The sequence below is a fragment of the Malacoplasma penetrans HF-2 genome (genome assembly GCF_000011225.1).
GTDB classification, from domain to species: Bacteria; Bacillota_I; Bacilli_A; order Mycoplasmatales; family Mycoplasmoidaceae; genus Malacoplasma; species Malacoplasma penetrans.
The window spans coordinates 519,045-576,715 of sequence record NC_004432.1 but is presented as its reverse complement, the minus strand read 5'-3'; the positions used below and the strand labels follow the sequence as shown (position 1 = coordinate 576,715).

Sequence of the window (57,671 nt, the reverse complement as noted above, 5' to 3'; positions counted from 1 at the left end):
CTTATCTGAATAATCTACTCATCCTTGTCCATCTGTAAAGTTAGTACTTGGTAATGTTAAATAAGTATTGATAGCAAATCCTGTTTTAGATTCATAATTTGGTTTAATAACACTTTTAATATCATCATATGTTCCATTAGAAATTGATAAATCATTACTATTAAATGAATATATCAATTTATCATATGAGTTAGCAAAAGTATTAACAGTAGAAGATAAAGAAGTAGAATAGGTATCATTGTCTTTAAATAACATTGAATAACTACTATTAGATAAAGTACTAAATGCTTTATCTTGATTCCCTTTTCTTATATTAGTATCGGCAAAAAAGATAATATTTTCAGAACTAAAATATGTTTTAAATTCATCTAAAACACTAACTGTATTAGATGCTTCTTTAACTTCTTGACTACCTTGGTTAGATATTGAACTTTTAGTTTCAACTTCATTTAAGCTATTAGCAGAAGTTGAAGCACCAGGAGAGTCAAAGTGAGAAGAAGCCATAACAAAACTTTTATTGCTATCTACAATTTTAAATTTAGCACCATATGGACTTCTTACATATCCATATCCTGTTAAACTTTGATTTTGATTATTATTAGAATTACTGCTTCCAGAAAATATTTGTTCTTTGTTTTGAATTATATAATAAACACCATATCCAACTACTGCAAGTGCTACTAAGCTAACTGATAATGCATATATGTATTTATTACTTTTTCTTGAGTGACTTTTTCTTCTTTGTTTAGAATAGTTTTTTCTTCTGTGTTTTGCCATAGTTAAATAAACCTAAATATTAATATAAAGAAAAAAGATAGTATAGATATTATACTATCTTTTAAGATTAATGAATTGTAATAGTTTTATATATTAACCATCTATATTTCTAATGTCTTTTCTTAATTCTCATTGTTCTTTAAATTTATCAAAATCAGATTTTCTTTCACCATTAGAATTAATGTATTTTTCATAAACTAATATTTTATCTAATAAAAGATCTTTTTCTAAATGTAATTCATTTAGAGATTTAATATAAGTTTCTTTAGTTGTACTATCTGAATCTATTCCACAACTTTTACATAAAACAATTAATCCATCATTAGCTGATTGGATTGATAAATAGTTAGAACAAATTGAATTACAAATTGAACAAGATTTGGTTTCTGAACTATTAATGCTATATTTTTCTCAAAAATCTTTTTTAAACATACAAATACTAAAAATAATTTTTTTAAAAATTATTTTTATTAACTCCTACTAATTTAATTATATATGGAGTTTGATTTTAAAGTAAATATCAAATATATAGATATGTTATTAATAATATCTTTTTTAAAGTCAGACAATAAAAAATGACTTGTGTCATAACAAGTCATTTCTTAATTTTTATTAAATACAATTTAAATTAAATTGCAGTAAAAGTCATTGCATACCCTTCTTCTGCTGGGGTATTGTAATATGATCTAACCATAATTTGGAACTTTAATAAAGAACCTTTAGGTGCTTTTGTATTTGATACATTGAAAGTTTTTGACATACCATTGTTATTTGAAGTTCAAGTCTTACCACCATCAGTAGAATAACTTCAAACATTATATCATCCATATTCATAAGCATAAGGACTAATAGTAAAGTTTGCTTGGTAAGTTGTGTAATTTATAGTTTTAGCAGTTGCAACCATTGTAGGTGCTGGAGTTAATTTTACATAACTTGAGAAACTGTTTTCAACTTTAACTGGAAGTGGAGTATTAAGTTGTAAAAAATTAGTTGCTTTAATAGTTATAGTTTTTACAGTTTTAGTGTAATCACTTCATAAGTAATTTCCACTAGGGGTTGCAGTTACTTGAAATTGTTTAGTTGCAAAGTTAGCTGAATTTTTTACATATGTTAAGTTAACATTTGAATAATTTCCAGAAAGATATTTTTTCACATTATTTTGATCTTTAAATAAACTTTCTAATTTAGTGTTGAATGTACTATCATTTGATACATCTGATGTAGATAATTCATAACTAAAATTATCAGTACTTGAAACAGAAGCCACTGGAACAGCTGAATCAAAACTTACAGAAATTGTTCTTGGTTGAGTGCTGCCATTGTATCATGCAGTTCCTGATTTTGGAGTTATTTTAATAGTGAATAATGTTCAACCTCATTCTGACATTTTTGCAGAACCATCAACATATTCCACTTTTTCAACATTATTAAAAGTTACATATTGTAAATTTTTAGATGAAAAAGTTCCTTTTAAATAATTGTTTAAATGTTCAGTGCTAGTAAAGTGTGCTCTAGGTACATTATAATTAATAACTCTTGCAGATTCTATTTTCATTTCTGCTAATGGAATAATGTTAGTTAAAGAAACAGTTATTTCTTTTTCACTATTAGTACTATCATTTCATTGATATCCTGATGATGGAGTAACTTTAATTTGAAAAGTTTTATTTTCAAAATTAGCTGAGTTTACTTTGTAAAAAATATCTACATTTTTAAAATCACCACTTAATGAAGATTTAACTTTTGTTTCAAAATATTCATTTAAGAATCAATTTAAATCATATTGATTACCTGCTGGAACTTGAAGATTTGATGTTACTGTTCCTTCTGGAGCAGTAGCAACATTTTTAACTTCTTCAGTTTTTTCTTCAACAGAAGTAACTTCATTAACTACTGAATTAGTTTCTTCTGAATTATTAGTAACATTGTTTAGTACTTCTACTTCACTTAAATTTTGGTGAGTGAATGAATCTGCTAAAGGTGCTGCAACAGTTGCAGTATTAGCTAGAGGTGCTACAACCGTTGCACCAACTCCAATAGCTCCAAGAGTTGTAATGCTTCCAATTAATAATTTTTTACTTATTTTCATATAATATTTGTTCCTTTTTAACAATTTATATTTTTGATTATTATTGGTATTAGAAATATATACCAATAAAAAAGCCAAAACTTTATGTTGTGGCATTATTTATATTACCTTATTAGAAAAACCATTTCAACTTTTTAAAGCCTATTTTTTAAACATTTTTAAAAAAATGTATGTAAAATAACAAATTAATTAATTGAAAAATAAATTTAAAATATATTAAAAAATTGCTAAAAAATATTTAATAATTCATAAAACATTAATAGATAAATATAATTAATCTGGTTGTCTTCAATAAAATAAAAAATGACCTGTGAAACCACAAGTCATTTTTTTGATTTTCTTTAAAATTTAATTTTAATTAAACAGCATTAAAAGTCATTGCATATGCTTCAACTGCAGGACCAGTATAATATGTTTTCCCCATAATTTGGAACTTCACTAAAGAACCCTTAGGTACTTTTCATGATGACAGATTGAATGTTTTTGTTTTTCCAATATTAGTAGTTGCACTTCAAGTTTTTCCACCATCTTTTGAATACCTTCAAACTGAATATCATCCAAATTCAGCAGCATAAGTATTAATAGTGAATTTTGCTTCATAAGCTGTATGATCTTTAGTTTTACCAGTTACAACTATTGAAGGTGCTGGAGTTAATTTTACAAGACTTGAGAAACTGTTTCCAACTTTAACAGGAAGAGCTGTATTAAATCTTTGAATATTATTAGCATTAACAGTTATTATTTTATCACCACTAGTAAAATCACTTCACTGGAAACCATTAATAGGAGTTGCAGCTAGTTTAAATTCACCTTTTTCATAGTTGGCTGAACCAGATACAAATTTTAAATTAACATTTGAATAATCACCTATTAAGTTTGATTTTACATTATTTGGTTTTCTAAATAATTCAGTTAATTTGCTACCAAAAGAATCATTGTTTCAAACATCTGCAATTGATAATCTATAGTTAAATTTATCAGAACTTGAAACTGAAGTTACAGGTACTGCTGAAGCAAATAAAACATTAATTGTTTTTGATTGGTAACCCTCATTTTTGTTTCAAATAGCTCCTGCTTTTGGTGTAACTTTAATAGTAAATTGACTTGAACCTGAAGCAGCTAATTTTGCTGATCCTTCAACATATTGAATTTGATCAACATTAGTAAATTTTATATTTTTTAAATTAGAAGATGAGAAATTACTTCTTAAATAAGTATTTAAGTGGTTTGCACTAGTGAATCCCATTTTAGAAACTTCATAAGCAACAGATTTATTAGAATCTATTTCAATCTTTGCTGATCATGACATGTTAGATAAATAAACTGACATTTCTTTTTCTTTATTGCCAGATCCATCTTCTCATCCATGACCAGAAATTGGTTTAATGTTAATTTTAAATGTTTTTTTATTAAAATCTGCAGAATTATCTTTATAAGAAACCTCTACATTTTCAAAATAACCTTTAAATGTTGGTTTAACCAAATTATCAAAGTTGTCTTTTAAAAATTTATTTAATTCTTCATTGTTAGTAACAGGATCTGTTAGAACATATGATTCAATTTCTGTTCCATCTTTTGGAGCAGTAGCATCTTTTATTAGTTCAGTTACAGATACTTCATCAACTACTGTATCAGCTTTTACATCTTCAACTTCAGGAGTTACAATTTCAGTAACTACTGAATCAACTTTTTCATCTTGAGAAGGTGCAGTTTCAGTAACTACTGTATCAGCTTTTACATCTTCAGAAGGTTTAGTAACTTCAGTAACTGAGTTATTAACTTCTTTAGAACTATCAGCAGTATCTTTTAAAACATCTACTTCACTTGAGTTTTTTTGAGCAATTGAATCTGCTAAAGGTGCTGCAACAGTTGCATCATTAGCTAAAGGTGCTACAACTGTTGCACCAACTCCAATAGCTCCAAGAGTTGTAATGCTTCCAATTAATAATTTTTTGCTTAATTTCATATAATATTTGTTCCTTTTTACAATTTTATATTTTTAATATTTATTTTTATTTTTCATACTATTTGATTTGTTAATATTAAAAAATCAATACTAACAAACATACCAAAACTCTATCGTTGTGGCACTTTTATGTTAGCTTATTAAAAAGTGAAATTCAACTTTTAAAAGCATTTCTTTGTAATTTTTTTAAAAAAAGATATACAATTATAAACCCCAAATTTTTAAATAATCTTTCTTAAAAACTAAAGAATATGAATTTTAAAAAAATCAAAACCTGTTATTAAAACTTTTAAGTTATTTAACTAATAAAAATAAATTTAATAATAATATCCTATCTCTTAATAAAATTAACAAAAAGCAAATAAGAAAATGTTATTAAGTATTAGGAGTTAAAAAAAATGACCAATGATTATACACCAGTCATTTTTTAATTTCATTAATAGCAATTTAAACTAAACTGCATTAAAAGTCATTGCATACCCTTCATAAGGAGTGCTAGTAGCAAATCTTGTATTAAACATAATTTGGAATTTTAATAAAGTATTACTTTTCACATTTTTACTCAACATATGGAATGATTTTAAACCATTAAGATCTTTTGAGATTCAAGTTTTTCCATTGTCATTAGAATAACTTCAAATAGTTGTTCATCCAAAATCTCTAGCTTCTCCTCTAAGAGTGAAATGTGCTTCATAAGTTGTAAATTCTTTATTTTTACCTTTTAAAGACATTCAAGGAGTTCCTACAATAAGACTTGTTCTACTACCACCAACTTTAACAGGAAGAGGAGTATTGAATCTTTGAATGTTAGGAGCAGAAACAGTTATTGTTTTTTGACCTTTAGTATAATCACTTCATAAGAAGTTTGCACCAGGTGTAGCAGTTACTTGAAATTCTCCTTTTTCATAGTTAGCAGAACCATCTACATATTTTAAATTAACATTTGAATAGTCACCTGAAAAATTTGATTTTACACTATTTTGATTTTTAAATAACTCAGTTAATTTACTATTAAATGTTTCTTTACTTCATACATCTGCTGCTGAGAATTGATAATTGAATTTGTCAAAACTTTGAACTGAAGTTACAGCTACTGCTGAAGCAAATAAAACTGGAATTGTTCTTGGTTGATAACTCTTGTTGTATCAAACTGCTCCAATTTTTGGAGTAATTCTAATACTAAATAAACTTGAACCAAATCCTGCTAATTTTGCAGAACCTTCAACATACTCAATTTTATCAACATTAGTGAATGTCACACTTTTTAAATTCTTTTCTGAGAAATTACTCTTCAAATAATTATTTAAATTACTTGAACTAGTAAAATCCATTCTAGGTCCACTATAAGTAATAACTTTTTGAGAACCTATTTTAATATCAGCTAATGACGACATGTTTGGTAAATAAACAGATATTTCTTTTTCATTATTTGTTTTATTTTCTCAAGCATGACCATCAGCTGGTTTAACTTTAATTTGAAAAGTTCTATCATCGAATTTTGCAGAACCTTCTTTATAAGAAATCTCTACATTTTGAAAGTAACCTTTAAATGTTGGTTTGACTGATTGTTCAAAGTTATCTTTTAAAAATTTATTCAATTCATTATTATTAGTCACAGGTTCTGTTACAACACCTGATTCAATAACTGTATTATCAGCTGGAGCAGTTGCATCATTTTTAACTTCTGCAACTTCTTTAGTTTCAGCAGAAACTTTAGGAGCAACCACAACATTAACTTCTTTGTCTCGAGAGTTGTTGTTTGCGTCATTTACAACCCCTACTTCACTCAAGTTTTTTTGAGCTAATGAATCAGATAATGGAACAACTGAAGTTGATTCATCTTTTGCAAGAGATGTTACTACTGTTGTACCTACACCCATAGCTCCAAGAGTTGTAACACTTCCTATTAATAATTTTTTGTTTAATTTCATATTTTTATCATCCTTTTTTGATTTATTGAAATTCTTGTATCAATAAATTCAAACTAAACAAATATACCAAAACTATATAGTTATGGCAATTTTATGTTAGCTTGATAAAAAGTAGATTTTGGTGTTCAAAAAATCTTTTGTAAATTTTTTATGTATTTAAAATTACGTAAAAAATTATCATGTGTTGTTTTAAAAAGAGCGTAATGCATCTTTTTTGTGTCAAATGTTTTGTATTAATAAATAAATTATATATTTAGTTTTGATTCAAACATAAATCACTAAACTGAATTAAATTAATTATTCAAAACAATTTTTAAAATTGTACTCATAAAAAGTTTAAAAACTCTACTACATAAAATTAAGAAGCAGAGTTTTTAAAGAAAACTTATTTAATTTAAAAAATAAATAAAAAAATGACTTGTGATATTTACAAGTCATTTTTAACTTTTAATTATGAGTTCTAATTAAATTGCATCAAAAGTCATTGATCATCCAACAGTTGGAGCATTTTCTCCACCATCGATATAGAATAAGATTTCAAACTTTAATTTTAGAGAACCTTTAACCATGCTATTGTTTACTGTAACAGTTGGATTTAAAGCAGATTTAGGTTCTGAAGTTCAAGTTTTACCACCATCTTGAGAATAACTTCAAAGAGTTGTTCATCCATATTGAGCTGATGATTCATGCAATTTATAGTTTGCTTTATAAGTTGTAGTATTAGTAGTCTTAGATGTTAGAACAACTGTTGGTCTTCCATAAATAAGATCTGTTCTACTTCCACCATTTTGAACTGAAAGCGGTGTGTTGTATGAAATTTTTTGAATATTTGCTTTAACAGTAATAGTTCTAGCTTCTTTAGTTCTAGTATCTAATCATGAAAATCTACCTTTTGGAGTTGCAGTAATTTTAAATTCACCTTTATCATAATCAGCTGAACCACTTACATATGATATGTTAGTACCTGAATAATCATTTGAAAGAGATGATTTTAAACTATCTGAATTTTTAAATAAATCTGTAAGCTTTGTATTAAAAGTTTCAGTATTTCAAACTTCTGAAGCTGAGAAAGTTTGCAAGAATGTGTCAGCACTAGATAGAGAAACTACAGGAATAGCTGCTAAAAATGAAACATTAACTGTAACAGGAGTTGTTCCATAATTTACACCATTATATCAAGCAGCACCTACAACTGGTGTTAATTTTACTTTAAATGAACTATTTTCTAAATTAGCTGAACCAGCAACATACTCAGCTGTATAGTTTGTTATAGTTGCACCACTAAATTTTTTAGCTGTGAAATTAGATTTTAAGTGACTATCTAAAGTAGCTGAATTAGTTGCAATAATTATATCATTGTAGCTAAGTGCACCTGAAGTTCTAGCCAATAATAACATTTTTGGTAAAAGAACAGTGTATTCTTTTGCATCAGTTGTTCCATCTTCTCAAGCATGTCCAGAAGTTGGAGTTACTGATATTTTGAAATTTTTGTTTGCAAAATTAGCAGAATCTTTCACAAGAGAAACATCTACATTTTTAAAATAACCATTAAAAGTTGGCTTAACTGATTTTTCAAAGTTTTCACTTAAGAAATTGTTTAATTCAGTAACATCAGCTACTGGAATTGTTGTAACACTTGATTCAATTTCTGTTCCATCATTTGGTCTAGTAGCATCTTTTTGCAATTGAACAGGAGGAGTAGGATCTGTATTAGTATCTCCATCTCCACCTTGGTTTTGGTTGCCGTCACCATTATTTCCATCTTGTCCTTGGTTTTGGTTGTCATTACCATCAGTGTTTTCGTCTCCACCTTGGTTTTGATTTCCATCTCCATTTGGATTACTGTTATTATCATTATCTCCAGAGTTATTGTTGTTGTCCTGATTCGGAACTTCTACACCACTAGAGTTTCTATTTGCAAATGAATCTACTAAAGGTGCTGTAACAGCTGCACCAACACCAATAGCACCAAGAGTGGTAATACTTCCAATCAATAATTTTTTACTTATTTTCATATAATTATCATTCCTTTTTTGATTTATTTTCAAATTTGATATCCTAGATTTTAATTTTCTTTTTAAAAGACTATCAAATCCCAAAACTCTATAGTTAAGGTAATTTTATATTAGCTCATTGGGAGGCAAATTGCAATATTTGGAAATTATTTTCTGCAAGTTTTTTAATATATGTATATTAAAAATATATAAAATAAACATTTTTTTAAAATATTATTTGCAAGCAAAAAATTTGACTAAACTATTCAACAAAATAAAAAAGATGCTTTTGTAAAAGCATCTTTAAAACTAATTAATTAGTCTTTTTTCTTTTCTTATCTTTTTTATCTTTCTTATTTTTAGATTTTAATTCTTTAGTTTCAATTACATCTTTTGTTTCTTCATTATTAGTTAATAAGAAAGTTTCTTTAATCTTATCAATGTTGAAGTTAGAGATAATTTTATTATTCATCTTTTTAATGAATTCAAAATCAAGATCATATTTTTCATCAAAATATAAGAAGCTACAAATCAATGAATAGAATACTAAAATAATTTCTGTAATAAAAATTAATCTATGGTCAACAATGATTAATACTAATGATAATAATATTATTAGTAAATCTATAGATAAAACACCAACATATGCAAAGAACCTTAGATTTTTTATTTTCTTCTCAGCTACATATAACTTTAAAAAGATTAGTAGTTGATAAATAGAATTAATCATAAATAAGAAGAAGGACAAGATTCCAATAATAGATCCTGGAATTAATAAAGAATTGTACTGATCTAAATGAACTGAATTTATGTAGTAACCAACTTTTGCACCTAAGAATGCTGAACAGAAAAACATTGATACTAATAAAACAATACTTGAAACAAAAAAGAACTTTTGGAATTTTAAATATCTTTTAACAAAATACTTTTTAGAAAAGAATTCTTTAAAAAATGAGTTAATATCTTTTAATAATTTATTTTGGAAATTATCAAATGTACTTAATACTTTATCAAAAGAATCTAATGACTTATTTTCTTTTGTGCTTTTAGTTTTATTTTTCTTAGCTTGTTTCTTTTCTTTTCTTAGATTGTTATCTTTAGGAACTTTATTAACTTGACTATTAGTATTCATAATTATTTATTCCTTTTAGATTTTTTATCTTTATCTTTTTTAGGTTTAGTCTCAGTATTTTTATTTTGTTCCTCTTTTTTAAATTCTTTTGAATCTTTTAAATCAATGTTCTTGTTTTCTATTGGTTTACTATTATTTTTTTCTTCTACTTTTTCTAAAGCAATTTCATCATCTTCATCATTTTCAAGCCTATTTGGTTTAGCTTTAAACTTAGATTTAAATTTATCAAAAATAGTAATTCTTTTATTTTTAACTTTTAAATAATACATTACTGATAAAACAGTAATAACAATTGTTAATAAAACAATAATTGATAAACCAATTGCTAAGAAGTAGAATCAATCGTTAACACTGATTGGTTGAGCAGTTCCCTCTAATGCAAAATATTGAATTTCTACTGGAGCTGAGTTTTTAGTAGTAATAGACACGTAATGTTCTCCTTCACTTAAATTTGAAGCACTGAATAATCCTTCATTTGCTGATCTTGATTTTGAACTTGTTGAAACTGTACTGTAATATTTGTGATCAATATATACATTAAATGATCCATATCCTATGTCTTTAGTTCCAACAATTGTAAATGCAGTTCCTCTAAAACCAAATGCAACTTTAGTGCCAGGTAAGATTGTGTATAAAGATGCTCCATTTACTTTCCCATCTTTATTACCTCTCTTTCAATCACCAACTGTATAGATTCATTCTGAGTCTGGAGTAAGAATTAATGTTGGAGAAACTTTTAACCCTGCATCTAGGTATCAGACTTGTACTGTTCTAGATACTGGTTTTTCAGTAAAGCTTGTAACCCCATCATCTCCAGTATTCCCTGCTTCCCTATCAAAAGTTTTTAAAGATACTTTTAATTTATTAGTTCTAGCTGAAGGGAAAGAAAATTTAGGATAAGCTGTTTTTTCAAAGTCTCCCTCAAATAAAATATTGTCTTTAGCATCTTTAATTATTATTCCATCTGGTGCAGTTCTATTTACTGAATTTGGTCATAGTTCTAAATAGTTAACATCCACATCTCTTCTAAATGGGATTTCAAAAGTAAATAAAAAGTCATTAGAAGTTGAATCTTTTGTAGTTGCTGCTGTAAAGTTATTGCTACCACTTGTATTATCTCTTAGTAAAGATAAAGATTTTTGTTCACTTCCAACTGTTACATTGGTATCTCAATTAATATCATTATGATATGAAGTAATTTGAGAACTATAGTATTGTTGATAATTTTCATTACTAGGTACTACAAATTCAGTAGTATTTCCCTCTAACTGTAAATCAACTTTATATCTAACAATATATTGATTACTTCCTCCATCTTTTACAGTAACTTCATATTCAAAACTGTCAGTGTTATTTAGATTAGAAGTATCTGGATAATATGTTAAAGTGTTAGAACTCGAGTCATAACTACTTCTACTATTTGGATTTTTTGTAATTTTATAATCAGATAATGTGTAATTAGAATCCATTTGTTTTTTAGTAGCAGTTTTAGTACTATCAGATAAATTAAATTTATATCCACTAGTAAAAGCAGTTTTTGGAATTAAGAAAGGTCTTTGGATAGATGTATAGTTATTAGGTTCAATTACATTTCCATTTTCATCAGTTGCTACATCATATGCAACTTGAGAAGCATAAAAACTACCAACTGGTAAAAACTTCTTTAGTCTATTTTTATTAGTTGTTGATGAAGAACTACCAGATCCACTGTTACCACCAGTACTATCGTTAGTATTAGTAACAGGGAAATTTGTTGATAAAGCAGTTTCTAATTTGGTTTTCATATCACTAGAAATCAATCCAGAGTTATAAGTGTATTCAATTCAGTCATATCCAGTAACAGCAGAAATTCTATAAACAAATATTGCATTTCTGTCATTTTTTATAGATTCAGGAATAGTAATTTTATTTCCTTCGAAATCAGTAACTGTAGAATCACTATAACTTCTAATAATTTTTTGGAAAGTGCTAGTTCCAAAATGAGACATAATTACTGAATAATCATAATCAATACCTTCTCTTGCTTTATTTTTATCAGGACTATTATTGTCATTTACATATTCATCTAAATAAGTATCAACATTCAAATATCCATTTAATTTATAAATGTGGTTATTTCCTCTCTTAGAGATTTTTCCATCTGTTGCATTGTAATTTATTCATTTATATCTATTGTTAGAAACATTAGTAAAGTTTAAATATGAAGCAATTGTTAATACATTGTTAGTAACTTCACCACTTCCTGTATATCCTCAAGAACCTTGGTTTTGGTGATTGTTCTCATGCATTACACCTCAAGAACCTTCATTAAGAACATTTTCATAATTTAAAATTGATGCTGATCAACTTCATGGTGAATTAATATATGAAGCACCCACAAAACTAACTGCTGCCCCATAGGCTACAAAGTTACTATGAATATGTCGGTATGATTGTTTTCAAACAGCATTTTTATTAATTGTATATAAAGCATCTAATGCCATCTTGTCATATAGATCCATTGATTTATAAGGATATGATTTTGGATCATATTATTGAGTATATGTTGCACTATCACCTTTAAAATAAGGGCTTAAAGTGTGAACAGGGCCTGCAAACTTAATATGATCTGCTGCTATATCAAATATAGGAGCTTTAGCTTCTTTAGTTAATCTCTTTCATTCTGCTTCTGTTGTGTATCCATGAATGTAGTGCAAAGCTTCAACAGCACCATTAATTACCATCCCTACATTTTTTAAAGCATTTAAACCAGGTTCTTTGTTAACAACAACATTAACAATTCCACCAAAAGGAGAACCATATTTAAATTCACTAGTAGTTATACTAATGCTTGTTTTCATGACTGGTAATCTTTTGCTAGCTCTAGAGTAGTTTGAAGCATTATATCCAGGAGCTGGATTTTCATTGTCACCTATTGTTAAAGTTAAATTTAAAGCTTTAACTTCTTCATCAGTTAATCCAGGAATTTTGATGTTAATAACTTCACCTGGTGGAGCATATAACCCTGTTACTACATAACCTGGTTGGGTTAAATCAATGTTAAAGTTCTTTTCTACTGCCAAAGCATCATCTGGTAATTTGTGATAATACTCACTAGTATTGTTAGTTGCTGCTTGATAATATTGAAGGTCAATTGCAGGATGTTTTTTTAATTGTTTGTTTGCAATTGCTCACTGAATAAATTGACTAGAATTTAATAGTGTGTTTTCATCTCACACATTATTCATTTTTTCTGTGTCAGATGGTGTACCACTTTGAGTACCGGTATTTGTGAAGTATGGGTGAACTGGTGATGGATAATAATCAGCACTATAAAAAGAGATACTTGTCTTAGCCTCTGCACCATTCCTAGTAGTGATTGCAGGAAATCCACTTAAAGTCCCAGAATATGTTCTTGCAGCTGATCTTCTATACTTTTTAGTAATGTATGAGTCATGACTATATAAAGTATCAATATTATTCCCTTGTTTACTACCACGTGATTCCATTTGGTAAAAACTTAATGTTTGAGAAAAATAAATTGTCATAGCAAATGTAAATGTTCCCAATACTGTACCAGTTGAGATCATTAACAATTTATTTTTCTTAACAAACTTTTTAAATCTTTTTTTAGAATCATTTAAATTAGTTTTGTATTCATTAAAAGTATTATTAACAGATTCAATTTGATTTGAAATACTACTAACAACATTTTCTCTAGTATTTGAAATAGATTCTTTTACTTTATTAAATTTATTTTTTAAACCAAAAAAATTATTCTTTTTAGATTTCATACTATCCTTTATTTATTTTTTTATCGATTGTTATTATAAATTCACAATATATATAATAAAAAAATAAATAAAAATAAAAACAGAAAATTTTACTTTTCTGTTTTTATTAGCAATAACTTTAAACAATATATTATTAAGAATTAAACTTCTATTTCAACACCTTGCAATCTTAAATAGATTGTTTCAATGCATAGAATTCTTTTAAGTTCATGTATAAAATACAACATTTCAAATGGAACATCTTCTGGGTTAATAATAGATTTAGTTTCTTTATTTCAACCATCAAACTTTGTATATAAAGCAATTGTTTTATCTACTTTATTAATTTGAGGTAATGTTTTTGTACGCATGAAGTTAAATCCATATTCTGTACAAATTTTTAGTTCTTCAAAATTATCTAATCATTCAATATTTTCTAAAATGATTTTTTTAATGTTTTGTTTCTTGATATTTCTTTTAATTTTTACAGCATCTATTCAACCAAAGTTTTTAGATTCTAAATGCAAAAAACCTGGTAAGTGATTAGATTCTTCAGAATTTAGAGAAGCTACTAAATTACTATCTAAATCCACACAAGATAATAATCCTCATTTTTCGATATTATCAATTTCAGGGTAGAAATTGTTTTCAAGATCTAAAACATTACAAATAACATTGTAGTTCTTAGATATTTCTTCAATAAAGATATTTGAAGAAGAAATTAAATTATTTTTTACTATAGTTCCAAATTTCAATAAGTTTTCAAATTCATTTTTTAAACTAAATTTGAAGTTATCAAATTTTTCTAAAAATATTTTTTTAATATATAAAGTTCCATCTAACACCTTTAATAAGTAATCAGGATTTTCAAAATACTTTAGTTTTAATCCTGCTTGTAATGGAATGTCAGATTTTACAATTAAGTCTGCATTTGATTCATTAATGATTTCTAGCTCAGCTAGTAGGTCACTAAAATCTTTGTGAAAACCACATTGTAAATATGCTTCTTTAGATATATATAAGTTTTTCAATTTATCACTAAACTGTAAAGTAGAAAAGATTTCTTTAATTGTTTCGACACTAACAATTGAATTATCATCAATTATTATTTTTCTATCATTATTCAATAATCTAATAATTTCCTGAGGAGGAATTTTAGAAAAGTCACTAACAATAAAGAAGTTTAATGTGTTTGATGAATTGAAAACTTGGAACTTTTTAAAATTTTCATTATTAATTTTGTAGATGATCTTATTTAAATTCATTGATTTATACCACAATAATAATTATATTTTATAAAAAAAGCACAATCAACAAAAAATTTGATTATAGCATAATAAATTTAAAAAAAATTAATTTTTTTTATTTTTAATTTCAATCAAAAAATTAACATAAATTTAGTTTTTGTTTTACAAATTCTAAGTTTAATTCTTCTACTCTTATAGTTGCTTTAGATTCTGATTGTTCCAAAATTGTAAGTCTATTAGATTTAGATAAATTTAAAAGGTTAGATAATTCCTTTTGATCTTTTATATCTATTTCAAATTTATAAGTGTTTGTATATTCACTATAATTTTCACTTTCTTGCAACAATAATTCACTAACCTTGTAATAACTTCTAGATAGTAAACCACTTCCTAATAGTGATTTAGTTTTATATCTTACAACCACTACTAAAGAATTTACAAAATTATTATTTTGTAAAGCTAATAAGATTTTTTTACCTGCAAGATTTTTAGGTTCATTATCATCATCAAATCTTTCTATTAATAAATTGTTTTGATTACAAACTAATCCATAGCATATATGAACTGCTTTTTTATGTTCTTCTCATAACTTTTTAACAATAGAATTTACTTCATTTTCATCTTCTATATAAAATCCAAATCCATAGAACTTTGAACCATTTATTTGGAAATAAGAAGTAGAACCATTTTTTAATACTTTTTTCATAAGATTGAATTTAACATTATTTACTTTTTAAATTTTTAGAATTTTTAAGATATTTCAATTTAATAACTTTGAAATCTTTTTGATGTTTTTTCTTTCAATAAATATTGATACTTACTATTGATACTACAAATATATAAGCTAATAAAAAACTTATAACCATTACTGATGGAAATGGTAAATTAAAAATTTGAGAAACCATATTATATTCACCAAGAGATGATTCTCAATCATTTGCATTAATTCCAGTTACATTTCAAACTGTTTTAGTTGTGAAAGAAACAAAGCAAACATAACCAAAAAAGATAGCTGCAAAAATATGACAATCTAATAAATGGATTCATTTTCTATTTCTACTATTAGAAAACACCATTACTCCATATGTTAATAAATATAGATGCATAAAAAAATATATCGGTAAAAACCCACCAACAAAAAAATACTTAAATGAGATTGCAGCTTCTGGATCTGAGTATGCAATAAATGGAATGGTAATTCCAGCACCTAAGATTGCAAACGGAGATATAGCATTGGCAATTCTTCTTGTCTTATCCAAAATTAATGAAACTGGTAAAGCAATAGCAACAAATGGACACATATCCAACAATAATGCTTTACTAACTATTATTGAGTCTTCATAGTTTAACTCATTACCTAACCAAATTGAGTTAGTTTGTAGAAATTGATTTAAATCCCTTCAAGCTCCATAGAATCTAAAAACTATAAAGTAAATTAAAAACAAAAGACTTGGAATGGCCCAAAACCAATAGTTATTAACAAGTCTTTTTCCAAAGAAATTAAAAAGAAAAGTTAATGAAACAATTATAAGAGAGATAGAAATATAAAATATTGTAACTGGAATCATTTTAATAATTATTTATAACTAATTATTAATATATATTAATATCTACTTATTAATTAACTAAATTACTTAATATTGCAAGTAAATAAAAAAATAACAAGACCTGCTTGTTATTTTCTAGTAGTTTAAATTCTATTCATCTTCTTCAACATTTTTTATTTCAAATACTAAATTTTTAAAAAGCATTTTTTTGAAATCATCATCTAAATCTTTTAATTTTAGAATTGAAAAATTAGATGAAGAATTTGTTTGTGAATAAATTTTATTTTCCATACAATGCTTAATATAGTTTTGTACACTGTTTAAATTAACAACATCATCAGTTAATAAATAATTATCTTTTTCTTTACTTACATCAGCTTTATTTAGTAAAGATAAAATTCTAGATTGAATTAATGAATTACCATTTTCAAAAAAGTTTAATACTTGCTTAAAGTTAAAGTCAAACTGACTTTTTCTCATTAGATCTAATCCTTCTAAAATTGAATTAGCATATGAATTTTGAATAGAGTCATGAATCATTTTAAGAAAATGAGCAGACCCTATTGCTCCAGAGAAAAAGAAATTAGTTTCATGAGATAAAGTATTTTTTAATACATTTTGTAAATATCTTACAGTGTTTTCTTTCCCACTGATTGCTAAACTAAAACCTCATGTAATATCATCTAGTGTTCCTATAATTGAAGCATCTACATATTCAATGTTTTTATTTTTAGCTTTTTGATAATTACTTACTACTACATCATGACTAGAGTCTGTTAAATCTATGATGATGCTATCCATATTCAACATATTAATTAAATCTAAAAATATGTTGTTTGTTTGTCTGTTTCAATTCCCTGTAAGTAAAACTATTTTTTCTCCTAAAAAATAGTTAACAAATTTTTCAAGAGAATCAAAACATGTAAACCCTTCTTTCTTTAATTCTTCATATTTTGATTTATTTAAATCATATGTAAGAACACTAAAACAATTTCTAGTAAGATTTCTTAATAAACATTCACTGCTATCATTTAATCCAATTAAACCAATTTGATTTTTATACTTATTCATTTTCATCCCTTTTATTTTTATTTAATTAGAAACTAATTATATAGTTATTATTCTTCTTCTTTTTCCTTTTCATGCTCTAGTTCTTCTTTTCATTGACTAGCACTAGTTTTTGGAAAAATAAAAGAAGCATTAAATTGTTCTAGCTCAAATAAGTCATCATCAGATGTTTCTTGTTTGCTCATTCTAGCTATTTCATCTTCTGATAATTCTTCTTCATCATCAATAAATTCTTCATCTTGTAGTTCATTAACTAAATCCATTATTGAAGAATCTAATTCTTTTGAAGGCTCTTCTTCATATGACTCTTCTAATTCTTCAGATTCATTGATTTCAATTTCTTCAACTTGATCATTTTTATCTTTAAGATATTCAAATTCAGAATTATTCTTAGCAAGATTAGACTCTTTTAATAGTTCAACATTTAACATTGTTTTAAGTTTTTCAACTTCTTTTTCTTTTAATTCTTTTTCAATATCATCTTTTGAAATTTGTTTAATTTCGCTTTCATAGTTTTTAGATTTAACAATGTTAAAAATGTTCATGTTTTCATCAAAGTGTTGTTTAGTTTCTTCAAAATACTCATTATTTCAAGAAATGAATTGGAACTTGTTGTTTGAAGTTAAAACTCTTTTTAGAAATTCTTGAATTGATAAGAAATTACTATATTTAATAGTTGACGAGAATTCATCAACAATAATAATTTTGTTTTGGTTTTTATATCTTTCATATAAGTATGAAAGAATTAATAATTTTAGTTCACCTTTAGAAAGTTGGGAAGAACTAATATATCTAACTTTTTTAGAATTATCATAAGTGTTTAAAAATAAGTTTAATTCATATGCACCTGTAATTTTATTAAAGTTATTTAAAGCAATATCAGAATATTCCATTTCCATATTGTTTAAACCTTCAAGGATTTCTTTTTTATTATTCAAAAAGAAAGAATAAGGAAGTAAAAAGTTATTTAATGAATGAAAATTTTTAGTTTCAAAAAAGACAATATTTTCAATAATATTAACAATTGGCTTTATATTGTTATTTTTACAAAGAGACAAAATGTGCATAAACACTGAATCATTCAATTCTTTTTTAGCTAAATTAACTTCAAAATCTAAACCTAATTCTTTGCTATTAACTTCATAATTAAAAATAGTTTCATATTGTTGGTTAATTTCTTCAACTGATAATAAAGCCTTATTAAAGATAGTTATTCATTCACTATTTGAATTTTGGTTTCTATATGAAAAGTGTTCTAAGTTACAAGCAAATTCACAAAATCTTAATTCATATTTATATTCTCATTCTGCATTAGCAAAAATAATCTCAATACAAGATTCATTATCCATACCAATTTCTGTTGAGTTAATGTTGGGATTAAAATAGGACTGCAAATTAAAAGTTTTTTTAATAGAAAACATATCACCTTTAAAAAAGGTAATTCATCTTCTTATGTAATAAATAGTTGCTTTTAATAAATTAAATAAAGATGATTTACCAGAAGATGATAATCCAAAAATGTAATTTAAACTTTTATTGGGATCATCATAAGAATTAAAAAATTCTACTTTTTGTTCTTTAAAAAAACTTGATGAGTTTTTTATTTTTACACTTTTAATCATATTTTATCCTTACACTTAACTTCATAATAAAAGCAAGATTTAAAAATCTTGCCTTACTTAGATAATACACAAAATATTGTTTATTTAGCAATAACAAAAGAATATCTACTGCTTCAAATCTTTTCTAAAAATAATTCTAATTTAGATAAATCAAAGAAGTTTAAATAGTCTAATAGAATTTCATATTGAAATACTTCATCAACTACAATATCTAACTCAGAGTCCATAAATAATTTTCAAGCTCTTAAAAAGCTAGCTTTATTTAAAATGTATCTTGGTTCCATAAGTTCAGCTCAAATTGCTAAAGCAACAATCTTTTTTGAACTTTTGTATTTATAAAACAAGATATCTTTATCGTTTTTTTTATTAATTTTACTTATATAAATTTTCATAGTTATTTAATAGTTATTTGAATATACTATTTAATTTTAATACTTTAAGTCAATTAATGCTATCTACATTATTGAAAAATATCTTTTTTTAATAAATTTAAATAGATTTAAATAAGGTTCAAAAAACATAAATTAAGTTAATGGGAATTATTTGTAAAAACTTTTTAGTAAAAAGTTTTTAGTAAAAATATTTTAGTAAAAAGTTTTTACTAAAATATTAGAAAGAGTTATTTTAGGTTTTTAAAATGTTTTTTGGAAGAGCAAAAGAATTAAATATATTAGAAGAAAAATACAATTCAAAAAAATTTGAAAGTATCATCATCTCAGGGGAAAGGAAAGTTGGTAAAAGCTCTCTTATTTTGGAGTCACTAAAAGATTGTAATTGCAAAACAATTTATTATGAATGAAGCAGAAATGATTTAAACTACAATTTAAAATGATTTTCAAATGCTATCAATCTTGAATTTAATCAATCAACATTTCAATTTTTCTCTTCAATTGAATCTGCTTTGGAATTTTTATTTCAAAAATCATTAGAAGAAAAAATAATATTTGTTATAGATGAATATCCTTATTTAATTGAAACTATTAAATTCTTTGATAGCATTTTAAAAAAGTTTATTGATAAATATCATCAAAAATCTAAGATGAAATTAATAATAATTGGTTCACATACAAAAACTATGAATGAGCTTAAAAATTATAATGCACCATTATATGGAAGGTTTACTTATGAATTGGTGGTAAAAGATTTTAATTATTTTGAAGCTTCATTATTTTATCCAAATTATAGTCTAGAAGACAAAGTAAAAGCATATTCAGTATTTGGTGGGACTCCATATTACTTACAATTTATCAATCCAAAAATATCAATAGATGAAAATATTGAAAAGAATATTTTAGAAAATAAGACTGTCTTAGATAGCCCTAGTGTTATTTATGTAGATGAAATTAAAAATATCCCTGGGTCTAATGCAATATTTACTCATATCAGTAATGGCAAAAATAAATTGAGTGATTTATATAACAGTTTTGGTAAAAGCTCATCTCATATACTGTTTGTTTTAGAACCATTAACAGAAATGGGATTAATAGTTAAAGAAACTCCTATAAATATGTTAGAGAATAGAAAAAGGATTTTTTACTATATTGAAGACAATTTTTTAGATTTTTATTATAGATATATTTCTGCATATAAAACTTTAAATTTTTCAGGTTCTTCTCAAGACTACTATAAAAGGTTTATTAAAGAAGATTTAGAGAATACTTTTATTCCTAAAAAATTTGAGAAAATTGTTAAACAATATTTGATAGAAAAAAATCTAAGAAGTGAATTAAATACTCCTTTTAAAAACATTGGCAAGTACTGACACAATGACTCTAAAAGAAAGATCAATGTTGAATTTGATGTGGTTTATTTAGATTATGATGGTGTCTATAATTTTATAGAAGTTAAATACTCTAAAAACAAAATTAAATATTCAACAATTAAAGAAGAACTTTTTCAAATTCAACAACTTGATATCAAGAACTTTAAAATGGGATTTGCTAGTAAAAGTGGATTTGATTTAGAAGATGAATCTAGTTATTTATTAATAGACTTAAAAGATATTTATTCTTTATAAAAAAATAACTATGATTAAAAACCTCACAACTTTATAAAACTGTGAGGTTTTTGTTTTTGGTTAATTTATAAAACCTAAATTATTAACTATTAATAATGAAAATAAAATTTTGTTTATCCAAATATAAATTAAAAACTAAATACATGTAATAGGGAAAATATGAATATTTGAATTAATAGAATAAAAATCCTTTGTTAGACAAATAACCAATTTAGAAGCAATCTCATAATTATTACTTTTGAATTCATTCAGAAACTTTACATCGCTTAAATCATATTTTTTACCTGATTTACACTCAATTAAATTTAAAGCATTTTTATATCCATCTAAAACAACTAAATCAATTTCATTTTTTCTTAAATCTCGATAGTAATAAAAATTAATCACTTGGTTTTTATTGATATATGTTTTATTGATTTCATTAAAAACAAAAGTTTCAAATAACTTCTCTTTGTTATCAAGAAATTTTTTATCTTTAGTATTTTTTAGATCTAATAAGTTACAAACTAAACCAGTATCATTAAAATAAATTCTTTGTCTTTTGGTCACTTGTTTGTTATTTATTTTTTCACTAAATGGAGAAACTAGGGTAATAATATTGCCAGCTTCTAAAATTGAAGTTCAGGAGTTAATTGTTTTAATATCAACACCTAAAAGTTTACTTAAATTCTCAGGTACAAAATCATTTGCTGTGTAGTTAGATAATAATACTAAAAATTCTTTAAACTTCTTTTTACTTCTTACATTCTCTAATTTACTCACATCTCTTTCAATATAAGTGTCAATATAGTTTTTATAAAAAATTGAAGTATCTAAATTCTTGTTTGCACAAATCTCTGGATAAAACCCTCTTATCATTTGTTGATATATTTTTTCTTCATCTATTTTATATTCACTAGTTCTATTAATATATTCAACAAAATTAGATTTATCTACAAAAAATGGTTTTTCTTCAACCTGATTTATTTCACTTAAACTAAGAGGCCCCATTTCCATAACGGCAACACGGCCTGCCATTGATTCAGTCACATTTTTCATTAAGTGATACTTTTGAGAACTAATTAAAATAAATAATCCTCTTGCAGCATTACTACCATGAAGTCTTCTGATTTCATTTACTATGTGTGTTATTTGGTTAAAAAGGATTGGGTCTAATTGAACTTCATCAATAATTAAAGGGTATTGATACTTTTCTAAGAACTTACCAGGATTTCTTTTAGCTAATTTTAAATCATCCTCATTTTCTAATGAAACATATTTGTAGTTGTTATTTTTCTGATAATAAGTTGTTAAAGTTGTTTTACCAACTTGTCTAGATCCTGTTAGTAAAACTATTGGATATTGCTGTAATAAATTTTCTAAAGCATTTAAAATATTTCTTTTTATGTTCATAGAAAAATACCTTATATAGATGAGTTTATTAAAAACATTTTATCTTAGGATAAAAATGGGAGTATATTTCACATTTTTGGTTAAAAGTACTCCTAGTTTTATCCAATTTTGGATAATTCCGGGTATTATTTTAACCATTTTGGTTAAAAGTACTCCTAGTTTTATCCTTTTTAATAAATTAATATTTTAGTGTTTTTTTTAAAAATAAAAAGGATTCATTTATTTTTTTAAATTCTTGAAACATATCTTTTCAATATTTTTTATTTTCCTCACAATAGAACAATGGATTTTCATTTTTAGTTATTTTTCTATTCAATTTATTAATTATCATTATATTCTCAGTAACTGATGCAATCATTTTTGAGAATGTTAAAAGATCTTTTTTACATGATAAAAAATGTTCCTCTTTTTTATCTTCTGTTAAATAATCATCAACTTTATCTAAGTCTTTATTTTTCTTAAGGAATCTTTTGTATGCACCATTATACAAATGTGAAAATATCAAAATCATTGTTCTTTGTATTAATGTATCTGTATTAATAGCAAAAGAATCTCTTAAATAAATATTCTCAACAGAAACTTCAATAAATTTATCAATGTACTCTTCATCAAATTCATCAATCAGATCTTTTTTAAATAAGTACCCAAGTACTGTGTCAACATCTTCTAAAAATAAATCAATAATATCTGAAATTTCAAAAAAATAGTCTGTAAAAAGACCAATAGTTTGTAATATTTCATCATAGTGAGAATCTGTGGATAAATTTGTAACTACATGAATACTCTTTATTATTTCATCTACAACTTCACCATACATTTCATGATAATCAGAAAAGCCTTTTTTATTAGAATCATTAAATATAATTTTAGGACTAATATTATTGTCATCAAGAAATATATAGAGAGAGTTTTGAGCTTCATAAAATGACATTGAAATTTCATTTAGGTTATTAAAGAATATTTCTAGTACTTCATTTAAAAAATTTATATTTACTTTTTTGAAACTTTTAATCCTAGGTTCTTTATCAATCAATAATTTGTAAATATCCAATAGGATTTTTTCTTTATTATCTTTGTGGTTTTTTAGTAAGTCATTAACTCTATCTAAACTTTTTAAACTGTTTTTAAACAATTCAATTTGATCTTTTGCCATATTAATTTAACCATCATAAAAAATTTTATTTTATTAAAAAGACAATTTTAAATAAAACTTTCTATAAAACCTTCTTTATTAAATTATCTTCTAATGTATAGATTTTTTTATTATTATCTAATGATTAATAGTAAACACATATTTTAAAATATTATGAATATTTATCTAAGGTTAATAAAACTATATTAATTTTTATTTCCCCCCACAGAAATAAATATCCTTCAGCATATGGTTTTTTATTATAATTTATAGGTGCTCTAAACAACTATTTAACTATAATATTAACTTTGTTAAATAGTTATAAAGTTCATTTTTTAATTTATATAAATTTTTTTAGAAAGGTAAAACAAATATGAGACATAGAAATCGATTTAATTGATTTAATAATTTTTCTTATGATGAAAATACAAATGGATATAATGATCCAAATAAATTTGAAGAACTGGATTTCATAGACAGTTTTGAATTTGATAGTGAAACAAATACTTTAAGTTTTCACATTAAACATAAATCAATGAAACCTAAAATAACAAGATATGTTACATACAATTATAATAAAACTCCAATATATGAAGATGTTAGTATTAGATATTCTTCATTAGTTAAATTTAACAAAAAAATAATTCCAATAAGATTCATGGAAGAAGAAATTCTACAAATGAATAAGATAAATGATGACTTAAAAGTTGAATTAGTTAATAAGTTAAATTTCTGTCTTAGCAAAACTTATATTCCAAGCTGATTAGAGAAGAAAAAAGAATGTGATAAATATCAAAATCAAATAACAAATATAAATCAAGAAATTAACCAAATGAGTTTTTGATTACAAGAGCAAGAAGCAGATTATAAAGACAAAGAAGAAATAGTAAGACGTATAAAATTAAAAACAAAAATTAGAAAAGATCCAACATATAGATTAGTTGTTGGTATTATCACATTACCTCTTATTATAGGTATTGCAATATTATGTACATACACTAGTGAGAAAAAAGCTGAAAACAATAAAAGACAAATTAGTGTACTGGAATCTGAATTTGAAAAGATAAAAAACAACTTTGAAAAAAACCATGAGTTAGTTAACAAAAAAATTGATGATAAAAATAAATTGTTTTTGGTAAAGTTAATTCCCCACCCTTTCGGTAAAGTTAATTCCCCACCCCTTAGTATAAATGTGGGACTTAACTTTTTTTATTTAAAAGGGTTTTATTTAACATTATCCTTTCATTCAATTTCTTCTTTTAATTTTAAAGACTCATAGTTTCTATAAGATTTTCCAGCAATGCTAACAACATGGGATTTATGTAATAATCTATCCAATATTGCACTTGCTATAACTTCATCTTGGAATAGTTTTCCCCATTCTGAAAATAGTTTATTTGTTGTAATAATTGTTGAGCTTTTTAAATATCTACTATTAACCAATTGAAAAAATATATTTGCTTTTTCTTGATCCATGGGAAGAAATCCCAATTCATCAATTATCAGTAACTTGTACTTAGAATAGTGTTTAATTCTTTGAGCAAGTTGGTTTTTAAATTTTGCTTCTTGTAAATTATTTAACAACCTATTGCAGTCAATAAAATAAACACTATATTTTGACTCTGCAGCAGCAATCCCAATAGCTGTGGCAAGATGAGTTTTTCCAACCCCTGAAGTACCTTGAAAAATTATATTTTGTTTATTTTTTATAAAATCAAAATTTAAAAAATAATTAATTTGATTTTGATTTATTTGTGGTTGAAAAGTGAAATCAAATTCTTCTATAGTTTTTATTATTCCAAATCCTCCTGTTTTAACTTTTAAATATTTTCTTCTTTTAGTTTTGAAGTTTACCTCCTCTCTTAAAATTGATTTTAAAAATTCAACAATTAAAGGACTAGAATATCTTTGATCCATTAAAAGATTAAATACCTTTTCATTTGTTGTTCATTTAACTTCATTTAACAAATTTTCAATTTCTTTCATTTTAGGTCTCCTGATTTTTCTGATTAAAAACTTTTAGTTTATACTGCAAGTCTAATGACTCAACAGTTTCTTTTGCCATTTTCCTAATGACTTCTTCTGAAATATTGTCACCTCTTTTTAAAAATTCATACTTTAAAATTTCTGAATGAATTTCTGTTGTAGTAAAAGAATGCTTAGCTACTTTTAAACTGTTTTCATATGTTGCAATTATTGTTCCATTATGTTCTATGTAGACATTAGAATCATCTTGATATATTTGCACATATTCATTTAGATATAAAGGTGGTAAGTAGTAAAAATTGCTTAAAAATGCTATTTTATAGTCATTTTTTACCATTCTTGTTTCTTTTGAATTTAAATAACCTTCAATAATTTTTTTGTTAGGTAAAGGTTGAAGTGTATGCAATTCTTGTTTTAAAAAAGATTGAATTGGTTTAAACCCCACACCATTCTCACTGTTGTTGTATTTAGATTCTATGTTTTTAACAATTTCTATTAAGTGATTTTTGTTTTCAATTACTCCAGTTCAAGCTTTTATTTTTTTTGCAATTCTTACAGCACTTTCAACCTTAGCTTTTTGTTCTGGTGAAGCTGGATCACATGGAATAATCTCTATACCAAAATCTCTTTCAAAATCATTTCAATGTTTTTCTAAAATTGGCTTTTTGTTTAAATAGTTTTGGTTTTTAGAAATAATAGATTTCATGTTGTCGCAAACTAAATAAAGAGGGCTGCCTTGGAATTCTGCCAATGCAGAGACTAAAAACTTCAATACAGTTTGAGAACTCTTTTCATAAGAAACAAATAACTTCATATATCTAGAATACGAGAACTTTGTAACCAAAATATTAATTTTTAACTTTCCATCTTCCTTTGTATGAATGACAATATTTTCAGCCCAGTCTATTTCCAAAATTTTTCCAGGATAGGTTTCCTTTATTATTTTTTTTGGAGGAGTAATAGCTCTTGAAGAATAATCATAATTTTCTTTTAAAAATGATTTAAAAGTAGAATAGGAAATTTTATTTTTAAATTCAGTTTTAGATATTTCAAGCTTTGAAGGTAAGTAATCCAAGAGATGTTCATAAATTGAAAATATTGATGGTTTAGTTCCATTGGTTTTTTCTTTATAAGATTCAATTCTCTCTTCTATAATATGTTCAATTTGTGATAAAAAATTCTTAGATGGTTTTTTATATTTTCTTTTGAAGTCACAAGATTTTAATTCTGGGTTATTACTTAAAATTCTTAAATACTTCCTAACAGTTTTTCTGTCTATTTGTAAATCTCTAGATAAAGCCTTAATGTTTACTACTTGTTGATTTTTTAACAATTCTTTAATTTTATCTATCATTCTTATTTTGTTAATTTTTTTCATAATTCCCCCTATTAGAGAAATTATAAAAATCCCCATTTCTTTAGTTAAGTCCTCACGGGGGGTGGGGAATTAACTTTGCCGAAAGGTGGGGATTTAACTTTACCGATAACATAAATCAATAAATTCTTTATTAGAGAAAATCAATGAAATTAAACAAACTGATTATAGGGTGAAAGTTTTTGATGAGGATGGTTTTCTAGATTTAAGACATGAAATGAACTTTAGTAAAAAAGATATCTTTAAAGGAGTTTATATTATTTGAAATAAAACTAAGAATCTTTATTATGTAGGTCAGTCAAAAAATGTTAATAAAAGAATTTTTAGAGATCATTTCAATAACAATGATGTTAAAAATATTATCTTTGCAAAAGACTGATGAAATGGTGATGATTTTTACTATAAAACAATTGAATGTGAAACTAAAGATGAATTAGATTCATTAGAAAAAGAATTAATAGAAAAATATAATTCTTTTGTTAGTGGATACAACAAAACAGGTGGTAATGTTTAATTTATCCAAAATTATTATTAAATTGTTTATCTAACAAATAACATAGTAGTTCTCTTTTTGTAATACAATAAAAAGTATTAATTATAAATTAATCAATAATTAGATAAATAAGGAAGTTAATATGACTATAGAACAAATTACTACTGAAGTTAATAAAGTTCTTGAAAAGAACCATTCATCACTTAAAATTAACAACAAAAATATTAATAGTAACTTAAAAGACCTTGGTTTAAATTCATTAGATATGTTAGAAATGATTGTTCAAGTTGAAGAACAACTAAAAATCAGTTTACCAGATGAAAAACTGATAGAAATTAAAACACCAAGTGATTTGCTGAATTTAATCCAAAGTACAATCAAATAAAAAAATCGTATGAAAATATGATTTTTTTATTTTACTAACAATAGAGGTTTTTTAAATTAATGTTTATAATTTAATATTGATATGAACAGCAACAATATAAAAATTCCTTTTTGAGAAAAAATTAAGAATAAACAAAATATTGAAAGAATCAAAAGTAAATTAGAACTTAATGAAAGATCTTACATAGTAACAATTAGATCTTTAAAAACTCTTTTTAATACAGACTTTGATCTTAATGACAGAAAAGAAAGAGTTGAAAAAGAAAACATGTTAGATGAATTAACAGATTTGATTCACAACCTAATAGTTATATTTAAACAACCTTATTTATATACTAAAAAGACAATTAGAGAGATTCTTGATAACTTCTTACCATTTACCTTTTTTGTTTCTTTAACTAAAGAAGAAGCTGTAAGAGTTTTCCACAATATTAAATCTTATGAAAACTCAGGATTAGGAGTTGTTGAAACTTTAATTAGAAAAGAAGCAAATCCAGATTTTTCAGTTTTTACATGATCTAGTAATTTTTATGATTTTGATAAAGATTTTTATTCTAACTTTCACCAAGAAAACTCATTAAACTTTTTTAACTTCTTTAATGATGTAGTTTTAGATAACTACTATGACAATAAAATATTTAGAGCAGAGGATGCACTAGAAGTTTATGGTACTAAACCAATTGTATTACTAAGTGATTTAAAGTTAGAAGAAGCAATTTATGGAATTTATCATTTCCAAAAAAAATTCAGCAAACAACTTCCATTTGATTTTTTAGTAACAGATACAAGAAGTTTAAAAAGACAAAAGAACAAAGTATTACCTCATTGAATAGATTAAAAAAAATCTTGTTTAATAACAAGATTTTTTTTAATGTCTTAAATTACTTAGTTCTTTTTTCACTTTGGCAATCTTGCAGCTCTTATTTCCTCTAATTCCTTTTTGCTAGGAAGAGGTTTATCTGGTGTTTCTTTCATGTGTTTATCAAATAGTTTATCACTAATGATATAGTTACATTTTGGTCAACTAGAACACCCAACAAAGACTTGTTGTCTTTTAGATTTTCTTTTTAATAATTTAGAACCACATTCAGGACAGCTTATTTCTAACTCTTCTGGTTTTTCAAGTGGTTCTAAGTGAGTACATTCAGGGTATCCACTACAACCAATAAATTTGCTTCCACCACGTCTTGCTCTTTTGTAAAGTAAGTCTTTTCCACATTTAGGACATTCTCTACCTACTTTTTCATCACTGATTTTTTCCATTGTGTCATATGCTTTTTTAACTTCTTCATCAAAGCCTGGAGCAAATTTTTTAAGTCATGATTTTCACTCTTCATTACCTGAAGCTATTTGATCTAGATGTTCTTCCATCTTCTTAGTGAAATCTTTATTAATAATATCAGGGAAGAATTTTTCTAATTGGTCAACAACAATTTTTCCAATGTCAGTCATCACATAAGCTTTCTTATCAGTAACTGCATATCCACGTTCTAAAGCAATATTAGCCATTGAACTGTAAGTTGAAGGTCTTCCTACCCCTGCACTTTCTAAGTCTCCAATAAGAGTAGCTTGTGTGTATCTTTGAGGTGGTTGAGTTTCATGTTTTTTAACTTCCATTACTTTAGATTTAAATTCTTTACCAACTGGATAATTATTTAAATCAATTAATTTATTTTCTTCATCCTCATTATCTTCAACATATAATTTTTTAAATCCTAAAAATAAACACTCTCTTGAGAATGTATAGAATTCACAATTATTGTTGTCAAACTTAATAGTTACTTTTTTAAACTTTGCTGCAGCCATTAATGAAGCTACTGTTCTATTGTAAATTAATTGGTATAAAGCAAACTCATCTTTAGATATTTTGTTCTTTAATTCTTGAGGAGTTAAGTATGGATCAATTGGTCTAATTGCCTCATGAGCATCTTGAGTATTTGCATCATTTGCACTAGATTTTACTTGATACTTACCAACATAATCTTTCCCATATGTTTCTTCAATAAATTTGAAAGCACTTTGAACAAAAGTATCACTCAATCTTAAACTATCAGTTCTAGGATATGAGATTAAAGCAATTTGGTTGCCATCAACTTCAACACCTTCATATAAGTGTTGAGCAATTAAAGTAATCTTTTTAGAATTTCACCCTAATTTATTAATAGCATCTTGTTGTAAAGTTGAAGTCTTATATGGAGATTTTGGATAAGAAGAATAAAAAGACGGTTCTTCAATTGATTTAACTTTAAACTTCTTGTCTAAAGCATTTAATAAGTTATTTGCAGATTCTTCATCAGCAATATCTAAACCAGATGTAGAAAACTTCTTTTCTGATAATTTAATATTTTTTAAATTTGGATCAATTGATTTCAAAATTAAAGAATTGTTATCTTCTAACATAACATCTAAAGTTCATCAGTTTTCAGCAACAAAGTTTCTAATTTCTTTTTCTCTATCTTCAATGAACTTTAAAGCAACAGATTGCACTCTACCAGCAGAATCTGCTTTAAGTTTAGTTTGTAATAACTTTGATAATTTAAACCCAATTAATCTATCAATTATTCTTCTAGCAAATTGTGATTGAACTCAATTAATATCAATATCTCTTTTATGATTTAATGATTCTAAAATTGCATTCTTAGTAATTTCATTAAATGTGATTCTTTTACATTTCTTTTGACTCGCAGCATCTAACACTTCGTATACATGTCATGCAATTGCTTCACCTTCCCGGTCAGGGTCGGTTGCAATATAGATTTCTTTAGCTTTAGAAGCTGATTTTTTTAGTTTTTCAACAATTTCTTTTTTACTTACTTCATTTTTATTTTTAGAATTCTTTTTAACTGAAGGGATTACTCACTTTGGTTCAAAGTCAGCATCAAACCCCATTCCAAATTGATTCAAATCTCTAATATGACCAATTGTAGCAATGATCTCATAATCTTTGCCTAAGTACTTAGTAAGAGTTTTAATTTTATTTGGAGACTCAATAATTAACAATTTATCCATATAATCCTCAGTAGCAAAATTAAACTTATTGTATCAAAAATATAACACAACAATTACTTATATTAATCCATTTTTTTAAAAATGAAAGTAAAATAAAAAATTATCTTTGCTAAATATTAGCAAAGATAATTAGTAACTAGGACATTCCTATAAAGTATCTGTAAATTTTTTGACCACCATCAATTAACTTACATTTAATCCCATAATTTTCATTAGCAAATTTTTCAATATTTCTAATTTCTCTTAGAGTTACACCTTGACCATATACTATATATAGAAGTTGTGCTTTCTTATTTCTATCTCTTAATTTTTTAATTAAATTAGTAATAGCAATTTCAGAGTTCTTTTCAGCTAAAACAATTTTTTTATCATAGATTCCAATAAAGTCATTTTTCTCAACATGAACTCCATTGAATTTTGAAGTTTTAACAGAAACACTTAGCATAGCAGAATCTTGTTTTCTAATTGCCCTATTCATAACTCTAGCATTTTCAGAGATTGATTTTTCAGAACTAAATACTAAACAAGCATTAATCACTTCAATAATATTTTTAGATTTTAAAACTACTACATCATATCTTTCTTTCATAAATGTAGCAGCTTGTTCAGCACTTAGAATAATATTTGAGTCATCTGTTAACACTAAAATGTTTCTACTCTTACAGTTAATGATTTGGTTCATTATTTCATTAGTGGATGGGTTACCAGTTTCTTCAGTAACAATAACATTATTAATTCCAAATTCATTCTTTAAATAATCTGCAATTTTTCTTGAAGGACAAGTAGCTACAATTTGAACATCATCAGTTAAACTGAATTTATTAAATAAATCACTTGGTGAAACACCTGGGTGAGATTCAATGTATTGAAGAGTCATGTTTTCAACTTTAAGTTTTAAAAACTCTCCATACTTTTGTCCTATTTCAAATACTAAAGAAGGTGTAATTGAATGGATATGAACTTTAACAATATCAGAGTCATCTACAACTACTAAAGATTCACCTGCTAATAGCATTTCTTTTTCAAATTTATTTAAATCAAATTTAATCTTAAGAGGTTGCTTTTCATGAGTAATAAAATCTTTTTGAATAATAAACTCACAGCAATATCCAAACCCTTCTTCAGAAATATCATTTCTTACTTTTGATTGAATAAATGTATTTTTACTAGTTACAGAAATACTTTCTACAGTTTCTTTTTTCTTCTCAATTTCTATATCTTTGTTTTGAACATTATCATCATCTGAATTAACTAATTGGTTATACATTCCCTCTAAGAACTTACATAAACCATAACCACCAGAGTCTACAACTTTAGCTTCTTTTAATGATGGTAAAATTTCAGGAGTTTTTTCCAATGCATTCAAACCAATTGTTAAAGCTTTTTTAAATAATTCTTCAACATCATTAATATTTTCTTTAGGCAGTTGTTCAGAGATCTCTCTAATGATAGTAAGTATTGTTCCTTCTACAGGATTTGAAATTGATTTATATGCTTTTTCTTTTGCAGAAATAAAACATCTAACAATAAGCTCTATTGTAAGTTTTTTTGTTGATTCTTCAATTGGTTCAAAAAAACCTCTAATAATTTGAGAAAAAATAACCCCAGAATTACCACGAGCATTCATTAATAACTGACGACAAAAAAATTTACCTACTTCATAAATACTTCCAAGTTCAGGTAACTGTTTGTTCAAGGCTTCAACTGCTGATGTTGCAGTAATTTTCATATTTGTACCAGTATCACCATCAGGAACTGGGAAAACATTTAACTCATTTATATATTCATAATGTTTAGCAATTTCTTTAGCTCCATTTTCAAACATAGAAACTAAAATTTTGGTCTCAAGACTTTTCATACAGTAATACACCCTTATTTAAGAAAAATATCAATTTTAAAATTCTTTAAATCTGTTTTGTCAGTTAAATCATAAAAAACTTGTTTTTGAATCATTTTTGCAGTTTCTAAAACATTAACTTGTGTTTCATCAATTGAAACGTTAATAGTTATATAAATAAAAGATTGAATTTTTATTTCAATATCAGAAGCTGAAATCTTATCATTAACACCTGGTGTAGATTTAAGAATTTGTTCAATTATACTTTTAGTAATTTTTGCACTTAACACAATTATAGAATTTCACTTTATCAAAAAAATATATATAAACTATTTTATTATATTTTATTTAAATTATGAAAATAAAAATTGTAAGAATTATAATATTGAAAAATAAAAAACTTCCCAGATAGTGCCTAGGAAGTTTAATGAATAAACTAATTCATTTTTTCTATTTTTTCTTTAATCTTATTATTTTTTTCAGTATTGTTTAAGTATTTTTCTTTACTATCTCAAAACTCTTTAATAATAATCTTTTTATATGTAAAAGCTTTTACTGTATCTCTTTTTGAATATAAATGGGTTCCTGAATTTTTAATCCCTCCAAATGGAAGACCTTTAAACCAAGGAATAGAAATGTTATTGATACAGAAAAATCTTGATTCTATTTGTTTTAAAAGTGAGTTAATTCTTTTTTTATTTTTACTAAAGAAATAAATACAAGAAGGAGTATCACTATGTTCTACAATCCCATTAATATCAGAGAAGCTATTAAATATTACAACTGGTAAAATTGGAGAATTAATATCTTGTGATAACAAGGCTGATTTTAGATCATCTACTTGAACTAATGTTAGTTCAATTTTTCTTTGGTTATTATCAGTTAAACCACCAAAAATAATTCTGTTTTTAGAAAGAGATTTATTTAATATAGAAGTAATATTTTCATAATTTTGATTAGTATCAATTCTAGTTATTTTATCAATCTTTTCACCCTTACCAAATTGTGAATCATATTCAGTTTTTAAAATCTTAATAAATGATTGAAAAATTGATTCATGGATAATTAGAAAGTCAGGAGAATGTGAAGTCTGACCACCTAATAACATCTTTGATCAAATTATTTTTTTAGCTGCAAGTTCTAAGTTTGCAGTTTCATCTAAAATAACTGGATTTTTATTATTGATATCTAAAACTATTTTAGTTAATCTCGGTGCAAAGATTCTTTGAATAGTTTTAGCATTAGCAGTATTACCATTGTAATAAACTAAATCAAAATTAAAATCATATACATTTTTTAAATCATTTTCTGAAATGTTTTCATCAATGAAATAGATGTAGTTATCATTAAATACTTCTTTGAAAATACATTTAATAATTCTATTTACATCAACTGTAAAAGTAGGTAGTTTAACAAATAAAGAATTCCCACAAACTAAAGCTCCAATTAATAAAATGAAAGTTTTAGAAATTGGCATACTTTGGTTTAGTAAAAACAAACATGAACCATATGGTTGTCTATAAGTAGTGTTTTGTTTAAATAAGTTATCAATAAAATTGTTTTTTAATAGTTTAGCTTTTCTAAAGATCTTAATTCTTTTAATAAAATATTTTACTTCTCTAATGACAGGTTTAATTTCAGTATGATAAATATCTCATAAAGGTTGGTCATAACTTTCACCTATAACTTTATAAAGTTCTTTTTCATACTTTTTAAAAACCTCATTAAAGTGGATTAACTTACTCAACAAATTCTTATATGACATTTCATTACTAGACATATAAAAGTTCTTTTGTAAATCAAAAATAGAAAATAAATTGTTCATGGTTATTATTAGTCTTTTTCCTCATCTAAATTATCAGTTTTAGAAAGATTTAAATTATAGTAGAATCCTTTTTTCTTCATCAATTCATTATGGTTTCCACATTCTAAAACACTTCCATCTTTTAAAACTACAATCTTATCAGCAGTTCTAATAGTTGATAGACGGTGAGCAATAACAAAAGCAGTTTTATTTTTAATTAATTTTAACATAGCTTTTTGAACTATCTTTTCAGTTCTAGTATCAATATTAGATGTGGCCTCATCCAATATTAAAATACTTGAAGGTGAAATCATAGCACGAGCAATTGCTATCAATTGTTTTTGTCCACTTGATAACTCTGAAGCATTTTCAGATAAAACTGTGTCATAACCATTTTCAAGCTTCATAATGAAATCATCACAGTCTGCTGTAATTGCAGCTTGTTTGATTTCTTCATCAGTTGCATCCGGTTTTGCAAATCTAATGTTATCTTTAATAGTTCCACTAAATAAGTAAGTATCTTGTAAAACTATTGAAACTTGTTTTCTCATACTTTCTTTAGTTACTGTTTTAATATCATAACCATCTATAAAGATGTCTCCATCTTCAATGTCATAGAATTTTGTTAATAAGTTAATAATAGTTGTTTTACCACTTCCAGTAGGTCCAACAATTGCAATAGTTTGACCAGGGTCAGCTGATATACTAACATTCTTTAAAACTGGTTTATCTTCAACATAGCTAAAGTTTAAATTTTTAATTTCAACTTTACCTTTTAAAGGTTGATCAATTGTAACGGTTTCAATTTCTTTGTATTCATCATGTTGTTTAAAGATTTCATCAGTTCTAGTACATCCGGCAACTGCTTGTTGCATTTGTGCAACCATTGCAATCATTTGGTTAATTGGTTGAATAAAGTTTCTAGTAGCTAAAATCATTGATGTAATAGCAGCTAATTTAAGCGAAAGTGGATTACTAGCTTGTGCTGAAGATAATTCATGGAGTAAAGTTATCCCACTCCCTGAATCTGCTAAACCATAAAATTTAATATCATTAAAAACAAAAGTAACTGAGATCCCATATAAAAGAGCAACAATAAATGTCATTAAGAAATTTAATCAAGGAATTAATAAACCAGAGATTCCCTGAGAAGATTCACCACTCTTTGTTAATATTGAATTAATTTTTTGAAAATCTTTTTCAACATTTTTTTCTTGACTATATAAACTAATAATATTTTGTCCTGAAATGATTTCTTCAGCATATCCATTCATATGTCCAAGTTCTCTTTGTTGTTTCATAAAGGCAGGAGCAGATTTTTTAATCAAAATAGAAATTAAAGATAATAAAATTAAAAGAACTCCAATAACTATTAAAGATATGATTGGACTAATAATAAACATCAGAATTAACATTCCAAGCATGGTTGTTAAACCATATAATGTCTGAGTAAAGTTTTCAGAAATAAACTGAGTTAATTTATAAACATCATTTGTTAAAACACTCATGATATCTCCACTTTCATGAGTATCGAAATATTTTACAGACAGGATTTGGACATGGTTAAATAGATCCATTCTCAATTTATAACCAATTCCTTGAGATAACTTAATTACAGTAAAGTTTAGACATCATTGGAAAAATGCATTAAAGAAATAACAAAGCATCATCATTCCAGCAAATATAAAGAAATTAGTTGTTGTGATGTTTCCACTATTTCCAGCACCCACTAAAGTAGTGAAATAATTTTGTACATCACCCATTCCAATAATAACTACAATATTAAATCCTGTAGAAACTAAAGCAATTAAGAATGCTGCAATTACAGACTTCTTATAAAAACTTAAATATCTTAGCATTATCTTAAATGCTAATTTAAATTGCAGTTTGTCTTTAGAATAAGGTTTAGACTCAGATTGTTGGTTTACAGCTTTTTGATTTTGAGATTCTTGGTTTTGAATTTCTTGATTAATTAAGATATTAGATGTTTCTTTAGAATTTATTTTTTTACTAGTATTCATAATTAATCCTTTCCTGTAAACATTTGAGAATCTGAAATTTCTTTATATAAAGGACAATTTTTCATCAACTCACTATGTTTTCCAAAACCAACCATTTTACCTTGGTTTAAAACAATAATCTTGTCAGCTTTAGAGATTGCACTAATTCTTTGACCTACTAAGAAAATTGTAGAATCTTTAAACTTTCTAATATTGTTTTGAACCTTAGCTTCAGTGATCATATCCAATGCACTTGTAGAATCATCTAAAATTAAAATTTTAGGTTTTCTAACTAAAGCACGTGCAATTGAAAGCCTTTGTTTTTGACCACCTGAAAAGTTTCCACCACGTTGTTCTACAACTGAATCAAAATAATTTTCTTTATTTTTAATAAAGTCTAAAGCTTCTGCATTTTTTGCAGCCTCAACTAATTCTTCTTCAGTAGCATCATTTTTACCAAATAAGATATTCCCTTTAATAGTTCCAGAAAATAAAACACTTTTTTGAGGAACATAACCAATAGAATCACGAAGTGATTGATAATTAATATCTTTAATGTTGTGACCAGAAATTATAATCTCACCACTCTTAACATCATAGTTTCTAGTAATTAAATTAACTAATGTAGTTTTTCCACTTCCATTAGGTCCAATAATACCAATCATTTCTCCAGGTTTTGCTGTGAATGAAATATCATCTAATACATTTAAAGCATCTTTATTTTGTGTGTATTTAAAAGATACATTTTTAAATTCAACATTAGAATTTACAACCATATTGTCTGAAGTATTTCTTGGAATAGAAGGTTGTGAATTAAATACTTCTAAAATACGATTACAACATGCCTTAGATTGCCCTATGTTAACTAAAGCAATAATTGATAAAATCATACCCATTGCAATTAATGAAACCATTTGGATAAAAGCTAAAACAGTTCCATTTGCTGATGCATTACCAGAACCAACCATTTGAGTAGCAGCAACCATTAATAACACAATGATTGATGTTTGTACAAAGAAAGATATAAGAGGCATTAATGTAAAACCAATTTGTTGCCCTCTTGTTGAAACCTTTCTTAACTCTTTATTTTGGATATCAAAAGATTTAATTTGCTCTTTTTCTAAATTAAAAGCTTTAACTACTTTGATACCTAAAATATTTTCACGCATTACTGCATTTGTTTTATCAGTTTCTTTTTGTTGTTTAGAAAAGTATGGAATTGAAAAGACAATCAGTACTGACATGATTAAGAAAAGCACTGCTAAACAACCTAAGATAATAAAAGCTAATCATCATAAGCTTTGTTGTCCATTTGCAACATTTGATGTTAACTGAGCACTATAAATGAAAGATGCTATTACACCACCAACAAATAATAAAGTACTTCTTGATAACATTCTTAAAACTAAAACTAATGTATTCTGATAAAAAGTAACATCATTAGTAATTCTTGTAATCAAAGAAACTGTTGAGATTTTATCAATCTCTTTCCCTGTAAGATGTTGAATCTTATGGAATAATTGGAATCTAATATTTCCACAAACTCTTACTGCAACTCTTGCTGAAATAAATGTTACACCACACCCAAAAACAAAGCTGACAATTGCTAAAGCAATCATTATTCCAGCATAGTATCAAATAGTAGAAATTAAAATTGAACTTTCTGGATTAGTTAACATTTTTGAAGTTAAATCTGTAAACATATTAGACATTAAAAATGGCTGTGCAATATCACATGCTACTTGCCCAATACACATAAAAGCACATAATAAACTTCAGTAGACATCTTTTTTGTTCATGTACTTTAACAGCTTAAACATTTTCTCCCCCTTTAATATAAAAAGCTATAGCAAAAATTAAACACAAAATAAAAAATAAATTTTTAAATAATCTTACGATTGTAAGAATTATTAAAAATGTTATTTTTTTTGAATTCTGCTTAGCATTGAAAATTATACTACTTAAAAATTTTTTTAGATAAAAATTTTTAAGTACAAGAATGAAATGGATAGCAATTTAAATAATTTAAAAGTACTAATTGGTAAAAAAATTACTATTCAGGAAGAGGCACAATTTTATCTACATCATATTCTTTAACCACACCATATTTCAGATGGTGGATTACAAATTCATTTACTGAATTGAACTCTTTTAAAATTTGATCAAATGATTTAAAGCTCATTAATTGACCTTGTTTAATGACCATAACTTTAGTAGCAAATAAATTAACATCATTTAAATCATCAGATGCATAAATTGCTGTAATGTTGTTAGTAGCAAAGTATTTATTTAAGAAGTTCAATAATTCCATCTTTTCATTGAAAGACATTCCTTGGCAAATACTTTTAATTAAGATCATTTTCTTATTAATTAAAATGTCACAAATTGTGTAAAACTTCTCTAAGTTTAAATCATCTAATTCAAACAAGTTTTTGTTTAATTGAGATTCAAATCTCATTAATTCAATTAATCTATCTCTAATCTTATCTTCCGGAGAAACTCCTAAAGATTTAAAGATTCTTTGCATTGAGATACCAACATTATCTTTTCTTTTGTTTTTAATACCAAATGATAAATAATCTGGACTTGTTAAACCATATAGTAATTCATCATTTAAATCTACATTATTAATTTTTGAATAATTATATTCAAGGTCAGATGCATCTACTCATTGGTTTTTTCTTCAAACATTTTTGTAAACATATCCTGCTGTTTTAAGTTCATCACCTTTTAGAACATCAACTAACAATTGGTTAGTAATAGAGTTATCACTTACTATAACAATTCTGTCATTTGGATAAACATCAAAAGAAATGTTTTCTAATCTGTAACCAAAATAAATGTCATCTTCATCTCATGTATTAAAGAAAAGATTTTTCACTTTATAAAAAATATTGCTGTTAGAAAAGTTTTCTTTCAGTTCATAAATTTTATCTTTTATTTCTTCTTGTTTTTGTTCAATGTATTGTCTTGTGTAGATTAGTTCTCCTATATCTCCATCAACAATATTAACTTTATTTAATCTTTCAATTTTGTTTTCAATTTCTTTATTTAGATTATAGATTTTCTCTTTTAATGATAATCTCTCTTCACTATCATCTAAGTTATTTCCAAGTATTTCATTAATTTCAAAATCATCATCTCATTTTGAAAAGAATTCAGCTTCTTTCAATTTTTCTAAATAAGCTTGTTTTTTAAATTCTTCATCCTCACTGTCCGAGAATTTAGTATCTTTTTTAAAAACTGTATAAACTGAAATTTCATCTTCAGTTTTACCTTCTTTTTTTAATTTATAAAATACTGATCCATTTTTGAAAAATTTCAAAAATAAATCTTCTGGTAAGCCAAAGTTTTTTAAATCAGTTTCTGTATAAATTGCATCATATGATAAATTCTTTTCTATTGTTTCTTTATTATCATATGCAATTTCAAATGGAACCCCATAAGTTTCTACAGGAGATACATTTTGTTCATAATAAACTTCATTATTTTCATCTTGGAAATATAAGTCATCTTTTTTAAATGATTCATCTTCTTCATTTCTTAAAGCACTAACTTCAAGAGCTTCTTTAATTAGATCCTCATTTTTAACAGCTTTAGTATCTAAGAAAATTCTTTCATTATCAAAATCATTTAAGTCTTTTGAATATGAATTTTCAGGTAATGTGTTTTCTAAAAATATTTTTTGTTCAATAGGTTGTTGAGATTCAAAAGCATTGTTATCTAACAACTCTGTTTGAACATCTTGAGTTGGTTGATAATTCTTATTTTTCTTAGATTTTTTAAAAAAACCAAAAAAAGATTTTTTTTGTTTTTCTTTTTTATCTTTTACTTTTTTATCTTTGTTCTTTTTATTGCCAAATAATTTCATTTTTAGAAAGTTTTCTTTTAAATTACATGTATTTATTTTAAATTAAAAACATTTTAATAGACAAGATATTTATATATTTAAAAACTCTTAGTTAACAAAATACTAATTGACATTAGATATGTATAAATCAATTTTATATTTTATTTTTTTATCAATAATGTCTAATTTCTTTATCAGAAATATATTTCTAATAATTCTTTAGTGTTTTTATAAATAAAATTAACTATTTAAGAAAATAAAAAAATAAGGCCTTAAAGCCTTATTTATAAATAAAGTTGAATTAACTATTAGTAGTAGCAACATTAAAACTTGTGTAGTTTTTTGTATAAGAAGTAACAAGTTTTTTATTTGTTGAATCATAGAAGTTAATGGGGAAGTAAATTTTTGAATTATATAATGATGCACTTAAATTAACATTTAAATTAACTCTTTGGAATTCTTTATCTCATGTATATTTGCTAAATCCATAATTTATTTTTACATGCCCTCTAGCAACTAAATTAAAACTTAAAGTAGTAGAAAAGTCTAAATGTGAATCAAATTGAAAATCATAATAACTACTAAAATTTGAATTAGTTAAATTATTATTGTCTGAACTAACATCAAACATTTTTGAAAATAATTGTTTTTTGTTATCTTCACTTAAAGTTAAATTAATACCATTAGTATTTTCTGTAGTTCCATTTCAATTAACAGAATTATTTCTATTATTATCTTCTTTAGTAATTAGATTTTTTATATCATCAATAGAAACAGAATTCGACTTATTTTCAAATGTTAAATTTGTATAATAATAATTTTCATTATAGTTATTTGTTGTTGCAATCTCTTGACTATAATCAGATAAGAAAAACCTTGATGAATAAGTGTAATCTTTAAAGAATATGTTTTGAATTATTGGTTTTCAAAAATTGTAATAATTCAATGTATAGTCAAAATAAATTGCTTCTAATGTTAAAACTGTTCATTTAACTTTATATTTTGATTGGTAATTAACATCACCCACTGCATACTTATTAACAATAGAATTTACCATTCCCACATCATTGTAAGAAATATTTAAATCGTACCCTACACTAAATCCTAAATAATAATTAGATCCTTTTTTATTTGGATTAAATCAAATTTGATCATTATCAGCAGTATATGTTAATGAGAATTCATTTCCTGATGTGCCAATTTTTATTGAGTCAGGAACATAGTCTAATAAATATTTTTTAATATTTGCAAGCTCATTATCAATCATAGTTGCTGCAGGTGTTACTAAATTAACTTTTGAACCAGCAAATTTAACATTTGAAACCTCATCCTCAACTAATTTCACTAAAGCATCTCTATTTATTCCAGTTAATTTATCCACTAAAGAATTAAAGACAGTTTGATTAACTAAGCTTTTAATAACTGCTAAATCTAAAGTTACTTCACTGTTAAATGTAAAACTAACTTTATATTCAAAAGAAGTTGTAGGTGAATTTGTAGTATCAACTGAAACATCTTTTACTCAACTTCTAGTAAAAGTAATATTTTTATATCTTTCATAGTATGGAGTATCAATTGTAGCATTGTCTGCATATTCAAATAATCCATTTAAAGTATTAGAAATAGATGTAACTATTTTTAATAGGTTTTCTTTATTGAAGTCAGTATTATCTGAAACTAATATTTTTATATATTCTGAAACACCACTTGGTAATAATCCAACTAAAGCATTAGTAAAATTTGTTTTATTAGTGTCATTTGCAAGGATTGAATCATAGATAGAACTAAAGTTTCCATTAGTAGCATCTTTTTTAAAAATAATAGATATTAAGTTCAATACTGAATTAAGAGTAGCATTATTATTTGCTAATCCTTTAACTTGAGAAATTATAAAATCAAAATTATCTCAAACAATTTGTCATAAACTTTTAGCTGACGAAGTTACACCTAATAAGTCTCCTGTAATTAGACTTTTTAGTTGTGGATTATTAATACTATTTATGTAATTTAAAATAACTTTATAACTTGCATTGTTTTCATCCATATTAAGTTCTAAATTTTCAATCATTGGATAAACAATGTCATATGCTGTACCTAGATATTTTTTTAGTAAGCTCATTAATTGTGATTTGTTTTTATAAAGAACTTCTAAAAGAGTTGTATTGCTTGCAGTTCCATCACTATTAACTACAAGAGCTTCTTTTAAAATACTTTCAAATTCACTAGGAATAATGTTAAGTTTTACTAATATGTCTAATAAATAATTAGTAGCATTTTGAATGATTTTATTGATTGGTTCATCTTTAGCAATTTCTTTAACTAAAGTGTTAGCAACATCTACAATGTAAAAATAAAATGAAGTATCATTTTCTATTTTTTGTTCTACTAATTCTTTAACATTGTTTTGACTTAAATTTTCTTTAAACTCTGTTTCATATTTATTTTTTAAATCAAAGTAAGTTTGTTGATCTGATAGGTTATCAAACTGAACATAGAAAGATTGAGAAAAAGAATTCTTAGTAATAACAAAATTACTTATTTCAAAACTTTGATTATTAAAAGTAACTGTAGCTTTTTCTACCATTCAAGCTAAATAAAAATTATTATTATATTTTTGAATAGATGGTTTTATTAATTGATCTACAACTTCAATGTTTAAAGAATAATGGTGATTTTGAGACAATGTAAAAGTTTGGTTTTCAATTATGAAGTTAGTTAATTTCTTAGCACTTATTTCTGCTGATAAACTAAAGCTAATTTCAGACTCATTAAAAACTATCTTATTATCAGGTGCATTAACTTTTAAATTACTTAAATTAACATTAGTAATAGAAACTGATTCATTGTTTGAATAATACAAACTATGTAAATAACCTAAGATGTCTTTTTCTACAAAGCTACTGTTTCCATTAAATTGGTTAAAAGATCCATTGTCAGCAAAATCTAAATAATTTTGTTCTAGTCCATAATTATTACTACTAGTTAAATTTATTTGTAAACTGCTATCTACTTTTTTAGAGTTAACAACTTGAATGTCTAATTCTTCTTTATTATTCTGATTAGAAGAATTAGAGTTGTTTTGGTTTACATCATTAAAATCTTTTGATGGTGTTTCATCAACTTGATTATTAAAAGATGTACTGTTGTAATTACAAGAAGCTAAAGGAATAGCTACCATGCTTGCAAGGAGTGAAAAAGATAATATTTTAAATATTTTATCTTTTTTATTCTTGATCATAGTTAGTTATTTTAAATATTTATACAAAAATTAATATAGTCTATATTTTATATAAATAAATTGTAAATTTATATTTTTTTCACTAAAAATTAGTATTTTCTAAAAACTTAAATACTGACATAAATCAATAATTTATTTATATAAAAAATAAAACACCCAAGAGGAACCCGGGTGTTTTATTTATTCAATAAACCGCGACTTTTAATTATATATATCGTATAACTCTATTTTTATTATTCTAAGGAGAAAAACCACAAACAGAAAAACAAATCTAATATATATGAGAAATTCTTTAAAAAAAGATAAAAAATAAAAATAACAAAGGAACAAAAACAAATATCTTAGGACGAAATATAAAAGATATTATAGAAAAAAAATAATAAAAAGAATTTATATATGATTAGAAAAAGACTTAAATGTCTTAATCAAACGTACACGATAATATGTGTATAAAATTTTTAACAGAAAGGAGGTTATTAATACAATTTAATAACAAATCATAAAAGAAATTTTAAAAAACTCTATGATTGAGAAACATACATACTTTAATATAAAAAAGTATAAGAATTAAAATTTAATAAAAAAATAAAATTATCTATCAATTATTACATTAATAATAATATAAATAAGAAAAAGTCAATTTAAGTCTTTTATTATAGTGGAGACAACCCACTATTAATATTATAAGGTAAAAAAATATTAAATTATTAAAATTTTGAAATTTTTTTGAGAATTTTTAAAATTTGATATTATAATAAAAGTTTCTACTTTATTTAGTTTTTTTAATAGAATCAATTCCCATGTATTTAACTAATGCTTTAGGGATAGTAATTGAACCATCTTTATTTTGATAATTTTCAACAACTGCAGCAAATAATCTATCTAAAGCTAATGAAGAACCATTTAAAGTATGAACTAATTCATTCTTGTTGGTTTTACTATTTTTAAATCTAATCATACTTCTTCTAGCTTGGAAATCTAAACAGTTAGAACATGATGAAATTTCTTTATAAGAATTGTAAGAAGGTAATCAAACTTCTATGTCATAAGTTTTAGAAGAACTAAAACCCATATCTCCTGTACATAATAAGATTCTTCTATAAGGCAATTCTAAAGCTTCTAAAATTGATTCAGCATTTAATGTCATTTCTTCTAATGCTTGATAAGATTTTTCAGGGTGCACTAAGTTAACAAGTTCAGTCTTGTAAAATTGGTGTTGTCTAATAATTCCTCTAGTATCTTTCCCAGCTGATCCTGCTTCACTTCTAAAGTTTAAAGAAGATGCAGTGAATTTCATTGGAAGAGCAGATTCTTCTAAAATTTCATTACGATAATAATTCGTAAGTTGAACTTCTAGTGTTGGAGATAAATAATAGTCACTGTTTTCTAAAGCAAATAAATCTTCTTTAAATTTAGGTAATTGACCAGTTGAAGTTAAAGAAGCAGAATTCACAATTACTGGTAATGACATTTCCAAATATCCATTACTAGTATTAATATCTAATGTTAGCATTTGTAATGCTCTCATTAATTTACTTCCTAAGCCTTTATAAATAAAAAATCTAGAACCTGTAACTTTAGTAGCTCTTTCAAAATCACCAATATCTAAATCTGTTATTAAATCTCAGTGTGCTTTGTGATTGAAATCAAATTTAGTTGGAGTCCCTCATTTTTTAATTTCAACATTTTCATCTTCAGACTTTCCAATTGGAACTGAGCTATCTGGAATATTTGGAATAGATAATAAAATATCATCAACTTTTGCACTTATTGTTTTTAATTCTTCATTAGTTGTTTCTAAAGTGTTTTTAATTGATTCCATTTCTTTTTTTAATTCATCTACTTTTTTATTATCTTTTTTTCCAATATAGATACCAATAGATTTAGAAATTTCATTTCTTTTTTTATTGCATGATTCAATAATTAAAAGTAATTCACTTTGTTTTTTATCTAAATCTTTTAAAGAAGAAATATCTAATTTACTATTTCTATTTTTTAGAGATGTTTCTAAAGTTTTAAAATCATTTCTTATAATACTTTTGTTAATCATAAAAATACCTTATCTTTCTTGAACTGAACTATTTTGTTTTTTAATTTCTTTAATTTTCTTTTCAATACTTACAACATAAATAACTCCAGAAATTACTGAAGATATTGTTGCTAAGATAACAAATAAATTTTGTACTAAATAATAATAAACATTATGAGTATTTATACTTTCATTGAAAACAAAGAAAATTAAAATAAGTGAAATCATTTGTAATACTGCTTTTGATTTTCCAAAGAAGTTTGCAGGAACAATAATTCCATGCTTACTAGAAAACATTCTATATCCATCTATAATAAAATCTCTAAAAACCATTATTAAAACAAAATAGATTGGAATTAAGTTTAATACTGCAAAAGAAATATAGACACTTGTTGTTAAAATTTTGTCACTAATTGCATCTCAAATTTTTCCAAAATCTGATATCCAATTATATTTCCTTGCTAAAAACCCATCTAGAAAATCAGTAATACAAGCAACAACAAAAATGATTCCACTTGCTAAAAATGTAGAGCTTACTTCAGTTTTAATGTCGTTAATAGAAAAAGAATAAATTACATTATTAGAATCTATAAAAAGTAAAACTAAAACTACAATAGTTAAAATAATTCTTAATATAGATAAGATGTTTGGTAATAAATGTAATTTATTCTTTAAAAAGTTCATTATTAAAAAATCCTTAAATTGATAAAACTAGAAATCTAATGATCCATAAGATCTTGGGAATGGGATAGTGTCTTTAACATTTTCACATTCTGTAACATACATTAAAAATCTTTCAAACCCTAAACCAAATCCAGCAGATTTATGATACCCATATTTTCTTAATGCTAAGTATCATTCAATATCTTCTACTTTCATATTTGCTTTAGTACATTTCTTAACTAGTTTAGTGTAGTCACTTTCTCTTTCACTACCACCAACTATTTCACCAATTCCTGGCATTAATAAATCACATGCCCCAACTGTTGTTCCATCAGCATTCATTTTCATATAGAATGCTTTAATTTCAGCTGGATAGTCATAGATAAATAATGGTTTGTTAAATACTTTTTCACATAAGTATTTTTCATGTTCACTATTAAGATCCATTCCAAAATAGATGCTTTCATTTTCAAATTTAACTTTTTTATTTGCAACATCACTTTTTAAAATAGCAATTGCTTTTTTATAAGTAATTTTTTCAAATGGATGACTAATAGCATTTAAAAGTTTTTCAGATAATGTGTTGTTAGATAACTTGTTTAAGAAAGTCATTTCATCTTTACAGTTCTTCAAAATAAATCTAATTAAATACTTAACAAATTCTTCAATTAAATACATTAATTGTTCAAGGTTACAAAAAGCAATTTCTGGTTCTACCATTCAGAATTCTGAAACATGTCTATTAGTATTAGATTTTTCAGCTCTAAATGTTGGACCAAAAGTATAAACTCTTTTGTATGATTGAGCATAAGCTTCAGCATGCATTTGACCAGAAACTGTAAGACTTGCATTTTTACCAAAAAAGTTTTTAACAGTTTTTGAATCTACATAAAAGTTTTCTCCAGCACCTTCTGCATCATTTGAAGTGATGATTGGAGAACTTACTCAAACAAAATTATTTTGATGGAAGAAATTATGAATAGCAAAAGCTAATTCACTTCTCAATCTCATGATTGTTCCATATTTATTAGTTCTTTGTCTTAAGTGTGCAATTGTTCTTAAAAATTCAGCACCATGTTCTTTCTTTTGAAGAGGGTAATCTTCATCTGCTTGTTTTAATAAAATAAAATTAGTTACTTTAATTTCAAAACTTTGGTTTGGTTGTTTAGATTCAACTACAACACCTTCAACTAAAATAGCACTTCCAGTTCTTGTAGATTTAGCTTCTTCAAAATTATTTGTTTCACCATTTTTATAAACTAATTGGATTGAATGGATACAACTACCATCTGTAAATGAAATAAACCCAATTGATCCATTGTCACGATTAGATCTAACTCAACCAACTAACTTAACATTAGAAAACTCTTTATAGTTTTTAAATATATCTCTAACTGCTACTGTTTCCATAATATTTATTTGTCCTTGTTTTATTTGTTTTTTATTTTTAAAAAATATAAATTTAACATTTTATATAATAAATTAATAATGAAGTTTTCAAACATCAAAATTTTTATCTAATAAAATATTTAAAAAATCATTATTTATTATATAATGTTATTTGTAGTTTTTTATTACTTAAATGAAAACTTTAAAGATTATTATATTAGGAATAAATTATGGCAAAAGTAGATCAAATAACTAAAAAAAGGGCAATGACTGGTAATACTCGTTCACACGCATTAAACCACAGTAGAAGAAGATGAGATTTAAACTTACAAAAAGTTAAAATCTATGATGAAAATAATAATATAGTGGAAGTGAAAGTTACTGCAAGAACTTTAAAGGGTCTAAAGAAAAATAATAAAGTGGTTAAAGTTGACTACTCAAAACCTGCTAAAGTTTATGGTCAAAACAGCCCTAAATAATTATCTAAGTTATTTTTAGTTTATAACAAAACCAAACTTGATTATGAGTTTGGTTTTTTATTTTATTATTTTTGCTTGGATTTCAAAATATAAAATAAAATATAATTCATAAATCAAAAAATTAATAGGATCTCTATGAATATAGGAAATTTAATTGGAATTATTATCTTGTTTTTATTTATAGGATATTTTATTGGGAATATATTATTTGGAATTTTGATTTCTAAATCTCAAGGTGTAGACATTAGAACTTTAGGTTCTGGAAATGTAGGAGCTACTAATGTCACAAGAAATTTAGGAAGAATAAGTGGGGCAATTGTAATGGTCTTAGATTTTTTCAAATCTTGATTTTCTACATTTGTTTGTCTATTAATATATAAAGCTTTAAGATATTCAATTGGTGATGAATCAGCTTATGCAAATGCAGGTGTAATTATTTATCTTGGTGGATTTGCTGCAATTATTGGACATTGTTTCCCTTGTTTTTATTTTTATACTTTATTTAAAACTAAGTTTAATTTTGAAGAAGCAAAAAAATATTCAGGTGGTAAAGGAGTTTCAAGTGCAGCTGGATTTGCTGCAAGTATTAGTCCTTGAATGTTCTTTATTTGTTTTGTTCTTTTCTGATCAATTTGTTTAATTTCTAAATATGTTTCATTAGCATCAATTGTAACTGTTTTCCTTTTACCAATTTGATCACTAATTCCTCATTTAAATTATTTTTATATGTTAGATGTTGCACAAGCAAATATTAATCCAATCCCTCCATTTAATAGACCTTTTGAAATCGCTGCTATTTTTAATTATTCACTTAATTGATGATATATATTAGTAACTTTTTTATTAGAACTATTAACTGCAGTTTTAGTAATTTATCGTCACAAAGAAAACATTGTTAGATTAATAAAAGGAGAAGAAAGAAAAGCTTTCGCTAAAAAAACTAATACTCACTAATTTTTTTCAATAAGTTGAAAATAGTGGAATTTTTTAAAAAATAACTTATTATTAAAGAGTAGTTCCTGAGTAATTATTGAAAAATAATCTCAGGGGTTTTTTATTAAGTGGTACTTTATTTAATATGAATATAAAAATATTGAAATTTAAAAAGAAAAAATATAACCCAAATAAAATTGATACAAAGCATAATATTTGGAAAATAGAAAATGATTTAAATTGAATCTTTAAAGATAACCACAATAGTTTCAATACTAAGATTTGTTTATACTGATTAGATATCAATTTAAAAAACACTATATTCCCATGAATCTTAAAAATAGAAAGAGAATTAAAATCTAATTTCATTTTTATTTATAAAGAAAAATATTTAACTGATTCTGCTTCTTATTTAATTGATTTAGACCACTATGATAAAAACATCCAAGGTAAAAACCCATATGATATATTAGTTAGAAAAAACTTAACAAATGTTTCTATTGATGAATTAATCTTTTCTTTAACCTTTGGAGAATTTGTAAATCTAATGCTAGCTTTTAATTCAAGCATAAGAAACAAAATTGCTTACCACTTAGGTTTCCCAATTGGAATCTTTTCTAACTTAATAAAGTTTTTAATAATATTAAGAAATGCAGTTGCTCATAATAAAACAATAATTAAAATTAGGGATGATAAAAACAATAAAAGATTCTCACTTAAAAAAGATTTATTTGATTTCCCTATTGAAAAGAAAGAAATAGATATTATCTCTACAAATGTTTCAGGTTCAATTTTTTCTTTAAAAAAATTTCTAGAGAAAATGGATAATGAAAAAGTTAAATATCTTATTAAAGATGTTAATAAAAACTTAGCAGTGTTTAAAAAGACTTTAAACAACAAGCAAGAATATCAAAGAATCATTAAGTTGATCTTCTTAAACTACTATAAAGAAATATTAAAAGTATAAAAACCTAGTCCTTTATGAGACTAGGTTTTTTGCTTCTATATTAACCGTGTAAATAACATACTTTTAATTAGTAATAAATATTTATACATATTCATCTCATTTTCATTTTTTGTAACTAAGTTAGTGATATTAATATGCTTATTAAATCAAATAGATAAATTAGTTTAGTAACTTCATTATCTATTCAATAATACAAATCTAAAGCTCACAATCTATTTTGAAATAACTTTTATAACAACTACCACTTATTAAAAAGAAGAAATAAAAAAGATTGAATTATTTAAAATTCAATCTTTTCATTTTAGTTTTTATTAAATACTTCCAATAAAAAAAGTGATTTTAAAAGATCACTTTTCTAGTTACATAGGGATTTAATTCTCTTAACTCTTTTTTGATTCTGCGTCTTCTACTAGCTTGTTTTTTATCTAGCAGTTCTTGTTTTCGAGTATTAACCATAAGAAAATTTAACTTAAATTAAATGTTCTTTAATTCTTCCATTTTTTCCCTTAGCTGTTTTCTTTCAGCTTCAATTCTGGAAATATTGTTTTTAATTTTTCTTTCGTATTCTTCAATACGTCTAGACATTGAGCTTTCAAATTCAGCTACATTGAATTTTGATGCATATTTTTCTCTTAAAGCATCTTCACTACTTGTGTTTACTGTAGTTTCATTAGGGAACATTAAGTTGTCAGATGTGTTGTTTACAACATTATTATTTAAATTACCAAATTTTCTTTCCATTGGAATTCCTCTTTCTAAATTTTGAACATAGTTTGTTGGGTTGATATAACTGTATTGATTTCCATTGTTATTTTGAGATGGAACAATAGAATCATTTCTACTTAATTCATCACCAATTGTTAAGAAGTTTACATCATTGTTATTAGGTGCAACACTAATAGTTTCAGGTGATAATACATTTCTATTTTCTGCTACATCTTGGTACATTCTTAAGTCTCTAATATCTAAGAAGATATTGAAGATTTCAACTTCTCTATTACCTTTTAATAAGATGTAATCATGAATATTTTGAATTAATTTTTTGTATAGAAGTGCTAATTGAGTTTTTCAACTTTCACTTGCTAATTCTGAAGGTTGGTTAATTTCAACTCCAAACATACTATCAGGAGTTTTAACTAAGTACATTTCAATAACTACACCATTAGCTTCAAGAATTTGGTTAATTTTTTGAACCATGAAACCAAAGATGTTTTCTTTTCTTACTTTGTTGTATGGGTTGTTTAACAATCTGTGAACATCAATTAAAGTAATGTTTGAGTTGATTGAAGGTAAACGACCTTTTACATAGTTTGCTAATTCAATAAAGTATGAGAATACAATTTTTTTATTGTAAATTGTACTGTAGTTCATGAATTGTTCAATTTGAGCAATGAATTTTTCTTTTGAATTTTTGTTTACTCAAATAGAAATTGTATCCAAGAATTTTTCATTAACAACAATCTTGTTTCCATTAATTTTAAAGAATTCAGCTAAATAAATGTAGAATAATGAGTTATTAAATTCTAATTTAATATCCAATTGTAAGATTAAATCAAATAATGATTCAGCTTTGTTTGCAGTTTGTCTAACAAAATCACTTTGTCCAATTGAGAATGCATCTAAGTTATTAACTGCAATGTATAATAAGTCATTTAATTTTAGGTTGTAGTTGTTTAGTACAAGAATTCTTCAAATGAAATCATAAATAGATTTTAAAGCATGAATATTTAATTCATAGTCATTTACAAATTCATTGTAATCTTCATATGTGATTTCTTCTTCATTTTCAGTGTCAAAGAAAGTTGCTGGCATTTCAAGACTTGATTCACCATCATCATATACAACTGTTGATTCACCAGTTTCTTGAGCTAAGTTATTTTCAGCAGCTACTTCTTCAATTGAATCTGAAATTGCAACTTCATTTGTTGGAAGACTTTGATCTAATAACATTTCAGGTTCATTAAATAATTCAGCAGGTTCAGTTGATTCTGCTTGAATATCATTGTTTTCTAAAATGTATTGTTTTACTTGTTCATCATCACTGTTAGCTCAGTCATCCATACCATCATCAACAATGCTTTCAAGTTCTTCTGCATCAAAAGATTGTGCATAAGCTTCTTGTTGTTCTAGGTTGAAATCTTTTTCTTCAACTGGAAGTTCATTAGATTCAACAACTTCTTCTGGTTGAACTTCTTCATAAGCTTCAATTGCTTCACCTACAGTTTCAACTGCTAGTTTATCTTCATCTTGAACATATTCAGGTTGATTCATTCCATCTTCAGAAACAAAATTTGTTACTGAATCATCAAATGATTCTGGACCTACAACTTCAACATTGTCTTGTTGAGGATAATCTGGTAGTTGGTCATTTTCAGGTAGTTCATTAACTACTTCTTCTTGCATTGGCAAGTCTTCATTAGAAACAACTGCTTCTTCATATGGTGGTAGATCATCATTAAAAACTAGTACTTCTTCTTGTGATGGTAAGTTTTCATTAGAAACAATAGCTTCTTCTTGAGGTAAGAATTCTTCATTAGAAGCAGCTACTTCTTCATATTGTGGTAAATCTTCATTTACTACTTCATATTCTTCTTCTGCTACAGGTTGTTCTTCATAAACCATTTCTTCTTCAGTAACTGGTTCATAACTAACTTCATTAGCTTCAACTTCTGATGCTTCTAATGGAGCTAATTCAGGGTTGATAACATCTTCATTTTTTAAATAAACATTATATACAAAGAAGTAAATATTAGGTAATTTCTTAAATAATTTTTTAAGTGCCTTCCCAAGTACTTTAATGTTAGGAATATCTTCTAATAATTGATCATTATTCCCAAAATCTTCTTTTACACAATAAATGTAAATTTTTTGTGGATCAATAGAACTTTCAACAATAAATTGTTGAAGTTCTTGATCTTCCACAACATCTGCTAAAGATTTGTTAAGGTCTAGAACCTCAACTTCATCTTCAGTTAAACCATAATCACTTAAAACTAGTTGGTTATCTTCTGATACTAATAAATTTTTAAATTTCATGTAAATTACCTTTTTAACCAATATACATTTAATTATAATTTATAAAAAAATTAAATCAAATATAAAATATTAATGTATAATAAAAGTTTGTATTTAAATATTACTCTCTATTGACTCAAGAAAAAAATTCGATATAATACATAATTTATTTAATATATTTAGAAAATAACAAAAGAGAATAATCTAACAATTATTCTCTTTTGTTTCATATATTAGCTTAAGTTAATTTCAACACTAAAGTAATTTGAGAATGATAAATTACTTGGATCTGATTTATCTATTACACTGTATGGGAATCATACTTGAATTTTAACTAAAGTAATTTGAATACTACTTAAATTAATACCTATAAATTTTATTGGCATATTTGAATTAACTTCTGGAGTTATTTTAATAATAGGTGTTATATCTGAATAATATTCCATTACTTTTTCTTGAATTGTTTTTTGGTATTCATCAGAGATTACTGGTTTACTTCCAGTTACAGTTTCATATTTAGGTGATGATTGTCCCCATGTATTATAGTTATTTAATTTTAATGAATATGAATTACTATCAACTGAAGTAATATTATTTTTTAATTCTGTGAAGAAAGAACTTTCAGGTTGTTTTCAACTGAAGTAATTATTTTCAAAATAAACATTTGGATCATAATCAGAAATTATAGTAGAAGAATCTTTAATAGATATCATTCCATAGAATTCATAATCTCTAATTAAAAAATATTTTAAAAAGTCTTTTAATACATTAACAATAGAATTACCAATGCTATGTCATGTACCAGTTTTATAGAATGATGTAATAGAGTTAAATAACCCTGGCATATCAAATCTCATTACTAATTTATACATGATATTAAAGTTAGCAATATAGCTACCATTGCTTGAAACAGGACTTAAATTAATTTGTTCATTATTACCAGTGAAAGTAAATACAATCTTATCACCACTTGTAATAGTCATTTGCATTGCTTTATTATCTTGTTTCAACATGTATTCTAAAATTGATTTAGGAACTGATGTTGAACCCATTTTTAAACTATCTGGCAAAATGTTTAAAACTGAATTGATATTAAATGAGAAATTATTTTTAAACTCAAATTTAATTTCATAATTATATGAAACCTTTTTAGCTTCTTGATTGTATGAAATACTATTAAATGTTTTATTTAATGTGTAGTTATTACTATCACTTAAAAATTTTAATAATGGAACAACTAAATCAGTTAATAAAGTTTGTAAATTACTAGGGTTTAAATTGCTATTAGAAGGACTTACAATTTGTTGTACTAAAGATAATATTAAAGAATTACTATTATCCCCTTGAACAGCATTCATCCCCATCATTGAGTTTAAAATATCTGATAATAATTGTTTACCTTCAGATGACAATAATTGATCAAATATTAATTTAGTAGGATCATTAACTAATAAACCAACAAATTTAAAATACATTTGATAAGTTTGCTTTGTGCTTTCATTAGTTGTAAGCATATTGATTAAATCATCTGCACTATTAGTAAATAAATAAGAAACTAAAGAAAGTGTAGTTGTAGATTTATTAAATACTGTTTCAATTAATTTATTAACAAAGTTTAAATCAATAGTACTAGAAGAACCCATTGAAGTTACAAAGAATGAAATTAAACCTTTAATAGATTCTTTTTGTTCTACTAATTGTTCATCACTTAAATTACCATTAATATTTTTAATATATGTATAAATTACATCACTTGAAATTGTAGGGTCATCAATTAATAGTGCTATTAAATTAGAAATAGCAATATTGTTATTTCCAATTACAGTTAATAATGAATCTGTGCTTCCTAATAAATCAGAAAATAATTTTACATATGAATTGTAATTTGCATTAGTTTCTTCGATTGCAAGTAATTTAAGAACTAACTTAGCTATATTTTCACTTTGTTTAGTTAATAATGCATTTAGGTTTGTATTTGTGTTTAAATCAGCAACAATAGGTGTTAAATAACCTAACATGCTTAAAGATAACTCTAAGTTACTAGATAAATAAGAATCTATATTTGTTTTTAAACTATCTTCAGATAGATTATTAAAATATGCTTCTTGTGTAGAAATTTCTTTGTAGCTATTAGAAGAAGTTATTCCATTAACTGAAGTTTGAATAGCAATTGAATAATCATTGTTTGTAAATGAAAAACTTTCAAATAAATATTCTTGGTCATCAAATTTAAAAGTTACATTAGTGTTTCAATTTAAATAATAATTATTATAGTTTTTAGTAATTCCAAAATAGAAGTTTTGATTATCTGCTTTAATTTCTAAAGTTTTAGATTTACCAGCTGGAATATAAAAACTTTGATTATTAATATTAAATGAAGTAGTAGTGCTACTATTGTTTGTTAGCTTAACTAAGTATTCAAATGAAACTGTAGAATCTGTTGCACTAAAATCACTCTTTTCAATTACAAGAGAAACTTTACCATTTAGTTTGTTATAAATGTTTTTTAAAAAATATAAAATATCCTTATTTAAATCTGAAGTTGAAAAAGTTGTATTTTTTTCTTTAATCTTATTAATAAGGTTAGCTACAGTTTCTTTTCTTAAACTATTACTATAATCAGAAATTAAAGTAGATAAATTCAAACTGTTATAATATTGATTTGCATCAATAGAATAATAGCTTGAAGGAATTTCTAATGAAGATAACTGTTGGTCTAAAAATGTTTCTGTACTTGTATCACTTGTATCTTTTGAAACATTGTTACCACCATTATAATTAGTATTTAAACTCGAAGAATAAACACCTAAAATAGCAGACCCTGAAATTAGAGTAGTAGAAGATACAACACTTAATGAGATAATTTTTCTTAATTTACTTTTTACTAACATAATCTAATAACTTTTAACCTAATAAACAACTGTTTAAAATAATTAACAATTATATAAAATCTTGAAAATTTGAATATATTAAATATATAAAAAATTATAGTTTATAAGTATATTTTACCTAATTTTTTTCTAAAGAAGAAATAAAAAAAGTATAGGGAGATAATCCCTATACTAAGTCAATGAAATAAGCCATGTTCTGTATCTATTATCTAGACGTTGGTTATTTATCTAAGAACATACATTCTTCCGTTTATAAAATTGAATTCTTTTATAACCAGTTCCCTTACCAAATTTAGGTTTCTAGCTTGTGGAGTTTACCGCGTTTCATATCAAGAATTTCTTCTTTGCTCGTCTCTGTGGCACTTTATACAACTCAACCATAATGCAACCATTTTAGGTTTTGTTGTGTCGTAAGAGTAAATCTTCCAGGTTTTATTTTTTATATACCTGCAACAAACACTACTATCATCTCAGATAGTGCTAGCATGGACTTTCCTCTATAAGAAACTTATAGCAACCAACTATCATTAACCATAAATATTATATTTAGTTTCCTAATACTTTTTCTACTGCTTGTTTAATTTGAACAAAATCTAATTCGTCTGTTAAACCTTTAGATAGTTGAATGTATTTAACAAAGTTAAATTCATCAATAATGAAGATTGAACGATAAATTAAATTAGCATCTTTAATATTTACACCATATGCTTTTGCAAATGTGTGATCTCTGTAATCTGAAAGCATTACTGTATTTTGTGCTTCATTTGCTAAACATCATTTGTTAAATGCAAAAAGTGAATCTGAACTTACATTTAATAAAACAATTTTTTCATTGTTTCCATATTCACTAAATAGTTTTTTTGTTTGCATATCACAAACCCCAGTATCAATTGATGGGAAGCAAGAAATAATTTTAATCTTCTTTCCAAAATCTTCTAATGATACATCGCAAATTGCAAAGTTATCTAATTTAGCAAGACAAAAGTCTGGTGCTTTTTGTCCTACTGTTAATGGTTTGTTTTCTAAAACAAGTGGCTGTCTTAAGTCTACTTTCATATTTTCCTCCGATAAAAAATAGGTAATATAATGATAATAAAAATAGAGTAAAAAATCACAAGAATATATAAAATTATTCTTGTGATTTTAACAATATAAAATTACTTAGTTATCTGCTGATTCAAAATCATCTTCATCAGGAGCAGTTGTAGAACTATTTACAATAGGACTAGTTGCAACATCTTCTCCTCTTAATTTTCTGTTTAATGCTTCAGCTAAATTCTGAGCATTTTCTTCAGCTTTATCATGACTCTTAATTAAGTTAATAATACCAAATGACTGGATTGTATTCATAACTTCAGCACTCATTGTTGAAGCTTCTGAAAGTTCATTAATAAATTCTTCTTCAATTGAACCATCATCAGTTTTTCAATTAAATGTATATCTTCAGTTAGTATTAAAAATATCAAATAGATTGTTTTTATAAATTTGATCACTAATTGTTAGTGAGTGTAGTTTGTGACCATTGTGTTTTAACTTCTTAAGTTTATTAACAGCTTTTTTTGGAAGTTTTTTAAAGATGAAGTCAGACATTATTAAAATGTTTGCTCTTTCATATTTTTTCTTGTAAATTACTGAATCTATTAAATCAACTAGCTTTTCAATA

The 57,671-nt window shown here is 25.0% G+C and carries 42 protein-coding genes and 1 other RNA gene (2 of these 43 cut by a window edge); 8 read left to right on the top strand and 35 right to left on the bottom strand.

The window, feature by feature from the left end:
- The 15 genes from MYPE_RS02300 to MYPE_RS02230 all read right to left on the bottom strand — a co-directional run.
- On the bottom strand, positions 1-777 hold the 5' portion of the coding sequence (locus MYPE_RS02300; RefSeq protein ID WP_011077262.1) for a membrane nuclease. It extends 582 nt beyond the left edge of the window; 777 of the gene's 1,359 nt are visible here — the first part of the coding sequence; its start codon is at positions 775-777; its stop codon lies off the left edge, out of view.
- A gap of 93 nt (positions 778-870) precedes the next feature.
- Complete coding sequence (locus tag MYPE_RS02295) at positions 871-1,209, bottom strand: hypothetical protein (protein ID WP_011077261.1); 339 nt, start codon at positions 1,207-1,209, stop codon at positions 871-873.
- A 196-nt stretch (positions 1,210-1,405) separates the two neighbouring features.
- Positions 1,406-2,866, bottom strand: a complete 1,461-nt coding sequence (locus MYPE_RS02290; protein ID WP_083755109.1) for a hypothetical protein — start codon at positions 2,864-2,866, stop codon at positions 1,406-1,408.
- Between the two features lie 358 nt (positions 2,867-3,224).
- A complete protein-coding gene (locus MYPE_RS02285; protein ID WP_011077259.1) occupies positions 3,225-4,832 on the bottom strand; it encodes a hypothetical protein in 1,608 nt (535 codons plus the stop codon).
- A gap of 452 nt (positions 4,833-5,284) precedes the next feature.
- The gene (locus MYPE_RS02280; protein ID WP_011077258.1) at positions 5,285-6,763 is read right to left on the bottom strand and encodes a hypothetical protein; all 1,479 of its coding nucleotides are present in this window, start codon (positions 6,761-6,763) and stop codon (positions 5,285-5,287) included.
- A 464-nt stretch (positions 6,764-7,227) separates the two neighbouring features.
- Positions 7,228-8,778, bottom strand: a complete 1,551-nt coding sequence (locus tag MYPE_RS02275; protein WP_044891250.1) for a hypothetical protein — start codon at positions 8,776-8,778, stop codon at positions 7,228-7,230.
- Between the two features lie 292 nt (positions 8,779-9,070).
- Entirely contained in the window at positions 9,071-9,889 is an 819-nt protein-coding gene (locus MYPE_RS02270; protein ID WP_011077256.1) for a hypothetical protein, read from the bottom strand.
- Between the two features lie 2 nt (positions 9,890-9,891).
- On the bottom strand, positions 9,892-12,372 hold the full coding sequence (locus MYPE_RS02265; RefSeq protein ID WP_044891249.1) for a M60 family metallopeptidase: 2,481 nt from the start codon (positions 12,370-12,372) through the stop codon (positions 9,892-9,894).
- A 48-nt stretch (positions 12,373-12,420) separates the two neighbouring features.
- On the bottom strand, positions 12,421-13,662 hold the full coding sequence (locus MYPE_RS02260; protein WP_011077254.1) for a M60 family peptidase N-terminal accessory domain-containing protein: 1,242 nt from the start codon (positions 13,660-13,662) through the stop codon (positions 12,421-12,423).
- A 140-nt stretch (positions 13,663-13,802) separates the two neighbouring features.
- Complete coding sequence (locus tag MYPE_RS02255) at positions 13,803-14,906, bottom strand: adenylosuccinate synthetase (RefSeq protein WP_044891248.1); 1,104 nt, start codon at positions 14,904-14,906, stop codon at positions 13,803-13,805.
- A gap of 121 nt (positions 14,907-15,027) precedes the next feature.
- Complete coding sequence (locus tag MYPE_RS02250) at positions 15,028-15,594, bottom strand: YigZ family protein (RefSeq protein WP_011077252.1); 567 nt, start codon at positions 15,592-15,594, stop codon at positions 15,028-15,030.
- A gap of 16 nt (positions 15,595-15,610) precedes the next feature.
- Positions 15,611-16,456: a DUF5378 domain-containing protein gene (locus tag MYPE_RS02245; protein WP_011077251.1), complete on the bottom strand. Its 846-nt coding sequence runs from the start codon at positions 16,454-16,456 to the stop codon at positions 15,611-15,613.
- A gap of 129 nt (positions 16,457-16,585) precedes the next feature.
- Positions 16,586-17,506 (bottom strand): NAD(P)-binding domain-containing protein, encoded by a 921-nt coding sequence (locus MYPE_RS02240; RefSeq protein WP_044891247.1) that lies wholly within the window; start codon positions 17,504-17,506, stop codon positions 16,586-16,588.
- A gap of 47 nt (positions 17,507-17,553) precedes the next feature.
- On the bottom strand, positions 17,554-19,125 hold the full coding sequence (locus MYPE_RS02235) for an ATP-binding protein (protein WP_011077249.1): 1,572 nt from the start codon (positions 19,123-19,125) through the stop codon (positions 17,554-17,556).
- 80 nt (positions 19,126-19,205) lie between these two features.
- Positions 19,206-19,517 (bottom strand): hypothetical protein, encoded by a 312-nt coding sequence (locus MYPE_RS02230; protein ID WP_011077248.1) that lies wholly within the window; start codon positions 19,515-19,517, stop codon positions 19,206-19,208.
- A gap of 245 nt (positions 19,518-19,762) precedes the next feature.
- Here MYPE_RS02230 and MYPE_RS02225 point away from each other — a divergent pair, with 245 nt between their 5' ends.
- Positions 19,763-21,142, top strand: a complete 1,380-nt coding sequence (locus tag MYPE_RS02225) for an ATP-binding protein (RefSeq protein ID WP_011077247.1) — start codon at positions 19,763-19,765, stop codon at positions 21,140-21,142.
- A 135-nt stretch (positions 21,143-21,277) separates the two neighbouring features.
- Here the strand turns inward: MYPE_RS02225 and MYPE_RS02220 are convergent, their stop codons facing one another.
- Both MYPE_RS02220 and MYPE_RS02215 read right to left on the bottom strand, forming a co-directional pair.
- Positions 21,278-22,534, bottom strand: coding sequence for an ATP-binding protein (locus MYPE_RS02220; protein ID WP_011077246.1), 1,257 nt, complete (start codon positions 22,532-22,534; stop codon positions 21,278-21,280).
- 178 nt (positions 22,535-22,712) lie between these two features.
- A complete protein-coding gene (locus tag MYPE_RS02215) occupies positions 22,713-23,687 on the bottom strand; it encodes a hypothetical protein (RefSeq protein WP_011077245.1) in 975 nt (324 codons plus the stop codon).
- Between the two features lie 352 nt (positions 23,688-24,039).
- On the opposite strand from MYPE_RS02215, the gene MYPE_RS02210 reads away from it, so the two are divergent.
- On the top strand, positions 24,040-24,945 hold the full coding sequence (locus MYPE_RS02210; RefSeq protein WP_011077244.1) for a hypothetical protein: 906 nt from the start codon (positions 24,040-24,042) through the stop codon (positions 24,943-24,945).
- Here the strand turns inward: MYPE_RS02210 and istB are convergent.
- Together istB and MYPE_RS02200 are read right to left on the bottom strand one after the other, a co-directional pair.
- On the bottom strand, positions 24,891-25,652 hold the full coding sequence (istB, locus tag MYPE_RS02205) for an IS21-like element helper ATPase IstB (protein WP_011077044.1): 762 nt from the start codon (positions 25,650-25,652) through the stop codon (positions 24,891-24,893). The genes MYPE_RS02210 and istB overlap by 55 nt on opposite strands.
- A 1-nt stretch (position 25,653) precedes the next feature.
- Entirely contained in the window at positions 25,654-27,030 is a 1,377-nt protein-coding gene (locus MYPE_RS02200; protein ID WP_044891206.1) for a DDE-type integrase/transposase/recombinase, read from the bottom strand.
- Between the two features lie 214 nt (positions 27,031-27,244).
- Between MYPE_RS02200 and MYPE_RS02195 the strand changes: the two genes are divergently transcribed.
- The 3 genes from MYPE_RS02195 to MYPE_RS02185 all read left to right on the top strand — a co-directional run bounded on the left by MYPE_RS02195 (position 27,245) and on the right by MYPE_RS02185 (position 28,742).
- Positions 27,245-27,541: a GIY-YIG nuclease family protein gene (locus MYPE_RS02195; RefSeq protein ID WP_129374410.1), complete on the top strand. Its 297-nt coding sequence runs from the start codon at positions 27,245-27,247 to the stop codon at positions 27,539-27,541.
- A 121-nt stretch (positions 27,542-27,662) separates the two neighbouring features.
- Positions 27,663-27,905: an acyl carrier protein gene (locus tag MYPE_RS02190; protein ID WP_011077242.1), complete on the top strand. Its 243-nt coding sequence runs from the start codon at positions 27,663-27,665 to the stop codon at positions 27,903-27,905.
- Positions 27,906-27,986: 81 nt separating this feature from the next.
- Complete coding sequence (locus MYPE_RS02185) at positions 27,987-28,742, top strand: hypothetical protein (protein WP_011077241.1); 756 nt, start codon at positions 27,987-27,989, stop codon at positions 28,740-28,742.
- 47 nt (positions 28,743-28,789) lie between these two features.
- Here MYPE_RS02185 and topA read toward each other — a convergent pair whose 3' ends face one another.
- From topA to asnS, 11 genes are all read right to left on the bottom strand, one after another.
- Positions 28,790-30,913, bottom strand: coding sequence for a type I DNA topoisomerase (gene topA, locus MYPE_RS02180; protein WP_011077240.1), 2,124 nt, complete (start codon positions 30,911-30,913; stop codon positions 28,790-28,792).
- Positions 30,914-31,049: 136 nt separating this feature from the next.
- On the bottom strand, positions 31,050-32,771 hold the full coding sequence (locus tag MYPE_RS02175; RefSeq protein WP_011077239.1) for a DAK2 domain-containing protein: 1,722 nt from the start codon (positions 32,769-32,771) through the stop codon (positions 31,050-31,052).
- A gap of 14 nt (positions 32,772-32,785) precedes the next feature.
- Positions 32,786-33,040, bottom strand: coding sequence for a hypothetical protein (locus MYPE_RS02170; RefSeq protein WP_044891246.1), 255 nt, complete (start codon positions 33,038-33,040; stop codon positions 32,786-32,788).
- A gap of 146 nt (positions 33,041-33,186) precedes the next feature.
- Positions 33,187-34,575, bottom strand: coding sequence for an aldehyde dehydrogenase family protein (locus MYPE_RS02165; protein ID WP_011077237.1), 1,389 nt, complete (start codon positions 34,573-34,575; stop codon positions 33,187-33,189).
- An 8-nt stretch (positions 34,576-34,583) separates the two neighbouring features.
- Positions 34,584-36,575 carry an ABC transporter ATP-binding protein gene (locus MYPE_RS02160; protein WP_011077236.1) on the bottom strand — a complete coding sequence of 664 codons (1,992 nt, stop codon included), beginning with the start codon at positions 36,573-36,575 and terminating at the stop codon, positions 34,584-34,586.
- A gap of 2 nt (positions 36,576-36,577) precedes the next feature.
- Positions 36,578-38,374, bottom strand: a complete 1,797-nt coding sequence (locus tag MYPE_RS02155; protein ID WP_011077235.1) for an ABC transporter ATP-binding protein — start codon at positions 38,372-38,374, stop codon at positions 36,578-36,580.
- A gap of 233 nt (positions 38,375-38,607) precedes the next feature.
- The gene (locus tag MYPE_RS02150) at positions 38,608-40,425 is read right to left on the bottom strand and encodes a hypothetical protein (protein WP_011077234.1); all 1,818 of its coding nucleotides are present in this window, start codon (positions 40,423-40,425) and stop codon (positions 38,608-38,610) included.
- Positions 40,426-40,705: 280 nt separating this feature from the next.
- Positions 40,706-43,642, bottom strand: a complete 2,937-nt coding sequence (locus MYPE_RS02145) for a P116 family lipid acquisition surface protein (protein WP_011077233.1) — start codon at positions 43,640-43,642, stop codon at positions 40,706-40,708.
- Between the two features lie 769 nt (positions 43,643-44,411).
- Positions 44,412-45,692, bottom strand: a complete 1,281-nt coding sequence (gene serS / locus MYPE_RS02140) for a serine--tRNA ligase (RefSeq protein ID WP_011077232.1) — start codon at positions 45,690-45,692, stop codon at positions 44,412-44,414.
- Positions 45,693-45,701: 9 nt separating this feature from the next.
- Complete coding sequence (pgsA, locus tag MYPE_RS02135) at positions 45,702-46,355, bottom strand: CDP-diacylglycerol--glycerol-3-phosphate 3-phosphatidyltransferase (protein ID WP_011077231.1); 654 nt, start codon at positions 46,353-46,355, stop codon at positions 45,702-45,704.
- Between the two features lie 27 nt (positions 46,356-46,382).
- Entirely contained in the window at positions 46,383-47,744 is a 1,362-nt protein-coding gene (gene asnS, locus MYPE_RS02130; RefSeq protein ID WP_011077230.1) for an asparagine--tRNA ligase, read from the bottom strand.
- Between the two features lie 209 nt (positions 47,745-47,953).
- On the opposite strand from asnS, the gene rpmB reads away from it, so the two are divergent.
- The 3 genes from rpmB to MYPE_RS02115 all read left to right on the top strand — a co-directional run bounded on the left by rpmB (position 47,954) and on the right by MYPE_RS02115 (position 50,102).
- Positions 47,954-48,202, top strand: coding sequence for a 50S ribosomal protein L28 (gene rpmB / locus MYPE_RS02125; protein ID WP_011077229.1), 249 nt, complete (start codon positions 47,954-47,956; stop codon positions 48,200-48,202).
- Positions 48,203-48,337: 135 nt separating this feature from the next.
- The gene (gene plsY, locus MYPE_RS02120) at positions 48,338-49,156 is read left to right on the top strand and encodes a glycerol-3-phosphate 1-O-acyltransferase PlsY (protein WP_011077228.1); all 819 of its coding nucleotides are present in this window, start codon (positions 48,338-48,340) and stop codon (positions 49,154-49,156) included.
- Between the two features lie 124 nt (positions 49,157-49,280).
- The gene (locus MYPE_RS02115; RefSeq protein WP_229502226.1) at positions 49,281-50,102 is read left to right on the top strand and encodes an Abi family protein; all 822 of its coding nucleotides are present in this window, start codon (positions 49,281-49,283) and stop codon (positions 50,100-50,102) included.
- 474 nt (positions 50,103-50,576) lie between these two features.
- Here MYPE_RS02115 and MYPE_RS02110 read toward each other — a convergent pair whose 3' ends face one another.
- From MYPE_RS02110 to MYPE_RS02095, 5 genes are all read right to left on the bottom strand, one after another.
- A complete protein-coding gene (locus MYPE_RS02110; RefSeq protein ID WP_044891244.1) occupies positions 50,577-53,138 on the bottom strand; it encodes a hypothetical protein in 2,562 nt (853 codons plus the stop codon).
- Positions 53,139-53,350: 212 nt separating this feature from the next.
- A complete protein-coding gene (locus tag MYPE_RS02105; protein ID WP_011077225.1) occupies positions 53,351-56,008 on the bottom strand; it encodes a P116 family lipid acquisition surface protein in 2,658 nt (885 codons plus the stop codon).
- Positions 56,009-56,189: 181 nt separating this feature from the next.
- An RNA gene (gene rnpB, locus MYPE_RS05525) (RNase P RNA component class B) lies at positions 56,190-56,537 on the bottom strand.
- A gap of 17 nt (positions 56,538-56,554) precedes the next feature.
- Positions 56,555-57,064, bottom strand: a complete 510-nt coding sequence (gene tpx / locus MYPE_RS02100; protein WP_011077223.1) for a thiol peroxidase — start codon at positions 57,062-57,064, stop codon at positions 56,555-56,557.
- Positions 57,065-57,169: 105 nt separating this feature from the next.
- On the bottom strand, positions 57,170-57,671 hold the final stretch of the coding sequence (locus tag MYPE_RS02095) for a VWA domain-containing protein (RefSeq protein ID WP_152023090.1). It continues 959 nt past the right edge of the window; only the last 502 of its 1,461 coding nucleotides appear in the window; the start codon falls outside the window, past its right edge — the gene reads right to left on this strand; it ends in the stop codon at positions 57,170-57,172.